This is a genomic window from Pseudolactococcus chungangensis CAU 28 = DSM 22330 (assembly GCF_002441885.1).
In the GTDB taxonomy this organism is placed as follows: Bacteria; Bacillota; Bacilli; order Lactobacillales; family Streptococcaceae; genus Pseudolactococcus; species Pseudolactococcus chungangensis.
Genome location: NZ_JXJT01000019.1, coordinates 1 through 42571 on the forward strand (window position 1 = coordinate 1; position 42571 = coordinate 42571).

59 protein-coding genes, 1 tRNA gene and 1 pseudogene are annotated in these 42571 nt (G+C 35.3%); 49 read left to right on the forward strand and 12 right to left on the reverse strand.

Translation table 11 applies throughout. The features are described 5' to 3' along the window. On the reverse strand, positions 1-265 hold a 265-nt coding region (locus RR45_RS11370), incomplete at its 3' end, for a hypothetical protein (protein ID WP_218838357.1). A 448-nt stretch (positions 266-713) separates the two neighbouring features. On the opposite strand from RR45_RS11370, the gene RR45_RS08020 reads away from it, so the two are divergent. Further along, on the forward strand, positions 714-1361 hold the full coding sequence (locus RR45_RS08020; protein WP_031365309.1) for a hypothetical protein: 648 nt from the start codon (positions 714-716) through the stop codon (positions 1359-1361). A 527-nt stretch (positions 1362-1888) separates the two neighbouring features. On the opposite strand, the gene RR45_RS08025 is transcribed toward RR45_RS08020, so the two are convergent. From RR45_RS08025 to RR45_RS08040, 4 genes are all read right to left on the reverse strand, one after another. Next, the gene (locus RR45_RS08025; protein ID WP_031365310.1) at positions 1889-2698 is read right to left on the reverse strand and encodes a DUF3825 domain-containing protein; all 810 of its coding nucleotides are present in this window, start codon (positions 2696-2698) and stop codon (positions 1889-1891) included. Positions 2699-2764: 66 nt separating this feature from the next. Continuing rightward, complete coding sequence (locus RR45_RS08030) at positions 2765-3892, reverse strand: tyrosine-type recombinase/integrase (RefSeq protein WP_031365311.1); 1128 nt, start codon at positions 3890-3892, stop codon at positions 2765-2767. 128 nt (positions 3893-4020) lie between these two features. Further along, complete coding sequence (locus tag RR45_RS08035; protein ID WP_031365312.1) at positions 4021-4680, reverse strand: hypothetical protein; 660 nt, start codon at positions 4678-4680, stop codon at positions 4021-4023. A gap of 60 nt (positions 4681-4740) precedes the next feature. Then, complete coding sequence (locus tag RR45_RS08040; RefSeq protein ID WP_072353489.1) at positions 4741-5109, reverse strand: helix-turn-helix domain-containing protein; 369 nt, start codon at positions 5107-5109, stop codon at positions 4741-4743. 148 nt (positions 5110-5257) lie between these two features. Between RR45_RS08040 and RR45_RS08045 the strand changes: the two genes are divergently transcribed. From RR45_RS08045 to RR45_RS11240, 3 genes are read left to right on the forward strand one after another with little or no spacing between them, the layout of a single operon-like run. Continuing rightward, entirely contained in the window at positions 5258-5476 is a 219-nt protein-coding gene (locus RR45_RS08045) for a helix-turn-helix domain-containing protein (RefSeq protein WP_072353490.1), read from the forward strand. 59 nt (positions 5477-5535) lie between these two features. Beyond that, on the forward strand, positions 5536-5781 hold the full coding sequence (locus RR45_RS08050; protein WP_031365314.1) for a hypothetical protein: 246 nt from the start codon (positions 5536-5538) through the stop codon (positions 5779-5781). A gap of 17 nt (positions 5782-5798) precedes the next feature. Further along, positions 5799-5939: a hypothetical protein gene (locus RR45_RS11240; RefSeq protein WP_167362566.1), complete on the forward strand. Its 141-nt coding sequence runs from the start codon at positions 5799-5801 to the stop codon at positions 5937-5939. Positions 5940-5946: 7 nt separating this feature from the next. Here the strand turns inward: RR45_RS11240 and RR45_RS08055 are convergent, their stop codons facing one another. Beyond that, a complete protein-coding gene (locus RR45_RS08055; protein WP_096823183.1) occupies positions 5947-6468 on the reverse strand; it encodes a DUF8453 domain-containing protein in 522 nt (173 codons plus the stop codon). A 119-nt stretch (positions 6469-6587) separates the two neighbouring features. On the opposite strand from RR45_RS08055, the gene RR45_RS08060 reads away from it, so the two are divergent. Together RR45_RS08060 and RR45_RS11245 are read left to right on the forward strand one after the other, a co-directional pair. Beyond that, entirely contained in the window at positions 6588-6806 is a 219-nt protein-coding gene (locus tag RR45_RS08060) for a hypothetical protein (protein ID WP_031365316.1), read from the forward strand. 1 nt (position 6807) lies between these two features. Then, on the forward strand, positions 6808-6957 hold the full coding sequence (locus RR45_RS11245; protein WP_167362567.1) for a hypothetical protein: 150 nt from the start codon (positions 6808-6810) through the stop codon (positions 6955-6957). On the opposite strand, the gene RR45_RS08065 is transcribed toward RR45_RS11245, so the two are convergent. Beyond that, positions 6938-7162 carry a hypothetical protein gene (locus RR45_RS08065; protein WP_031365317.1) on the reverse strand — a complete coding sequence of 75 codons (225 nt, stop codon included), beginning with the start codon at positions 7160-7162 and terminating at the stop codon, positions 6938-6940. The genes RR45_RS11245 and RR45_RS08065 overlap by 20 nt on opposite strands. A gap of 148 nt (positions 7163-7310) precedes the next feature. Here RR45_RS08065 and RR45_RS08070 point away from each other — a divergent pair, with 148 nt between their 5' ends. From RR45_RS08070 to RR45_RS08240, 37 genes are all read left to right on the forward strand, one after another. Continuing rightward, on the forward strand, positions 7311-7496 hold the full coding sequence (locus tag RR45_RS08070; RefSeq protein WP_031365318.1) for a helix-turn-helix domain-containing protein: 186 nt from the start codon (positions 7311-7313) through the stop codon (positions 7494-7496). A 280-nt stretch (positions 7497-7776) separates the two neighbouring features. Further along, positions 7777-8103: a DUF771 domain-containing protein gene (locus tag RR45_RS08075; protein WP_031365319.1), complete on the forward strand. Its 327-nt coding sequence runs from the start codon at positions 7777-7779 to the stop codon at positions 8101-8103. 43 nt (positions 8104-8146) lie between these two features. Continuing rightward, complete coding sequence (locus RR45_RS08080; protein WP_031365320.1) at positions 8147-8509, forward strand: hypothetical protein; 363 nt, start codon at positions 8147-8149, stop codon at positions 8507-8509. Next, positions 8506-8667, forward strand: a complete 162-nt coding sequence (locus tag RR45_RS11250) for a hypothetical protein (protein ID WP_167362568.1) — start codon at positions 8506-8508, stop codon at positions 8665-8667. Before RR45_RS08080 ends, RR45_RS11250 begins: the two co-directional genes overlap by 4 nt. A 175-nt stretch (positions 8668-8842) precedes the next feature. Further along, positions 8843-9766, forward strand: a complete 924-nt coding sequence (locus tag RR45_RS08085; protein ID WP_072353516.1) for a DNA-methyltransferase — start codon at positions 8843-8845, stop codon at positions 9764-9766. A 15-nt stretch (positions 9767-9781) separates the two neighbouring features. After that, a complete protein-coding gene (locus tag RR45_RS08090) occupies positions 9782-10180 on the forward strand; it encodes a nucleoside 2-deoxyribosyltransferase (protein WP_031365322.1) in 399 nt (132 codons plus the stop codon). After that, complete coding sequence (locus tag RR45_RS11255) at positions 10177-10317, forward strand: hypothetical protein (protein WP_167362569.1); 141 nt, start codon at positions 10177-10179, stop codon at positions 10315-10317. Before RR45_RS08090 ends, RR45_RS11255 begins: the two co-directional genes overlap by 4 nt. After that, complete coding sequence (locus RR45_RS08095; RefSeq protein WP_031365323.1) at positions 10314-10514, forward strand: hypothetical protein; 201 nt, start codon at positions 10314-10316, stop codon at positions 10512-10514. The genes RR45_RS11255 and RR45_RS08095 overlap by 4 nt, the downstream gene beginning before the upstream one ends. Then, a complete protein-coding gene (locus tag RR45_RS08100) occupies positions 10514-10795 on the forward strand; it encodes a hypothetical protein (protein WP_031365324.1) in 282 nt (93 codons plus the stop codon). Before RR45_RS08095 ends, RR45_RS08100 begins: the two co-directional genes overlap by 1 nt. Next, positions 10785-11123 carry a hypothetical protein gene (locus RR45_RS08105; RefSeq protein WP_072353492.1) on the forward strand — a complete coding sequence of 113 codons (339 nt, stop codon included), beginning with the start codon at positions 10785-10787 and terminating at the stop codon, positions 11121-11123. The genes RR45_RS08100 and RR45_RS08105 overlap by 11 nt, the downstream gene beginning before the upstream one ends. Continuing rightward, positions 11113-11325, forward strand: a complete 213-nt coding sequence (locus tag RR45_RS08110) for a hypothetical protein (protein WP_031365325.1) — start codon at positions 11113-11115, stop codon at positions 11323-11325. The genes RR45_RS08105 and RR45_RS08110 overlap by 11 nt, the downstream gene beginning before the upstream one ends. Continuing rightward, positions 11301-11873 carry a LemA family protein gene (locus RR45_RS08115; RefSeq protein WP_244148287.1) on the forward strand — a complete coding sequence of 191 codons (573 nt, stop codon included), beginning with the start codon at positions 11301-11303 and terminating at the stop codon, positions 11871-11873. The genes RR45_RS08110 and RR45_RS08115 overlap by 25 nt, the downstream gene beginning before the upstream one ends. An 8-nt stretch (positions 11874-11881) precedes the next feature. Beyond that, complete coding sequence (locus tag RR45_RS08120; protein ID WP_031365327.1) at positions 11882-12679, forward strand: hypothetical protein; 798 nt, start codon at positions 11882-11884, stop codon at positions 12677-12679. 224 nt (positions 12680-12903) lie between these two features. After that, a complete protein-coding gene (locus RR45_RS08125) occupies positions 12904-13743 on the forward strand; it encodes a rolling circle replication-associated protein (protein WP_031365328.1) in 840 nt (279 codons plus the stop codon). A 2-nt stretch (positions 13744-13745) separates the two neighbouring features. Continuing rightward, entirely contained in the window at positions 13746-14189 is a 444-nt protein-coding gene (locus tag RR45_RS08130) for a hypothetical protein (protein WP_031365329.1), read from the forward strand. Positions 14190-14209: 20 nt separating this feature from the next. Then, positions 14210-14635, forward strand: a complete 426-nt coding sequence (locus RR45_RS08135; protein WP_031365330.1) for a RinA family protein — start codon at positions 14210-14212, stop codon at positions 14633-14635. Between the two features lie 155 nt (positions 14636-14790). Then, positions 14791-15234, forward strand: a complete 444-nt coding sequence (locus RR45_RS08140) for a hypothetical protein (protein WP_031365331.1) — start codon at positions 14791-14793, stop codon at positions 15232-15234. Further along, positions 15234-15614 (forward strand): HNH endonuclease, encoded by a 381-nt coding sequence (locus tag RR45_RS08145; protein ID WP_031365332.1) that lies wholly within the window; start codon positions 15234-15236, stop codon positions 15612-15614. Before RR45_RS08140 ends, RR45_RS08145 begins: the two co-directional genes overlap by 1 nt. A gap of 106 nt (positions 15615-15720) precedes the next feature. Then, positions 15721-16170 (forward strand): hypothetical protein, encoded by a 450-nt coding sequence (locus RR45_RS08150; protein WP_031365333.1) that lies wholly within the window; start codon positions 15721-15723, stop codon positions 16168-16170. A gap of 15 nt (positions 16171-16185) precedes the next feature. Next, positions 16186-16626: a P27 family phage terminase small subunit gene (locus RR45_RS08155; protein WP_031365334.1), complete on the forward strand. Its 441-nt coding sequence runs from the start codon at positions 16186-16188 to the stop codon at positions 16624-16626. After that, positions 16627-18363 (forward strand): terminase large subunit, encoded by a 1737-nt coding sequence (locus tag RR45_RS08160; protein ID WP_031365335.1) that lies wholly within the window; start codon positions 16627-16629, stop codon positions 18361-18363. Positions 18364-18419: 56 nt separating this feature from the next. After that, the gene (locus tag RR45_RS08165; RefSeq protein ID WP_072353517.1) at positions 18420-19601 is read left to right on the forward strand and encodes a phage portal protein; all 1182 of its coding nucleotides are present in this window, start codon (positions 18420-18422) and stop codon (positions 19599-19601) included. Further along, on the forward strand, positions 19582-20154 hold the full coding sequence (locus RR45_RS08170) for an HK97 family phage prohead protease (protein ID WP_031365337.1): 573 nt from the start codon (positions 19582-19584) through the stop codon (positions 20152-20154). Before RR45_RS08165 ends, RR45_RS08170 begins: the two co-directional genes overlap by 20 nt. 11 nt (positions 20155-20165) lie before the next feature. Next, entirely contained in the window at positions 20166-21542 is a 1377-nt protein-coding gene (locus RR45_RS08175; protein ID WP_031365338.1) for a phage major capsid protein, read from the forward strand. A gap of 8 nt (positions 21543-21550) precedes the next feature. After that, the gene (locus RR45_RS08180; protein WP_031365339.1) at positions 21551-21823 is read left to right on the forward strand and encodes a head-tail connector protein; all 273 of its coding nucleotides are present in this window, start codon (positions 21551-21553) and stop codon (positions 21821-21823) included. After that, positions 21801-22127, forward strand: coding sequence for a phage head closure protein (locus RR45_RS08185; protein WP_031365340.1), 327 nt, complete (start codon positions 21801-21803; stop codon positions 22125-22127). Before RR45_RS08180 ends, RR45_RS08185 begins: the two co-directional genes overlap by 23 nt. Then, entirely contained in the window at positions 22117-22458 is a 342-nt protein-coding gene (locus RR45_RS08190) for a hypothetical protein (protein WP_031365341.1), read from the forward strand. Before RR45_RS08185 ends, RR45_RS08190 begins: the two co-directional genes overlap by 11 nt. Continuing rightward, a complete protein-coding gene (locus RR45_RS08195) occupies positions 22448-22813 on the forward strand; it encodes an HK97-gp10 family putative phage morphogenesis protein (RefSeq protein ID WP_031365342.1) in 366 nt (121 codons plus the stop codon). The genes RR45_RS08190 and RR45_RS08195 overlap by 11 nt, the downstream gene beginning before the upstream one ends. A gap of 2 nt (positions 22814-22815) precedes the next feature. Further along, the gene (locus tag RR45_RS08200; RefSeq protein WP_031365343.1) at positions 22816-23457 is read left to right on the forward strand and encodes a major tail protein; all 642 of its coding nucleotides are present in this window, start codon (positions 22816-22818) and stop codon (positions 23455-23457) included. Beyond that, positions 23457-23927 carry a hypothetical protein gene (locus RR45_RS08205; protein WP_031365344.1) on the forward strand — a complete coding sequence of 157 codons (471 nt, stop codon included), beginning with the start codon at positions 23457-23459 and terminating at the stop codon, positions 23925-23927. The genes RR45_RS08200 and RR45_RS08205 overlap by 1 nt, the downstream gene beginning before the upstream one ends. 188 nt (positions 23928-24115) lie before the next feature. Then, a complete protein-coding gene (locus RR45_RS08210) occupies positions 24116-26425 on the forward strand; it encodes a phage tail tape measure protein (RefSeq protein ID WP_031365345.1) in 2310 nt (769 codons plus the stop codon). Continuing rightward, a complete protein-coding gene (locus RR45_RS08215; protein ID WP_031365346.1) occupies positions 26422-27135 on the forward strand; it encodes a phage tail family protein in 714 nt (237 codons plus the stop codon). The genes RR45_RS08210 and RR45_RS08215 overlap by 4 nt, the downstream gene beginning before the upstream one ends. Continuing rightward, entirely contained in the window at positions 27132-29750 is a 2619-nt protein-coding gene (locus tag RR45_RS08220; RefSeq protein ID WP_031365347.1) for a phage tail tip lysozyme, read from the forward strand. The genes RR45_RS08215 and RR45_RS08220 overlap by 4 nt, the downstream gene beginning before the upstream one ends. Continuing rightward, positions 29711-31480 carry a glycerophosphodiester phosphodiesterase family protein gene (locus RR45_RS08225; RefSeq protein WP_167362570.1) on the forward strand — a complete coding sequence of 590 codons (1770 nt, stop codon included), beginning with the start codon at positions 29711-29713 and terminating at the stop codon, positions 31478-31480. Before RR45_RS08220 ends, RR45_RS08225 begins: the two co-directional genes overlap by 40 nt. A gap of 14 nt (positions 31481-31494) precedes the next feature. Then, positions 31495-31893, forward strand: coding sequence for a phage holin family protein (locus tag RR45_RS08230; protein ID WP_031365349.1), 399 nt, complete (start codon positions 31495-31497; stop codon positions 31891-31893). After that, on the forward strand, positions 31890-32573 hold the full coding sequence (locus RR45_RS08235; RefSeq protein ID WP_031365350.1) for a CHAP domain-containing protein: 684 nt from the start codon (positions 31890-31892) through the stop codon (positions 32571-32573). Before RR45_RS08230 ends, RR45_RS08235 begins: the two co-directional genes overlap by 4 nt. A gap of 175 nt (positions 32574-32748) precedes the next feature. After that, complete coding sequence (locus RR45_RS08240; protein ID WP_143188721.1) at positions 32749-33654, forward strand: LAPAL motif-containing putative phage structural protein; 906 nt, start codon at positions 32749-32751, stop codon at positions 33652-33654. Positions 33655-34328: 674 nt separating this feature from the next. Here the strand turns inward: RR45_RS08240 and RR45_RS08245 are convergent. From RR45_RS08245 to RR45_RS08265, 5 genes are all read right to left on the reverse strand, one after another. Then, positions 34329-34400: transfer RNA gene (locus RR45_RS08245), tRNA-Arg, on the reverse strand. 32 nt (positions 34401-34432) lie between these two features. Then, positions 34433-35542, reverse strand: coding sequence for a DEAD/DEAH box helicase (locus RR45_RS08250; RefSeq protein WP_072353494.1), 1110 nt, complete (start codon positions 35540-35542; stop codon positions 34433-34435). After that, a complete protein-coding gene (locus RR45_RS08255; RefSeq protein ID WP_031365353.1) occupies positions 35508-36503 on the reverse strand; it encodes a Gfo/Idh/MocA family protein in 996 nt (331 codons plus the stop codon). The genes RR45_RS08250 and RR45_RS08255 overlap by 35 nt, the downstream gene beginning before the upstream one ends. 60 nt (positions 36504-36563) lie before the next feature. Further along, complete coding sequence (locus tag RR45_RS08260; RefSeq protein WP_031365354.1) at positions 36564-37271, reverse strand: energy-coupling factor transporter transmembrane component T family protein; 708 nt, start codon at positions 37269-37271, stop codon at positions 36564-36566. After that, on the reverse strand, positions 37271-38335 hold the full coding sequence (locus RR45_RS08265; RefSeq protein WP_072353495.1) for an ATP-binding cassette domain-containing protein: 1065 nt from the start codon (positions 38333-38335) through the stop codon (positions 37271-37273). Before RR45_RS08265 ends, RR45_RS08260 begins: the two co-directional genes overlap by 1 nt. 53 nt (positions 38336-38388) lie before the next feature. On the opposite strand from RR45_RS08265, the gene udk reads away from it, so the two are divergent. From udk to RR45_RS08300, 6 genes and pseudogenes are all read left to right on the forward strand, one after another. Next, a complete protein-coding gene (gene udk, locus RR45_RS08270; RefSeq protein ID WP_031365356.1) occupies positions 38389-39015 on the forward strand; it encodes a uridine kinase in 627 nt (208 codons plus the stop codon). Between the two features lie 75 nt (positions 39016-39090). Beyond that, entirely contained in the window at positions 39091-40074 is a 984-nt protein-coding gene (pta, locus tag RR45_RS08275; protein ID WP_031365357.1) for a phosphate acetyltransferase, read from the forward strand. Between the two features lie 672 nt (positions 40075-40746). Next, positions 40747-41016: a hypothetical protein gene (locus RR45_RS08280; protein ID WP_072353497.1), complete on the forward strand. Its 270-nt coding sequence runs from the start codon at positions 40747-40749 to the stop codon at positions 41014-41016. A 376-nt stretch (positions 41017-41392) separates the two neighbouring features. Further along, entirely contained in the window at positions 41393-41860 is a 468-nt protein-coding gene (locus tag RR45_RS08290) for a hypothetical protein (protein ID WP_143188722.1), read from the forward strand. Between the two features lie 35 nt (positions 41861-41895). Continuing rightward, positions 41896-42354 carry a hypothetical protein gene (locus RR45_RS08295; protein WP_143188723.1) on the forward strand — a complete coding sequence of 153 codons (459 nt, stop codon included), beginning with the start codon at positions 41896-41898 and terminating at the stop codon, positions 42352-42354. Next, positions 42347-42571: pseudogene (locus RR45_RS08300) on the forward strand (DUF2974 domain-containing protein); the annotation flags it as partial. The gene RR45_RS08295 and the pseudogene RR45_RS08300, both read left to right, overlap by 8 nt.

A 42571-nucleotide genomic window follows, 5' to 3' on the forward strand; every position in this document is an offset into this window, starting at 1 on the left:
CTTCAAACCTGCGGTTTTCAAAATTATTAAAGTTTCGACCCATATCATATCTGTCAAAGTTTCTACTCATATTAGTTCCATAAAAATTGTTGTTGTGGTGTACCACATTACTTATAAGAAAAGTTGAAAAAACACCTAATATGAAAAAGCTGATAGAAAACAGGACTAACTTTGTATTAATATTTTTGTACCATTTCTGTTTATCTTGTTCAATAACATTTTTTGATGGATCATGTGTTTCTACATTTTTAGTATCTTCACTCATAATTGTGCCTCACTTTCTTTTTTTCTCTCTCTCTACATATGTTTTAGAATAAGTTCCTTAATCGAAACTTAAACGATGAACTATACAGTTTTTTCTTTTCTTGCAAGTGAAATTTTAGATAGTGTAGTAAAATATTTCAATATTTTGTGATTGTGGGTAGTTTTTTGTTATATAAGTCAGTAACATTTTATAATAAAGAAAATTATAAATAGAAATCAGTATTAGTTCAGTTATGGTCGTATTTGGTATGCTGTAACAACTTATTTTAAGTCTTCACTTGTGAAATTTAGGTTATTTGTTTGGCCTCTCTTTCTTTATATTTAATAATTTATTATATTGTTCTTTATTAAAGCTTAAAAATATAAATAAAACGTTTGTATTGACAACAAGAATAAGTCTGATATAATGAATAAGGTTATCAATATTAAAAAGAATGGAAATTTAAAACTTGAAAAACAGAAACAAAAAAATTGGTATTGCAGTGATCGCGGCATTAATTTTGACACTTTGTGGTGCTGGGATAGCACCAGTACTAGCTAACAATGGTATAATCTGGGGTGGCGAGAACAATGTTAGCGAAGTCTCAGACATATTAGATAAGTTAGCTAAAAAAATAGATGAAAAGAAATCAACAATTTCTTCTTTGAATGGCAATCTAGATGGTTTGAAAAAAGATTTAGAGACAGCACAAAATAGTGTTAAAACGAATCAGGACGCAATTTCTTCCTATGTTGGTCAAATCAATGCTTTAAAATCAGAACTTGAAAATAAAAAAAATGAGTTAAATGGAAAACAGAATGAGATTCAAGCTAAGATTCAAGAAATCAACGATAAGATAGCAGAAGGGCAACGTAATGTTGCTGAAAAGCAAAAAGAAGTTAACGACAAACAAAACGAAATTAACAAACTTAATCAGCAAGTTTCAGATTCAACAAATAAGCTTAATGATTTACAAAACAAATATAACCAACAATCGCTAGACTTGCAAGATGCTAATACCAAAGCGAATGACTACAAAGTACAACTTGAAAAGGCTCAACAAGAAGTACAAACATTAAAAGAAAAAGCCAATCGTGTTTTAAACGACAATCAATAAGATAAAAGCCTGTCATATTTAATTGACAGCTTTTTATTTGCAAAAAACGAGGGTATAAGTATCAAACTTTTGGTGGGCGAGTATTCGAAAATTGAGTGATTATGATGCAAAATCTACGTGCCAAAAGTAGTACATAAAAAAGTTTTTTAGCACATTTTTGGCACACAAAACAAAAACCCTTATTTTAAAAGGGTTTTTAGTATATATGAATGTCCCCCGCCGTCGTTTAAATAGGCTTATAAACATTGATTTAAAAGGGTTTAAGTCATATCTTGTGCCAAACTTGTGCCAAATTTTTATATTATTTGATTTTTTGATATGTACATTTTAAAAATTTTTATATAATATTCTTGACATGGTTTTAAGTTTATGTGATAATAACAACGTAAGGTAATTCTTTTTGAAAGAGTTGGTCTGATTAATGAGATTGTCTTTGAATGGATATTTATGTTGTTCTTGATTGAACATTTAAGAATGAGGGATTGTCCTCATAAAAAGCTAGGTATAATTTACCTAGCTTTTTTGTATTATTTTGTTGCTGCAGTAATCCAATCTACTTCCGGTTTCATAAGTAAACGTGCATTTTTGTAAGCCATATCCAAAGTAAATATTGTATTGACTCTATATCTACCATTTATACTTTCAACAGCCACTGACATTAACTGATCATCAATTGTAACAGGCAAAAGATATGTAATTTTACCCTTGTAATATTGAGGAACTGCTATTCGATAATTTCGTTTACACTTTGTTAATGTGAGTTCTAAAGCATTACTAAGTAGAGCGTTTATATATGATTTACCTTTGGCTTGAAGGTCTTCATTAAACCTATCAAAATTATCGTCAAGAATATGATCTAAATTTTTTATCAATTCTTTATTTGGATCAAAATAGACATCTGCTGGATTACTAAAAAATTGTGGAACTTCAGGGGTTTTTGAAAAGTGATTCAAAAAATCCCAATCAGATACTTTTCTGAACCCATATAAATGCCACTTATATTCGTCACTACTTTCAAATTCATTAAATAGACATATTATATCTTCTCCATTATCTGTAAGTAAACCAGTATTAAAGCAGGAAAAAGTCTCATCATCAGAAATTAGAACATGTTTTTCCCCCAATTCAAAAGCCCGATCAAATGTATGAGAGATATAGCTTTGTAGAATATTATTTTTTTTTGAAGATCCAGAAGATGTCCAGTTTTCATGTTCAGCCAATTCTGAAAGCTCATCGTATTTAGTAGCTTGGATAGTCGCGTTACCTAAAAAGGCAAATTTCCAAATTATTTCTTTTGTATCTTTATTAGTGTTTAAATAAGAGGTGAGTTTATTCATTCTTTATCTTCTTTCTGTTATTTTAATTATAAAGTATAGATCAAAATTATTGTTAAAACAATAATATCATATTTCTTCTAAAATTGAAGCAATGTGCTTGTTTTCCTTTTCTTCCAATTCTTTCAAAATGTGGGAGTAAACTGACATTGTTATTGATAAATCTTTATGTCCAAGACGTTTTGAAACTGCTAGAATATTAACATCTTTGTACAACAACACTGATGCATGTGTGTGTCTTAAACCATGAAGTGTTAATGGTGTATCTATTCCGGACTGTTTACATAGTTTGGAAAGTTGCTTGTTGATAGCATTGTTTGATATGGCCTGTGTTACAGCATTGGAGAAAACAAGATGATGTCTATTTGTCACTTCGACGGACCTGAAAAATTTGGTTTGTTCTGCTTGAAAATCACTAAGTGCTTCAAGGGTACTATCATCGATAGATATTTTCCTGACAGACTGCTCGTTTTTAGTAGGTGCAAATCCTGTGTTGAGATGGTAGTCCCAAGTTTGGCAAACATTGATGTATTTTTTGTCAAAATTGATATTATCCCAAGTCAATCCAAGCAATTCACCAAATCGCATCCCGGTCATGCCGGCAATGAAAATCATGAAATTTGATGGATACTTTGGGTTGATTCTACTTTTTGCTGATTTCATAAGGCGTTTGAATTCCAAAAAGTTGAGGTACTTATCTTTTTCTTTTTTGACTTCAGTTTCACCTTTGATGACAACGTTTTTTGTGAAATCAAGTGGGATGACACCCTCATCTATCAAATTGACGATACTCGCACGAATAGTTGAGTTAAATCTTTCGATAGTAGGAGTAGCATGAGTTTTTGAAAATTGATTAATGACTTCTTGATATCTTGTGCGTGTTAAAGATTTGACAGTCGCGTATTTGAAATATTTTTCTATGTTCATCAAAATATTTTCATATTTTAAAAAGGTAACATCGCTGATTTTACCTTTTTTATATATCTTGATCCACTGACGGAAGTAGTCGGATAGCAAAACATCTTTATCATTGATTGCGAAACCTTTGCCAAGTTTGATTTCCATCTCAGAAGCCGCCATAATTGCATCAGATTTTTTGGGAAAGGCGCTTTTTCTTAATTTTTTATACTTGCCGTCGTTGGTTTTATATGATATTTCATATTGCCAAACTTTGCCACGTTTCGTATATCGAGCCATATTCGATCATCTTTCATTTTTTATGAAAAGTAAAAGAAATGGACCAGTAGCTTCCTTGGTGAGCATTCCTTTTATTTTTTCAGGTTGAAGAGAGTAGAACTTTTAGGATTTGTGAATCTGATTATTGGTTACCACCCTCCAGCGGTTATGATATCAATTGCAGTTTGCGTTTTATTTGCAATTTGTTCATCAGCAGAACCTAAAACTTCAGTATTAGAAAAATTTACAAATTTAAAGGTTTCTTGAATCGCATGCTCTACCATATCAGCAGGGAATTTACCCGGTGAATTTTTATTAAGTTCAGCAAAATGATCACGAACAGTCTGCTTTGCAGCTTCGAGCTTTTGTTGATTTTCCTGTTCGGTACGTTCTTTATCTTGTTCTCTTTTTAAATTTTCTTGTGAGATACGCATCGCTTCATCTTCTTGTCGCTTACTCTCTGCATCATATTTATCTTTAATTTCCTGTTCTCTAGCAGCTTGCTCTTGATTAGCTTGCACGTCAACAGCTTGTTTCTCTTTTTCAAGTTCTTCTGCTAATTTAGCGGAAGTATTTGCAGTGTCAGATGTTTGAGAAGTATCTGGTCCTTTGCAGGAGCTACTAGATGAACTATTAGATTTAAAATTACTTGCATTTGTTGATAGTTTTTTTGCAGACGTTATATTCTTGCCAAAGGTATCACTTGCCTGTCTACTCTTGTTTCCATTTAAAAATAATAATCCAATAATAAGTAGGATTATAATAACGGTAGATGCTGATATTACAATTATTTTTTTATTAATTTTCACTTCTTACACCATCTTTCTTTTTACAATAAAGGTATTAGCCAAAAATAAATTATATTAATCTCAGCTTACCGAAGCGCTGTTCTCTTCTGTTTGTTTAGCTTGTTCAGCCTTAGTAAATTCAAATTTAACAAAGTTTAAAATGTTAGATTGAGTTGTTTTATCTAGTTGTTTCATAATTTCTACTGTTTCAGAAATGATATCACTGCTAGAGTTTGAAGATGTTGATTTTCCAAAAATCAACACATCAGCGTCAACCCCTAGAACTTCGCTTAATACATTTATATCTTTAATTTTTGGCGAAGCAGTACCGCTTTCCCACCTAGACACTGCTGACTCTGTTTTACCCATCCTTTCTGCTAATTCCTTCATGGTCCACCCGTTCATTTTCCTATAATAGCTGACCATCTTATCAAATTTAATTTCTGCCATGAAACACCTCGTAATATTGATTATAAATCAAGTATAAACCAATATTGAGCTAAAGTAAATAAAAAACTTGAAAAAAAAGCAAGAAAATACTTGCTAAAAATTCAAGTGAGTGATATAATAATTTTAAAATAACGGAAGGAGAACATGAATGAGTAAGAAAACGTATAAGCCGTTTGACGATTTTATCAAAGAAACCGGGTGGAGTTTCACAGTATTTGCAAAAAAAATGGGCGTTTCGTATGATACTATTTATGCATGGAGAGTACATCCAGAGGAACTTACATTGAGTAAGATTAAAAAAATATCAGAAGTTACAGGAAAGTCTTTTGAAGAAGTGAATACACTTTTTTCAGATGTTTATTTGTAAAAAAATTTTACACTTTAACTTGAATTTTATGCAAGTTTATTTTATAAAGGAGAAAGCACATGAATATTATAGAGGCAATAAAAAAAGCCTTGCAAGAAAATAAGGCGATTACAAATCCAGATGATTTAGAAGGTGGCTTAGCATTCTTACCAACTAATTCTGACTGTTTTGGTATTGTATTGATGCCAACAGAACCAATTTTAGACCGAAAAGATGGAATATCAACTGAAGTATGGCAAGCTCCTGGTAGATTTTGGAATCCAAGAGCAGCAGATTTACTGAGAGAGGATTGGGAGCTAGTTTAGAAAAGAAAGGAGTCAGAATGGGATTAAAAGAAGTAATACTGGTTGTGTCGATTATCATTGCATTAGTTGTCGCAATTCCTGTAATAATTGACAATCACAAGATGATCAAAGAAATGGAAGAGTTTCTAGATCAAAAAAATGGTCGAAATAGAAAATAGGTTAAATTTATTTGCCAATGGTATTGATTGCATTAACTATTCTAGAACTTGACTTATCGATAACTTTTTCTAAGGTTTCTTCATCAATCCATATAAGTGAAGAACCAATATCTGTATTTAATTCAAAAGTTTCTTCATAGTTACGGTTGTTCAAATCATGATATTTAATACAAATATTTACAGTCTCTTTGTAATCAGAGTCAATATAAGAAGTGTATTTTTGCCCAGGTGCAATGGCGCCATTTATAAGAGAACTAAATTTAAACATTTGATTGAGTTCATCCAACTCCTTATCAAATGTTATACTATCAATTTTTGCTGAAGTAGTGCCAAAGTTTTTTAGAGCAAAATATTTATGAAACTTTTGTTTCTCGGGATATTCAATATAAAAAGATAAATATGGCCTACTTTCAGATTCAATTGTATCTCTTGAAATTTTTAATGATTTTTGAGTTTGAATAATAGAAATAACTGAAACTGTAAGCGATACGACAATAGCAACAACTTGTATCCAATCGCCAATAGACATTTGTAGTATATATTGCATTATTTTCTTAACCAATCATTTTTTATTTAATTATATCAAAAACTGAACTGCTTAGTATTTTTATTGTGAATAAAAAGTTTATTTTAAATGGAGAAATAAGAATGAAAAATTTTAAAAAAATTCTACAAAAGATGTTTGCTAATAAGGAAGAGGTGGCTGATCCTTGGGCAGATTTAGAAAAAGATGTTGATTATACGATTAAAAAAATCGTAATTGATAACACAAGAACTAGATATAGTCCAGAAATGGTTAACGCATTGTCAGAGCTGTTAAGAATTAAAATGACCATAATTGGTCAAAGAGCATGGAGGGAAAATTAAAATGAGTCAAAAAAGAATATTGATTCCTGTAACGGTCGAGGGATTAGATGATGCCATCAGTAAGGCGGAAAAATACACCAAACTATTAAAAGAAGCTAAAACGTTAGCGAACGAATTAGCTTCAATTGATTTTAAGATTGAGTCACATTAAAATCAATATCAATTGTTTTAGAACAATTTGGACAAGTTTCATGAACTGTTCTAGCTAAAAATTCCTTATCACAAAAAGGACAGATTACATCAAAACCATTTGTTTTCAAGAAATCAATTGCTTGTTCTTTGGCACCTTTCTCAATTTCTTTTGATAAGGCTTTCTCGATTTCTGAAAAACCATTAAAGTTAAATGAACTACTCAAATTTTCTCCTCCTTTCTATAGTATTTCGAATAAAAACAGCTAGCCGCGGTATTCATTCATAGGAATATTATAACACTAATATATATGAAACACAACATATAGTTGTTAATAAAGTTATTAACAACTATATAAAGTAAAGGAGATGTAAATGCAAAAGATAATCATTGAAAAAATGAAAGATAAAAAATTAACACATAGCCAACTTGCAAGAATGATTGGAGTTAGTCAGCAATATATCTCTAAATTTTTACAAGGTAAGGTAAAAAGTCCGGGATTTAACTTTATGGTTAAAATAGCTGATGCGCTTGATATTGATCTAAATGACTTTAGATAAGATATTCGATATTTGATATTTTATACCAAATGCGCGTGAGAAAAAAACGTGCTGGGAATCACGTCAAAAAAGCAAACTAGGAAGATGTAAGATGTGCCAATGATTTTGGCGAGATGTAAAAATTAATACTTTGTAGTATACGCAGTGCCACACTCACAAATTTGCGCACGCTGATCAGGGGTAGGTCCTGAATTTCTCAAAAAGAAAAGAGCGCTTTGCAGAGCGCCCTCATTTCAAATACTTATGCCTAAATTATATCACAAAAATGAAAGGAGTGTCTATGGTTCAAAATATTAATGTTAATTTGGCTATTCCCATACCAGATGACATGATAGTAATCAAGAAAACAGAGTTTGAAGAGCTAAAGCAAAATGAAATTAAAGGTCATTGGGTTGGCATGCATGATCTTGTCAAGCATACTGGAAGATCGGATGTTTGGTTAAAAGCTCATATTTTAAACAATATAAATCTCAGAGATCGTTTGGATATAGAAAATGGCGGGTGGGTATTTTATCCAAGAAAAGGCGATAAATGGCTATTTAAACTCAGCGGGCTAAAAGATTTTGTAGAAAATGAATTTAGCAATTATGTCGGTGGTAGAAAATGAAACTTGGAAACACACACATTGATAAAAACTTGGAGGGAATTGGATGAACTGTCAGAATAGAGATGATTTGGAATTTATAATTTGGAGGCAGGCGCAAGAGATTGAGCGGCTGAAGGGTGAGAATGCCTGGATGAGAAAGAATGTTGCTGTTGTTATCGAAAAAGATAATGAGTTAGTGTCTGAAAATAGGATGCTGAAGGAGAAAATCGAAACGTTTGAGAAAGCTAAAAACGCTAATGTGCCACTTGCTAACCATGCAGACGTTTTCACTAAAAGTTCGCTATGGCATCAGGAACAAACCGAAAATAATTGCTTATTGGATGTGATCTTTAAGCGCAATCCAGATAAGACGGTGCGTGTGCCGATTACTGAGGCAGCAATTTATGTCGCTAAGGAGCTATCATGAGTGAAACTCTGGAAGAAAAAGATGACCGCATCGCTCACCTGAAAGCGTATATGTCTGCTTACACGCTTGCTGTTGATGAGTTGTTTGGTGTTGATACTGCTAACCAAGTCAGGGAGCTGGCACGTAAAAAGTTAAATGACAGTTTGAAAGGTGGGTAAGATGACAGAATACATCGTGAAGTCGGATGATAGTGAGTGGTATGTCTATATATCAAAGACTGAGGGATGGTCTCTGACTGGATGCGCTGAAATAGCACATAAGTTTGGAGACATTGAGGCGGCTGAAAAGATGGCAGATGAGATCAATCATAACAACCTTTTTAAAAGTTACCATATGAGCGCGGTGGCAGTGCCTGACAGGCGCAAGCGGATTAAGTACGAGACTTACAATGATCACTTTGAAAATGCTAAGCGCTATAACATCCCAAAAGCTCAGTTAATTATTAGTGATATCCCTTATAACCTCGGTAAAAATGCCTATGCCAGCTCAAGTGCCTGGTATGTTGATGGCGATAACAAGAATGGCGAATCCGATAAAGCTAATAAGGAATTTTTTGACACGGACAAAGATTTTAAAATTGGCAATTTCTTTGATTTTGCTGCACGTTTGTTGAAACCTGAAAGTAAAGAAAAGACTGGAAAAACAGGTCAGACAGCACCTTGCATGGTTGTTTTTTGCGCTTTTAATCAACAAGCTATGGTGATTGAGGAGGGGCGCAAGCATGGTTTTAACAATTACATCAATCTTGTGTTTCGTAAAAAATCAAGTCCACAAGTTTTAAAAGCGAACATGAAAATTGTCGGTAATTGTGAGTATGCGATAGTTTTATATCGCAATCGTCTGCCGAAATTTAACAATCACGGCAAGATGATCATGAATTGCATGGATGTGACAATCGGAAACCCAGATGACTATTATTTGGACTTTTGGAAATATGGCGGATGGTGTATAGAGTGGGAAAAAGACGACGATTCTGTGCCTAAAATCCATCCGACACAAAAACCTGTTTCATTATTGAAAAAATTAGTTGAGTTGTTTACTGATGTCGGAGATGTAGTGATTGACCCATGTTGCGGTAGTGGCTCAACAATTAGAGCAGCTTACGAGTTGGGGCGCTCGGCCTATGGTTTTGAAATCAAAAAAGATTTTTATCAACAACAGCCCCAGTTATTTGAGGGAATGAAAATGCAGGTCAGTCTTGAAGATAGCGACAAAATCAAGGCGGGCGACACGGAAATGCAGTTAGAACTGTTTTAGAAAGTGAGTAAGTCAATGAAAGTCTATTTAGCAACGCCAATGAATGGTCGGTCAATTGAAGCCATCAAGGAAAAGATTGCGGATTGTGCATCAAGTCTAGCAAAGACTGACATTGATTTTTTCAATCCATTTTTAGAAATGACAGCAAATGACAATTCAGTTAATGGAATTGTCAAAGATAAAAAACCAATTGAGATGCTGTGTAATTCAGCAAAACACATTGAAGAATGTGATGGTGTCTTGTTTATTGGCTCTAAGGATGAGTTAAAACTGTCATCGGGTTGTCAGGTCGAGATATTAATCGCGGTAAGTTATGGAAAAGACTGCTTTATCTATGAAAATGGCGAGATAAGCAGATTAGTAGAGCTGGAATTGATATGGAGTTTTGAAAAAGTTAAGGAGAAATTGTCATGAGGTACGGACTATACAAAGGCAATAAATTGATATCGGTTTTCATGAGCGAGCAATACGCTAAACATAAAGCTGAACTATATAAAAATGACAGAGTGACACCAGGTGTCTATTATGTCAAAACACTAGATGAAAAATGACGAAGTATATCGTAAGTTATAATGCTGCTAAATTAAAAGCAAAATGGTATGTCAGCAATTTCAATAATCCAATGCAAAAATTAACGAATGTTAAATCAGAAGCCTTCAAATTTGATACATCAGAGGTAGCAAGTGCAATGGTTAAACATTTAAAGATGGTCCGTCAATATGATTGGACGGTAGAGGAGATTAAATAATGAGTAAACAAAGTATTTTCACATCAAAAAAATTTCAAGCAGAAGTTAAAAGCGCCAACGTGACTGATGGCGGTTTAGCTTTAAAACTGATAGTACCAAGAACTGAGATGATTAACATCATCCCAAGTCTTTCAGAGTGTATCGGGTCGGTTGTAGATTTTGAATTCATCATACCACAAGGCGACATGTTAAATGTGACGGAGTGGAAAAGCCCAAATCAAACAGAGTTAGAGCTTGACCCACAAATAAATAAGACAAAGGACCAACAAGATGAAGATTGAAGTTAAAGAATTAGTATGCGATTGGGGAATATTTATCAATGGTGAACTTTCCAAAGATTTAATTTTCATCAGCAAGGAGAATGCCAAGGAAGTGAAACGCATCATGGAATTGGATAATGCACATATTAGTGTTGATCGGTCTACAACAGCAATTAATATCACTAAAAGTGAAGAATATATGCTAAATCAATTTAGAAAAATACCATATATCGACGTTGGAATTGTTGATTATAGCGGGGCTGTTCCACAGGTATTGATAAGCAATGAAAATAGGATTGTGGACGCTTACTTAAATCTTGGACTGGTGGAGGTAACTGATGAAAATTAGAATTCAGGGAAACAAGATTATAATGTACGCAAAGGATAAGAATGGGTGTACTTGTTCTGAAACTTATTTCTTTACTAGATATGGTGTGTCTAATCTGATGAGACGAATTTCAGAATTTGGAAGGTTTGACTTTGATGATGTAACAAGTTTTGATAATTTTGAACGAATTTCGGATTTATGGAAAAAGAGGAAATTAATATGAAAGAAAAATTATTCTATTATATAGTTATTCCAGTTATTGCACTTGCTGCAGTAATTGGTTTTGTCGTCTTAGCAAGTTTTAGCGCTGAAAATAGCGCAATTGGAAAAGAAGAAAGCATAGCATCCGCTAAGTCGGGTATCTCTAAAGAAGAACAACGTAGAGTTGACCTATTCAGCAATATGGTGGATGCTGTGCAATCGTACAATGATCATGAGGCTGAGACGTTAAAACATGTGACTGATGCGCGTGCTAAAGCCCAAAGCGGAGATGTGGAAGGTGCTAAGTCAGCATTGAATATAGTTGTTGAAGCATATCCAGAAATTAAATCACAGGCGAATTATTCACAGGCCATGAAAGAATTCTCAATAACCGAGAATAGATTAGCTGAATATCGTGACAACTACAATCAATCTGTTAAAACCTATAAACGGTATGTGAGAAAGTTTCCAACAAGGCTATTCTTATCATGGCGAGGTTATGAGGTATCAGAACATGAATATCTAGATTTTAAAGTGGACAATTCAAAAGCTACTAATCTATTTAAGTGAGGCTTGGCATGGATGGAAAATTAGATATAAAAGATTTCAAAATAGTTGCTATAATTTTCACTTTATTTTCATTAGTGGCTGTAGGTTTCGTCATCAACTCAAAAATACAAGAAAGTGTTATGGATGAAGTGGAACTATATAGGAAAGCAATCAAACTTGAAAATAAAAAAGACATGTATGATTATACTGTCGAAACTGAACAGGGCAATTTCATCACGACAACTGATATAAAATCAGTCGAAAATGTAAAATTTCCAGAAATGGATAAAGACATTGCATCAAGTATCATATCAATTGAGCGCAAGGAGTTCAAAGAAACATACGATATGAAAACACGAACAGTCACATATACCGATAGCAAAGGTAAAACTCATTCAAAGACTGAAACATATTGGGAATGGGTTTGGCATCTTGTTGACACGAATGTATTAGGCAGCACTGAGATTGAAATTCATGGCAATAAGTATAAGACAAGTGATTTTGCTTTTTGGTATCAAGAGTTAGATGCGAGTAAGATGATCTCGCAAGCTAATAGGTCAGAGTATTATACAGGGCCGCATCATAAATTCAGGTATGCTGCTATTATTGGTGGGAAGTTTACAATCTTTGCTAAAGCTACAGGTGGAACAATAAAGCCAGTAAATGGCTACAAAATCGAGGTATCGGAACAAAATTATAAAGAAGTAATAAAAGGCATCGAGGAATCGCCAAAAATAAAGTCAATATTTTTCGTTATTGGATGGACCATAGTTACATTGTTACTTATGAGATTAGAATACGTGTATTTATATGACAGATATATTTAGTGACTCAAAATAGACAGTAAAGTAAAGCAGAAGTTGCGCGTGGAAGAAATAAAAAAAGTACAGTCCTCTGAAAACTGTACTTTTAAAAGAAACATTTGTCTATGTAATTCAATTATAGCGCATAAACTCATATATATCAAGCCTTAACGCTAGTCATAGGATTAGCGTTTGGCTAGCTTGTAATAGGTATTATTTTTAGGGACAAACTCAAAAAGGACACGTTTATGTATTTAAGAAACATTGCAATATCAGCTGACGATAAATATCGCGAGTGTAGCATATTAGGTAAATCAGTTCCAGTTGATTTAGTTAAGGGTGGTAGACCTCGAAGAAGAAAAGAGAATGCAAGCAGACCAGTTCAGAAGAATTTAAATTATAGAAATGCACAAAAATGGTTTAGGTTATCTGCAGTCGCAAATTTCAATGAAGGCGATTATACAGCTGAGTTTACATTTGCACCAGAATTTAAACCAAAAAATGTAGAAGAATGCGAAAAAGAGATAAAAAACTTCATAAAAAGGATAAATCGGTCTAGAAATAAGAAAAAATTACCCAAAATGAAGTATTTAGGGGTAATTGAGGGTAAAACAAGCGATAACTTGCATTTTCACATGATATTAGACAATCTATTAAATCGTGATGAAATTGATGATCTATGGACTAAGGGTAGAGGTAAGAACAAAAAGTCAATCGGTTTTACTAATATCAACAAGATTAAAAGTCAGAATGGCCAAGACGGTGTGATCATCAAAGCAAACTACCTTACAAAAGAGTTCAAACTTGAAAATCAAAAAGGGAAAAGAAAATGGTTTGCCAGTCGAAATCTAAAAAAACCAGTTGTCGAACGTGCGCAGAACTGGAAATATACAGATTCTAAAATTGCACGTCTGCTTGAAAATGACGAGCTAGAGCAACAGTTAGAGCAAGATAATACTGGATGGGAATTGATTGAGTTTCCAAGGAAAAATCCAGAAACTCAAAAAGATGAACTGGTTAAATTGGACATACGAGAAAATGAATATCTTGGGACAATGATATATTACAGAATGAGAAGGAGAGAGTAGAGATGGGACAGCCAGAATTTACGAAAAGCGAGGCGCAGCTTTTGAAATATTTTCAAGGAAAGAAAATGCTCACAGGTTGGCCGAAATCAATCGCAAATGTAGTCGGGATAACGTTCAACTCATTCAAGTATGCCAAAAAGAAATTATCTGATTACGGCTATATTTACGTTGAAAATTTATCAATAGGCAGTAAGAAACAATCACGTGTTATCAGGATTTCAATTACAGACAAAGGAATGGGTGTAGTTGCTATATCTGATGGTAAAGGTGCAGAGCAACAGAATGATGATATTAAAAATTTAATTGCTGATATGGGCTATACGCAAAAGGAAATAGCAGAAATGTTTGGCTTACATAGAACGACCTTTATGCGTAAATTAGCCTCAAATCTGCCAGATGATGAACGAATGATGATGATTGCTAAATTGGAAGAGTTGAGGAAATAGCCTAGAGAGCGAGGTGGATTGTGGCAGACAAACTAGATAAAGTAATCGCTGATTACGTTAATGGCAGGATAAACGCCAAAATTAAATCTATAGAGAGCAGATATTTGTATAGGCAACAAACTGATAATCTTGGAATTAGAACTGGATATTCTGGTGGGTCAGAACAAGAAAGCCATCTCATAAACAAGGAAAAACTTGCAAATGATGAAGAATTTAAAAAACTGAAGGAGATAACTTATATATTCAGCATATGGTATGAAACCCTTGGGAATACCGAAAAAGAAGTGATAAAACTTAAATTGAGCGGATATGCTGGCTTGCCTTGGTATCGAGTGATGATGGAACTTGACGAAAAGAAAATAGATATATCTCAAAAACAAGCCAAACGGATATATTACAGATTTAAGCGAGATATCACACCGTACATTTCGCACTGCCTGATTTAGGTGGGTCAAATCGGGACAAAATCGACACGAAAAAGGAACGAAAACGGATCACTACCCTCAAAAATTCGGTATACACTAGTATCATGAACTAATTGAGATGAAGAGTGTATTTTTGAAAATACAACTTTTTTGATATCTAGGAAACGGAGAATGATATGATTGAAAAAATTAGAGAAACTATTTCAGGTACTGAGTACTGGGATTCAAGTTCAAAGAAAGCACTGTTCGTGGCTAAAGGCGAAGAACCTAATTTTAAGATAACTGACAATCCAAAAACCATGATCGCTAATTCAGAAGAAAAGCGATTGGCTGTTAAGACACTTGAATCAACAGATAAGGATGTAGAAAAAACTGATGACAATGAAATAATCCATGATGAAAAAAAAACACTGGATAATGCGAGTCAAGAAAAAGATGTTGATGATGAAGACAGCAAGCAGGGCTATATCAATGATGACGGTGATTTAGTAGAGTTTCAAACTATGACTTTTAAAGATTTGAAAAAGTATGCTGACGAAAATGATATTACTGTATCATCAACTATTAAAACTAAAGCACAAATTATTGAGTTGATTGTTGCTGCAGAAGATGATGAATGATGAAATATTGTCAATTTGACGGATGTACTACTAAAATCCCAAAAGGAAGATATTGTCAAGAGCATCAACGTTCTGAGAAATCAAGTAAATCAAAAGCTAAGAAAAAAACAGCTTATCATCATGAGAATAAACCATTTTATAGAACTGATGCGTGGAAAGATGTTTCTGATTATGTTTACGAAAGAGAAAAAGGTCACTGTCAGCATTGCGGGCGTTTCGTTTTTGGCAGGCAAGCTCATCGACATCATGTCATTCCAATCAAGAAAAATCCTTTACTAAAATTAGATCCAAACAATATCAGATTATTGTGTCCGCAATGTCATGTAATTGAGGAAAATGAAGATGATAATAAAAAAGTTTTTCCAAATTATTTTTCTTAACCCCCCCTATCAAAATTTATTTTTTTCTCTCACGGGGGGATAGGGTAGGTAGGAGTTTTGCACACCGTTAGGTCATTTTTTAAAAAACTAAAGGGGGGTATATTTTTTGCCAGTAAAAATAAAAGTAATTTGTGGTTTTCCAGGAAGCGGAAAAACTAGCTATATCAAGGAACATATCAATTTTAAAAGAGATATTGTTTATGATTATGATGAGTTAGCAAACACTATCTCTTTAATGCCCAGACATACCGAGAATAAAGGGATACACCCTTATTTAAGCGATATTTTGAAAAACATGATAAAAAGGGCAAAAAACGATAAAAAAATTGATTGTTTTTGGATTATAAGAACAGTTCCTGATCAAATGTTTGTCAATCTATTAAATGGATTTGATGTTGAATATTTTTTTATTAACAAGACTGTTTTTGAATGTTTAGAACAAATTCAAAGTGACCCTAACAGAAAAGATTCTGATAAAAATTGGTATTCACTTTTGATGGGCCTACAGTCTGAACTTATGAAAGGTGCTTTTGAAATTTGTCAATTTATTAACTAAAAGGTGGTGAAGGTGATGTCAACCAAAAAGCAACGTGAAAAAATAGTTGCTGAAAAATTAGCGAACGAGCATAACCGAATTTTATATATTTTGAATGAAAGCGACTATTATGACATTACTCTTGATCCAGCCATCGAAACTTACTTAGAGATATTTGAGATATATCAATCAAAATATGTCGAGTGGAAAGATAGAGGTTTTCCAACCGTTCAAAAAATTACAAATAAAAATGGTTCAACTAATTCAGTAAAACATCCATTAGCTCATCAAGTTGAAGTTTGGACAGATAAGAAAATGAAAGCTTTAGCTATGCTTGGACTAGTAAACAAGAAAATTCAAGGTAAATTTGTTGGTGGGAAACCTTTAGGTGAGGAAGAAATAAAGCGACCAAACAGCAAAGAAATTGATTATTTAAGGCAACATCAAGAAAAATGGAGAGAAGGCGGTGATGGCTAATTGATTGAGCGTGGTGTAAATTATGCTGAAATATTTGCAAAAAGGGTTAGAAAAAATCCAAAAAAATTTCCAAAAACAGTTAGATTAGCAGTAGACAGATGGTATAGATGGAAAAAGCGTGATGATATTTGGTTTGATGTTAATAAAGCTAATGAAATGATGGATTTTGTTGAGACATTTATTGTTCATACAAAAGGCAATCTTATTGGAAAGCCATTTATTTTAGAACTGTGGGAGAAGTTTATTTATTCTTGGATCTATGGTTGGGTTCATGAGAATGAAAATGGCGATATAGTAAGAGTGACGAATGAAGCCTATGTTCAAATTCCCAAAAAAAATGGTAAAACATTGATTGCAGTTGGTTCTCTAGGGTATGCAATGTATGGTGAAGGGGTATTATCAATTGATTGCTATGCTTGCGCATCTGATTTTTTACAAGCACAATATGCTGCCAAGCCTTTTGCCTCTACCATAATTAATAATCCTGCCTTACTAGATGGCACTAAAATATTCAAAGGTCCTAAAGGAACCGTTCAAAGTATTACTTATGATTACTTAGTGTCTGGTATGGCTTATCAAAATCGATTTATAGTACAGACCAAAAATATCAGTAATATTGAGGGTTCTAATCCATATTTTGTTTTAAACGATGAACTGCATAAGCAGGAGCAGATGGAACAATATGATAATTTCAAATCTGCACAAGTATCATTAGCTGCAGTTGGTGAACCTTTGATGTTTAATATTTCTACTGCTGGTAAAGGTAGTAGTTCAGTTGGTATGCGCGTTTATCGTGAAGCGAAAGAAGTATTGAAACGCGATGATAACGATTCAAGTTTTGTTTTGATTTATGAGCCGAATAAAGATTATGATTGGGCTGATAGAAAAGTGTGGGAGATGTGTAACCCAAATTGGGGTGTGTCAGTCAACTATACTGCGATTAATACTGCCTATAAAACTGCATTACGATCAGCGCATTCTAAAGCAGAGTTTTTAACTAAACATCTAGATGTTTTTGTAAACGGCGCTGATAATTTCTTTGAGCAAGATCAAGTCGAACCGTGCATGGTGTCTACTAAAGAACTAGGCGATTTAACTGGTGAAGTTTGTTATGTCGGTCTAGACTTATCAAAAACTACAGATTTAACGTGCGTATCGTTGAATTTTCCAACATATGATGAAGATGGGAAAGCAATTCTAAAAGTAAAACAGTTATATTTCATTCCAAACGCCGATATTGAATTTAGAGAAAAAGAAGATAATGTGCCTTATAAAGATTTATCTTCAAAAGGATTTGTTGAGTTTTGTGATGGTAAAATGATTGATCAAGAACAAATATTACAATTCATTGAGGAGTGCATGAACTTATACGATTTACAACAAATCAATTATGATCCAGCGATGAGTCAAAGGCTTGTTGAAAAATTTGAGAATTTAGGCATTGAGTGTGTGGAAGTTGCACAGTATCCTAAAGTATTAAATGCGCCTTTTGATGATGTTGAGCGATTATTTTATGAAAAAAGAATTATGTTTGATAATCCATTGTTTTTATATTGTACTTTAAATGTTGTAGCAGTTACTAATATGAATGGGCAGAAAGCACCAAGTAAACGTCAATCTAAGAAGAAAATTGACGGATTTGGAGCTTTTTTATGTGCTCACAAGGAAACTATGATGCAAATGGAAGACATCGATAATGACAATATGGATGATTATCTTGATTCAATCTATAGATAAGGAGGTGAAAACAATTGGGATTAAGACAACGTTTCTCAAAAGCTGTCTACGGTTTTATGGAAAAGCGAGGTATGATTGAAGATATCTTCGGTAGAACCACCAGGTATGGCCAACGATATGTTAATGACGATTCGATTATGGAATCGTCAGATGTATACGAGCTTGTTCAAGATATTTCAAATCAAGTAGCTTTAGCCGAACCAGTAATTATAGGACCAGAAGGCGATGAAATTAAGAATCATCATTTATTAAAAATTTTATCTAAACCAAATAGTTATTTGACGGGGTTTGAATTTTCAAAATTAGAAACCAATACACTTTTAATAAATGGTGAGGTTTTTCCAGTAACTGATAACGATCAATTACATTTGGCGTATGGTATTCAATCCAAGTTAAATGACAGATTAATTGAACAATTTGAAATGAACGGACAGCAAATACCTGGTAATATGATTCGTCATATTAAAAATATCGGAACAGATGCGTTAAAAGGTAGTGGCATTTTAAATTTAGCTAAAAATACATTGGAAGGTGTTTTGAACGCTGAAAATGTATTGACTGATAAGTATGTTAAAGGCGGATTAATTGCATTTATTTTAAAATTGGATTCTCATATCAATCCAAACAACAGTGCACAAACAAAAATCGTCAGTAAAATCTTAGATCAACTTGAATCTACCAAGGAAAAAACAGAGCATTCTGTCAAAATGATTCCTTTAGGTAAAGGATATGAAGTCGATACATTAGAAAGTCCAGTTGATGATGGAGCGATATTAAATTATTTGGGCGTATATAAAAAAGATTTAGGTAAATTTTTAGGAATTAATGTAGATACCTATCAATCCTTGATGAAAACCGATATTGAAAAAGCGATGATGTATCTGCATAACAAGGCAATTAAACCAATATTGAAAAACAAAAGCGAACATTATTCAGCTCTGTTTTTCACGCCTGATTCAGGTTATCAGGTTGAGTGGAGAATTAATATTTTAGACTTTGTTCCTTATTCAACCAAAACAAATATTGGATATAACATTGTGCGTACTGGAATCACTAGTCCAGATAACGTTGCTGAAATGCTTGGTTTCCCAAGACAAGGTATTCCAGAAACTGAAGCAATCTATATTTCAAATGATTTATCAAGAATCGGTGAGAAGAATGCAACAGATAATTCCTTGCCAACTTCCGATAATGATAAATTGAAAGGAGGTGATAAAAATGAAAAAACAGGAAATTAGAACATTCGATATCACTAATATCCAAACAAGAAGCGATGAATCGGCAAACGGTGAGCAAATTGTTACTGGATATGCTGCTGTCTTTAATAGTCCAACTGAGCTTTGGGAAGGACTAGAAGAAACAATAAAACCAGGCGCATTTTCAAGAGCAATATCAAACTCAGATATCAGATGTTTGTTTGATCATCAATGGTCAAAAGTTTTAGGACGGACAAAAAGTGGCACTTTAGCTCTTGAAGAAGATGACCACGGACTTAAATTTGAAGTGAGATTGCCCAATACGTCAATTGCTAGAGACTTAGCAGAATCGTTGGCAAGAGGTGATATCAATCAATGCAGTTTCGGTTTCGTACCAACTGAAGAATCATGGGATTATAATTCAGAACCAGTTGTCAGAACGATTAGTGAAGTGGATCTATACGAAGTATCCATTGTGTCATTACCAGCATACGATGATACGGAAGCAGCATTGGTTAGATCAAAAGAAATGTCTAAAGATTTTCAAGCTAGAAAGAAAATAATCAAAAAAATTAACAGCGCATTAAGCGCTTAGGAGGAAAAACAATGAACAAAAAACTACTAAAACAATTACAAGCACGCAGTGAACAACGTTTAAAAGATTTACGTTCATCAATTGAAAATGGGGAAGTTCGTGAAGCGGATTTATCAGCTGTTAATGATGAAATTGATGGCATTGTTGATGAATTACAGTCAATTAAAGATGAACTAGCTGATGATGACAGTTCAAATGAAGATGATAGTAGCAATGATGATTCAACTGAAGGGCGTTCTGGTGATGAGGAGGGTTCAACTGAAGATGATAGTAGCTCTGATAATTCAGCTGAAGGACGTTTTAATGATGATAATTCAGAAGAAAATCGTTCAGGAATGATTTCTCAAGAGCAACGTGATGGCATTTTAGCTAATATCGGGAAAGGATTAAATTCTAGAGGGAAATTAAGCAAGGATAAGAAAAATAAACAAGTTAGAAAAGCCTTTGCTGATTTTATTGTCGGAAACATTTCCGATCATGAAGCGCGTGCGTTGGGAATTGTAGCTGGAAATGGGTCAGTAACTGTTCCAGAAGTAATCGCTTCCGAAGTGATCACATACGCTCAAGAAGAAAACTTATTGCGTAAATATGGTACTGTTGTTCGAACAGCTGGTGATGTGAAATATCCTTTCTTAGTTAAAAAAGCAGAAGCAAATGTAAGTAAGAAAGAACGTACTTCAGATATTCCTGAAACAACAATTGAATTTGATGAGATTACGCTTGATCCAGCTGAATTCGATGCTTTGGCAACTGTAACCAAAAAACTATTAAAAATGTCAGGTGTTCCAATCGAGGACATCGTTGTTGAAGAATTGAAAAAAGCATATGTTCGTAAAGAAACAAACTACATGTTTAATGGCGATGATATCGGAAATGAAAATCCAGGAGCTTTGTCTAAAAAATCGGTAGCATTTACACCTACTGTTGCTGTCGACTTAACTGCTGCGGATGCTGGTCAAAAATTGTATGATGCATTAATCGATATGAAAAATACACCAGTAACAGAAATAATGAAAAAAGGTCGTTTTATTATAAATCGTGCAGCCTTAACTGCAGTTGAGAAAATGAAGACAGCTGATGGATTTCCATTGTTGCGTCCATTTACTCAAGCAGAAGGGGGAATCGGTCATACATTGGTGGGATATCCAGTAGACTGGACAGATTCAGCTGATAAAAAAGGGACACCAGACATTCCAGTGATTTATTTTGGAGATTTTTCAGCATTCAAAATTCAAGAAGTAATTGGTGCTTTGGAAATTCAGAAACTAATTGAGAAATATGCTAATAAAAATCAAATTGGCTTCCAAATTTACAATTTATTAGATGGTCAATTGATTTATTCCCCATTTGAACCAGCTGTTTATCGCTATGAAATTACACCTGCGTAGGTAATTTTATGGCAGAAACTGAAGATTTAACTCAAAAATTCAAGGATCATATTCATTTTGAAGAGGGCATGAGTGATACAATGCTTTCTCTTTATTTAGATATGGCTAAGGACTATGTAGAGACAGCTACTGGTGGTCAAGAAGAGTATTTAATATTGATGGTGGCTGGTATTGCATATGAATATCGAATTTCAGAAGATGAATTAAGTGATGCAATGAATGCAATAACGCCATTCATTATTCAAGGAGTGATTCGAAATGCCGAAGAAACAGACGAATAATCTTAGATGGAAAGCGCTGTTGGTAGTTTTAACATCTGATGTTGATGAAAATGATAGACCGACCATCATCAGAACGTTTAAACGAGACATTTATTTTCAAGATATTGGTACTACCGCCCAAGAAAAATATCTATCACTTCAAGCTAAGACAGATGTTGTTCGAAGAATTAAGGTGAGGTGGGATAAGACAATAACTGAAAAAGACAACGGGATAAGGATTGATGGTGTTGATTTTAATATCACTAGAATATATACGGATACCGAAAAGAGAGAGATGGAGTTGAGTTTAGCTTATGTCAATTAGTCTTGAAGATTTAAAAGTGTTGCTAAAATCATACACTTCTAAAGTGTATCGAGATAAAGCACCTAAAAATACTGCATACCCCTACATTGTTTATTCCAATATATCCGTGGGTAAGAAAATTGCCTCCGGGAAAACAATTAAACTCATGCCACTGTATCAAGTATCTTTATTCACAACAGGGACAGAGATTGACTTGTTGCCATTAGAAAGTGCATTATCAAATGTTCCTCACACGGACTTCATGTCTATACAAGGCGACGAAAATGACGATACTGTCACTAACTTTTTTACTCAAATAAGACTGATTGAGGACTTAGAAAATGTCAAGTAATAACAACGGATTCCAAGAAATGCTAGATTACACTACAAGACTTGCTCAAGTTAATATTGACAAAGTGTCAATTGAGTCTTTAGAGAATGCGGCATCTTTTTTTGTTGAGAAACTACTCCCGAACATTCCTAAATCGCTGATGAACAAAAAGCACATGAAGGATCACGTCAAAATAGAAATAGGAGATGATAGAGTCACCGTTTATTTTGAAGATACATCGTTCTATTGGCGATTTATAGAAAACGGAACTTCAAAAATACAGGCTGAACATTTTGTTGAGGGAACTTGGCAACAACACAAAGAAACTATTCAAGACATTATGTCGAATGAATTATTAAAAGAAATGAAAGGATAAAAATGGCAAATACAGACGTTTTTTATTTCGAAGGACTAGATGATGTCCTTTTTGCACCCATGACTAAAAAGGAGACTGTATCTACTCCGCCTGAGTATGATGAGATTGTGAGATTGCCTATTGCAACCAAGCTCAAAATCAAAGGTAATGGATCAGAATTGGAGAAATGGGCATCAAGTAAAATGTTTAGGCGTGTAGCTCGAGAAACAAAACATGAAATTGGTTTGGACCATGTGGGAATACCAATTGAAGTGATGGATGAATTAAAAGGCCTTGTTGCTGCAAGTGGTGTTACATTTGGAAAAAACAATGCGCGTGAGTTGCCTTACTTTGCATTTGGGTTTATCGGTAATGTCGAAGGTGGTGGCAAAAAGGCCGTATGGTATCCTAAGACGCAATTGTCTATTGTGATCGATGAAGAGTACGCTACAGCGGAAGATGAAACGAAAATTGACGATGTAACTGCTAATCTAGTAGCAACCGGGTTAATTAATAATGGAGTGATTCACTCCAGTTTCGATTCTAATCGTGACAGCGCAACAGGTGTATCGTACGAAAAATTTATTTCAGCACCTATTTATGATGAAACGCAATGGGCAGAGATTGTAGCAGCTCAATCAGGTGGAACAGGGGGCGGAGAATAATGGCGAGACTAGCAGATTACGGAATCGAGCTTGACAAGTTATCAAATCGGTCAACGGTAAATATTGACGGGCATGATTTTCCGGTTGTTCTGTCGCATGAAGCCATTGAATATATCGGAATCGTTTATGGTGACGACTATCAGAAATTTGAAAATGACTTGAATGACTTTTTAAACAGGTCAAATAGCCAGCTGACTATCTCTAAGATTAAATCTAGCGACTGGAAAATCATCAAAGCACTTGTCTATGGCATGCTTGCAGCTGGTGGACTTGAAGAAAGTCCAAATGATGTGTTTGCTTGGCTTGGTTTCAGGAATGAGACTGTTGAAGTTTTCACAGCGTGCATGGAAATATTTTCAAAAAACACTTTCCAGGTGGCCGATGTAAAAAAATCGAAGAAGCCACAAGATTTTCAAAAAGCGAAGCGAAAAAACAACAATCGAAATCACAAAAAAAATCCCAAGAATTAGGCGTTCCTTGGGATTTTTATTTGTATGTTGCGATAACTTTGCTTGGGTGGGATATTAATTTCTTTTTAAAATCAACGCCCAACTTGTGGCTTAAGAGCTATATTCAATGGCTAGAATCGAATACAGATTTTGAAGTAGCAGAATCGATCACGCTTGATAAATCGCCGTTTTGGTAGAAAGGAGTATAAATGGGAAAAACAAAAGAATCTGATGTTGTACTTAATTTTAAAATGGATGGTCAAATCCAGTATGCTCAAACTATCAAAGAAATTAATCAAGTAATGAATACCGCTGCTTTAGAATATAAAAATCACGTCTCAGCAATGGGGAATGATGCAACAGCAACTGAAAAACTGACAGCCTCTAAGAAAAAACTTGAAATACAACTTGAAGGTGCCGAGAAGCGGACGCAAATGCTGCGAGAGGAGTATGAAAAATCAGTCAAAGAGACAGGTGCATATTCTGAACAGTCAAATAAGCTCTACAAACAGCTTGTTAATTCCGAAACTGGCGAAAATAAGCTAAAAAATGCACTGGTTCAAACCAATGATGCTCTGAAAGAACAAGGGAATATATCTGTTGATACTGCCAAAAAAATTCAAAAAATTGAAGAGGCTGGCGAGAAAGTAACAGGGATTGGCAAAAAAACGTCAGTAGGAGTGACAGCACCTATTTTAGCAGCAGGTGCAGCAGGATTGGCAGCGTTTAATGATATTGATGAACAACTAGATGGTATTATCTCAAAAACAGGAGCAACTGGCGATGAAGCTGATAGCTTAGCGGAATCATTTGAAAATGTTGGGAGTAATACGCATTTAGGTCTTGATGTTGTAGGCGATGCGATTGGGTCTGTTAGACAGCAATTAGGACTTTTAGGACCAGAGCTAGAGCAAAATGCTGACTATGCTATGAAATTTGCTGAAATTAATGATTCGGATGTCTCTACAAGTGTTGAAAATGCGAAGCAAGCATTAGATGCTTATAATTTGAGCAACAAAGATTTTCAATCAGTACTTGATGCAACTACATTAGCATCACAGAAAACAGGTGTATCAGTTGATGATTTGTTTAAAAAATCTGTAGAGGGAGCTCCTCAAATAAAAGCACTTGGACTATCGTATTCAGAGGGAGCAATGCTACTTGGTCAGCTTGAAAAAGCTGGTGTAGATTCATCTGCAACACTCGGTAGTTTATCAAAAGCAAGTGTGGCATATGCTAAGCAAGGAAAAAGTCTCTCTGATGGATTGAACGAAACGCAAAAATCAATTTTAGGCGCAAAAGATCAGACTGAGGCGCTAACGATTGCGAGCGAAGTATTTGGGACAAAAGGGGCTGTGAGGATGGTTGAGGCAATCCAACGTGGCACACTTGATCTAAACGATCTGGCGGAGGCATCCAAAAATAGTGCTGGAGTAGTAGGAACAACATTTGATGAGACACTCGATCCAATTGATAAAGCTAATCAAGCAATGAATCAGGCGAAATTTGCACTTGCTGATATTGGAGAACAAGTTCAAATTGCACTATTACCAACATTTGAAGCAGCAATTTCACTTCTGACAAGATTTAAAGACTGGTTTTCATCTCTATCTCCAGAAACACAACAGATGATTGTCAGAATTGCTTTAGTTGTCGCGGCTATAGGACCACTATTGGTCATCATCGGTACTTTGATGGGATCAATCACTAAAATCGTGAGTGGCATCAAAGCGGTTCAATCAGTTTTCGGAGCAATGTCAGCTATTATGGCTGCTAATCCATTTGTTTTGATAATTGCAGCGATAGCATTATTTGTAGTTGCGTTTGTATTGGCCTATCAAAAAATAGAATGGTTCAGAAATGGCGTAAATGCGTTTATGGGTGGTGTAAAAGACATTTTTGTACAAGGATTTAACTTTTTAACTGGATATTTAGGCAGCGTTTTTGGTGGAATTGAGCAAAATTTCAATAATTTTCTAAGTGCAGGACAACGAGTATTCAATGGCTTTGTAGACTTTATTACAGGTGTATTTACAGGAAATTGGAAACAAGCTTGGGACGGAATTGTGAATATATTCGGTGGTATTTTTGATGGTATTGTCGCATTTGCTAAAGCGCCGCTTAATCTACTAATCGGTTTAATAAATGGAGTGATTGGCGGTCTTAATAAAATTAAGCTGCCCAAGTGGGTACCAGGTATTGGTGGTAAAGGCATCAATATCGGCAAAATTCCATATCTAGCCACTGGTGGTCATCTAATCAATGGTCAAGCAATTGTTGGAGAAGCAGGTCCGGAGTTGTTATCTATGCAAGGCGGGAAAACAACTGTTACGCCACTATCTGACGAAGAAAAACGCAAAGGTATTGGTGGTAAAGTTCAAGGAAGTGTTACAGTTGAACAACATAATCATTTTGGGAAAGTAGATGCTAACAATCCCAGTGAATTAGCCAAAATAAATCGTCAATTGAAGCAAGCATCAGTGCAAGCGATAATAGCGAAAGGAGGAATCCCGATTTGACAGATTTTTTATCAAATGATAAACCAAATTTCATATTTAACGGCATCAATGCATTAACCGATATGGGTTGCATTATCGAAAAGGAATTGCCTGATATTACAGCGCAGCCAAATATCGAGGAAATATCAGTATTGGGTAGAAGTGGGTCATTATTAGAATGGCATGGCGATTATAAACCATATGATTTACCTGTCGGAACGGTCACAATTCCATATGAAAATTTAGAGGAAGTGAAGAGATGGCTTTCTGGTAGCGGGAAATTAATTACTCACAATGATATTGATAAAGTAATTGATGCAACTGTTTCATTTTCAAATGCTACAACTTTTGAGAATGAGTGGGGAGTGTTCTATAATTTCTCTCTGACGTTTCATTGTCAACCGTTGAAACATAAATCTAATGAACAACCCATTGATTTACATTCAAAAAACACCTTATTTAATCCGGGGACAGTACCTTCATATCCAATCATCTATTTTGAAACAGGTGGTGGAAGTTTAGAAATAGTATGCAACGATGTTTCTTTAGCAATTCCCAGCATGCTAAATGGGAGCGTGACAATAGACTGTGAAAAAGGACTTGTCATTCAAAACGGCAGACAAATAAGAACGACAGGTGAATGGCCAGAAATACTACCAGGCGAAAATACCATGTCAGTAACTGGTAATTATTTAGATGCTGAAATATTATTGAGGAGCGCGTGGACGTGATCAAGAAAATTTATTTATATGAACAAATGCCAAGTAATCTCGAAGAAAACGGCATGCCAATAAACGATTGGCGAGATTTGCCTGAAATAACTAGGATTATCAATAGCACATTCTCTTTTTATGGCAACTATCAGCATGAAGGTGTGAATGCAAAATTGATAAAACGAGAAATGTTCATCAAGGCTTTTACAGAGAATGGGACATATCAATATTTCAGAATCAAAACTGCCAAAAAAAACTTATCGGGAATTACAATTACTGCGACACATATCGGGTATGAGGCAAATCGTAATTTTATTCAATCGGCCTATATTGATAATGGCAACGGAAAACAGATAATGGACAAACTAAAAGAAAGTTTAGCATTTGACCAAAAATTTAGTTATGAATCCGATGTTACTACTTATCATCAATTTTCTGCTAAACAAGTTAATCCAATTGAAGCAATCATCGGTAGCAATAATGGGAAGCAGAATTTAGCTGGCGTTTGCGATGCTGAACTTGATATGGACAATTACACTTTGATACTCAGAGAAAGAATAGGCGATGATAATGGTTTCCGTATTGACTTCGGGAAAAATCTTGCTTCCATTGAAGAAACAATCGATGACTCATCTGTTGTGAATCGACTGTATTTAATAGGTGGTGTGCCCGAGGACACAAATTATGATGCTGATCAAGAGCCAATCATATATGCTTATTTAAGTGTTTCTGGTGTTACTGAGGAAAATGTCCAAATTGGTAAAAGAGAAAACGGGGATTGTAAAACCGTTGAAGATCTAAAAAAATGGGGTCAATCTCTATTTGACAAAGACAGAATCCATGAGCCAAAAGTGACACATGAAGTTGATATGGTTATGCTTGAAAACACAATTGAGTATAGAGGATTATATGAAAATATGATGTCTTTGAGGTTTGGCGACACTGCCTATATTTCTTTGAAATCATTGGATATAGAAGCCAAGGAACGTATGATTGAGTATGTCTGGTACCCGACAATCTGTAAATATAAGTCAATTGTTTTAGGCAATGACTTAGGAATGTATACTTCAAGTATTGAAACACAGGTAACCAATGTCAGAAAAAATCTTGAAACAAGGTCTGATGAATTGATCAATGCTGTCATCAATGCAACTAATTGGATAACAGGCAGCAAAGGCGGATATGTTTTAATGCGCCCTAAAAATGCACCTGAAGAAATCCTAATCATGGATAAACCTGATGCCAACGAAGCCAAAAAAGTTTGGCGTTGGAATTTAGGAGGTCTAGGATATTCTAAAGATGGTGTAAATGGTCCTTATGGAACAGCGATTACACAAGATGGCGCAATTGTAGCTGATTTTATCACAGCAGGTACATTACAGGGGATTAAAATAAGGGCTGCTGATAATGAATTTGTAATTCAGCTGTATAATGGCAAGCTAAAGTTTCTTAAGAAAAATGGTAATTCAGAAATCGAAATGGCAGCATTTGCACCGACTTACACTGATGATGGTGGGCTACAAGGGATCAACCTGATTCAAAATCCCGGGTATTCATTTGCGTTGTCGTCTAAAAATACTGATGGGAGTTATTTGAATGTCTTGGAAATTCCAAAAGACAGTACAGCGAATGATAGAAAACTCAAACTTTTTGGCAAAGTAAATGTTGAGGGCAATCTATACGTCAACGGAACTGAAATCACAGGAAATTCAGGTGGCTCAGGAGAAATACCAGGGGAATTAACAACCGAAAAAGAGAAAAATGCTTGGGCGATTTGGAGTTTCTTCAAATCTATTGGTTATTCTGAACAGTCTATCGCAGGCATATTGGGCAATATCGACGCTGAATCAGGAATCATGCCAGACACTGATCAGCTATATGGCCCCGCTTACGGTTTGGTCCAGTGGGATGGCTCGGCTTATCCGCTATATGGTCCAAACGAACCGAATGGCAGACTATATGTTCAAAATCTCTTACGCAAAGCTGAAATTAGTGGTGATTATCGAAATATCACAACACAAATCAAGTTGATTGAATGGTGCATGCACAATGGTCAGTGGATTGGTGCTGTTAATCCGCTAAGCGTTGATGGATTCAAAGCTGAAACAGATATTAATAATGCAACTTATGCTTTTCTTAAAAACTTTGAACGTGCCGGAGTTGAAGCTCTAGCACACAGACAAGAACAAGCGAATTATTGGTACAATCGACTTCACGGACTAAACCCTAGTGGCGGAACGTGGCGGAATCCTGTCAGATCATCGTATTCAATTACCCAAGAATGGGATCAAATTGGATGGGGAACAGGTGTAATTCATGGCGGAATAGATGTCGCATCTATCCCAGTTGGTAGTACACCAAACATCTATGCAGCAAGGTCTGGAATAGTCACGACTGTCACGTTTGATGAGACAGGTGGCAATTACGTGATTATTCAACATGATGACGGCTATTGGTCCTATTATGGTCATCTTAGTTCAGTTAGTGTGTCAGTAGGTGATCGTGTTACAACAGACACTGTAGTTGGCATTATGGGTCAAACAGGATTGGCAACAGGTGTTCATTTGCATTTTGAAGTCTGGAAAGATGCACAGTGGCAGCGCGTGAATCCAAGAAGTGTGATAAATTTTTAAAAAGGAGAAAAATGACTGAATACAATATGATATTAAGTACAACAGAACCGAATAATTATGTTGGACTTATTAAAGTAAGGCAGGATGACAAATATACGCAAACTATAATAGCTACTGTAAACGAAAACGGATTACCAAAAAATTTATCTGGTTGTGATATTTTTCTGAATGCTATTCTGCCAAATGGCTATATGGTACGCGATAAGGTAAGTTTAGTTGATATAGCTACAAGTAAGCTTACCTACACTTTAATCAATTCTTTTTGGCAAGTCCAGGGCAAAGTAACTGCCTACTTTACTTTTGAGAAAAATGGTCAAGTTGAATCGACCAAAAACTTTGATTATCAGGTAATTCGTGGGTGGATGGAAGGTATCAAACAAGGTAATTATATTTACGAGTTTGAGGAATTAGCTAGAGAGGTTATGGAGGCACTAAATGGTGCTGATTATGAAGCGTTAGAATCACAGCTTGAAGCGTATAACAGTGATTTGACCGCTAAAATATCACTGCTAAAAACACAGTTTGATAGTATGGATGTCTACACTAAGTCTCAAACTGATTTTTTAATTTTGCAAACAAAAACAGATTTAATTAAACTTATCACTGATTTAGAATCTACTCTCAAAAAAGAAATCTTGTCAAAGTTAAAGGCTACCGAAAATAAAAAGGGCCATAGCATTCACTACATTGCTCATCGCGGAAATAACAGTAAATATCCAGAAAATTCTTTACCTGCCTTCAGAGGTTCTAGCAATCATTGGGGAATTGAAACTGATATTCAGGTAACCAAAGATGGTAAGTGGGTAGTTATGCATGACCCAACAGTTGACCGCATGACAAATGGAACTGGTAATATCAAAGATTTGACCTATGCTCAGATAAAAGAACTGCTGATTGATAGCGGTGCATTCACAGGGCTATCAAACAACGATAGGAGAGTGCCGTCGCTTGATGAATATCTTTTTATTTGCAAAAAGTACAATAAAGTACCTGTAATCGAGATAAAAGATGAAGTTTACACGTCAGAAAATTATAATGACCTAGTAAATTCTTTGAAAATGTTAGGGTTGGAAAAAGCAAGTGTAATCATCAGCTTCGGACTAAGCCATCTGCAAGAAATTAAACAAAGATTACCTTATACGAGCGTTCAATTTTTGGTTAATTCTATTGACGATAATATTATTGATCAAGCATCAAGCTTGGGGTATGGCTCAGGAATTAGTGTATATAATGCCCATCAAAGCGTGACAGCTGAGAATATCAGGAAATGTCATGATAAAGACTTAGAAGTCTGTGTATGGACAGTACCTTTTTCTGATTTTGATGCAGCCATTCAAAAAGGAGTTGACTATATTACAACTGACTCTGAGAGTGGGGATTTGAAAAAGTATACACCTACACTGCAGAATAGTTTCACCTATCGTGAAAGTGGTGTAGTTAGCGGAAATTCAATCGAAGAAATTGGGGGCGGACAATTCAGAGTTAATTTAGTGGTAGAAAATGGGCTAAATACTTTAGATACTATCATTGCAACATTGCCAGATTGGCTAGTGCCTGCAAAGACAACATGGGGACAAGCGATAATTAGAACATCTAGTGGTGTACAAATTGCTACCGTCAACGTATATGGTGTGTCAAGAGGGACTCAAATCGGACAAATCGTAGTCGGAAATGCATGGGATGCAAGAACGACTTGGGCAAATATAAATTTTATTTACTCACTTAATTAACGAAAGAAGGAAAAATGGAAAAATATTTTAATACAGTTTCAATGCTGTTTGGCTTGGTTGGTGGTGTAATTACAGGAATTTTAGGGGGCTGGGACGTGCTGACACACGCAATTGTTGTATTGGTCATAGTTGATTATCTAACAGGTGTCGGCAAGGCAATTGTAAATAAAGAATTGTCAAGCACGGTAGGTTTCAAGGGACTATTTAAAAAAATCTTAATATTCGTTGTTATTGCAGTATCTGTTGAAATGCAAAAAATTATCGGGGATGGCGTCCCATTGCGTGAGATCGTCATTATGTTCTACATTGCAAATGAAGGAATCTCATTCATTGAAAACGTGAGTGAATTCCTTCCTTTGCCGGAAAAAATGAAAGATATTTTCATTCAGATTAGGGACAAGGAGAAAAAATGACAAATAATCAAATAATTTCAATCGCTAAAAAATATCTTGGTAAGTCAGTTGATGTTGACGGAGCTTATGGCGCTCAATGTGTTGACTTTTCAAACAGAGTTGCAATGGACGCTGACGGGACTCGTTTCACTGGTAATGCCATTGACATGCCTTACACAGTCAACCACGGCAAATGGGTGTGGATTCGCAACACTACAACATTCGTTCCCGAAGGTGGCGATATCTTCGTTGAGAGTTGGGCAAGTTTGCATCCATACGGACACACAGGCGTTGTGCTGGATGCAACATTGACTACTATGCACGTTTTAGAGCAAAATTACGATGGCAAAATGTATGTCATTGAGAATAACAGAGCTTATAGTAAAGATGGTCTAGTTGGTGTTTGGCGATTTCAAGGCGGAGATAACAGCACAGCAACTCAAAACACGTCGCAGGCGTTCGCTGGCACTTATCGTGTGGATGCGAACGTGCTCAATGTTAGGAGCGCACCTTCCACGTCAGGTCAAGTTGTTGCTACGTACGCCAAAGGACAAAATATCAACTTGGATAGCTGGTATACAGTAGCCAATGGATATGTTTGGGGTCGCTATACTTCTGCAAGCGGTCAAACACGCTTTGTGGCGATTGGTCGCAGCACAGGTAAGCCAGAAAGTGATGATTTTCTTGTAAAAATTAAATAATACAAAAAGCCTTGCAGTCTAGCGATTGTAGGGCTTTTTTTGTTTGCAAAAAAATATATAAAAAAAGTTTGATTTATGTGTTGAGGCTGTAAGGCATTTTGTATGCTTTATATACTAAATATAGGTATTTTAAAACAATCCAACACAACATATAGTAGTTGACAAACGTGATATAATGGAAATAGAAAAAGTTAAAGAGGACTTTATTATGGCACAGTATGAAATGTCCATCAGGTATGCTGGAGAATCACTGGAAAACGGTCGCATGCCTATAAAAGATTTAGCGCCCGCATTGCTTGCTATTTCTGGGGCTCTACAAGAAATTCAAAGAATAAAAGAACCTGGACAGCCTACGATATCAGTGGATGTAAAGGCTACAAAGAAAGGGTCTTTTGTCGTTGATCTAATTTTAGCCAACGGGTCTGATGTTTTTACAAAAGCATTAGATTTATTCACTTGTAAAGAATCAGAAGCTTTTCTTAATTTAGTTGGTTACAGTTCTTTATTAATTGGTCTTATGAAAATCATTAAGTATAAAGCTAAAAAGGAGGAAAAGTTAGATAATGGAAATACTAAAATAACGTTTGAAGACGGGAAAAGCATAACTCTAAACGATTCTGATTTAAAAGTGTATACTAGCGTTGAATTTAGGACTCAAATAAAAAGAGTTGTTACTCCGCTTGACGAAGATGGCATAGATAGCCTTGAACTATATTCCGAAAAAACGGAGATGATAACAATAAATAAAGAAGAAACAAGTTTATTTGACGTTCCAGATGTAAAGGAAAAAGTCATTGACCCTGTAATAAACGAGATTTATCTTCAATTGTTAAATGTTGCTTTCGAACATGGTAAATGGAAATTTTCTGATGGGTCAAATCAATTCTTCGCAACTATAGAAGATGCTGATTTTATGGAGTCTGTTTCTAAAGGTAACCAGCAGTTTAGTACAAACGATAGATTAAAAGTTAGAATGAGAACCGTACAAAAAGTAACTATAAATGGATTGAAATCAGAAATCTTTATAGAAAAAATACTTGAACATATACCAGGAGCAATACAACTGGAATTAGATTTTTAAACCTTGTAGACGAACGTCCGCAAGGTTTTTTTGTTTGCATAAAAATATTTTAAAAAAGTTTGATTGAAGATATCGATAGTTTGGAAAATACAAAGCATGACCAAATGACTTTAGAAGAATTGATCGATAAACTTAAATTACAAAATAGAATATTTTGAAAGCGAGCTTAAGCAAAATTAGTTCGCTTTTTTTAATAAAAAAATCACGTTTTGCGCGTGATTTAATCCTTGCCTGACAAAAAATATTAATTTAAATTTGTTACCTTTTTTGTTACCATTTTAGAAATATTAAATTATACCTAATATCATAAAAAACAATGAAACGGCTAAAGATTAAAAGATAAAGCAGATAAAATTTATTACAAGTATTTAGTGAAGGGCTATATGAAGTAAATAAAAAAATCACGGAATGAGCGTGATTTAATCATTTTTCCAGTTCACGGCAACATATGTGGCAGGAGGACTTAATTTTAGGGTAGTAAAATAAAAAAGCTGGCACATTGATGTCAGCTTTTTGCGATGATAAAAAAATCATGATGCGCGTGATAATTCGCTTGTGCCAAATTTGTGCCAAATATTTTTAAAAAGTATTATTTTCTATTTGTGGTAAAACGCGAAAACCCTTGTAAAATAAGGCTTTTTGATTACGTATTATCGCCTATTATGGTGATAGAATGTCCCCCGCCGGAATCGAACCAGCATCAAACCCTTAGGAGGGGCCCGTAATATCCGTTATACTAGAGGGACAGGTAAATGGCATATCGCCATTTGACATTATATCATTTTATATTGATAAATTCACCTGATTTGAGAATCTTTTCAGGTTGTTTTTGATATTTTTTGACATTCTTTTCGTCGAATGAGTTGCCAACGATGTTGACAACAATGCCTGATTTGCCCATACGACCAGTCCGACCAGTCCGGTGGGTATAACTTTCAATATTGACTGGAATATCAAAGTTAATCACATAGTCGAGATCATCAATATCAAGACCACGCGCTGCGATATCAGTTGCAAGTAGGAGTGTAATCTCGCCATTCTTAAATTTTTCAATAATCGTTTTACGGAACCGACCATTGACATCGCTTGCGATAGAAACAGCAGCGATATTTTGGAAGGTCAGTTTTTCTTCGGCATTGCCGAGGTCTTCCAAGCGGTTGAAGAAGACCAAACCACGCATACTAGGAATGTGGGCGATTTGTCTTAAGAGGTCAATTTTTTTACGATTCTCGACTTTGACCATGAAATGGTCAACCGTTGCTTCCGTTTTTTCGACATTAATCTCAACCAAGTTAGGCGCAAAACTTGCCATGGTCTCATAAACTTCATGAGCCGTCGCGCTAGAGGCAATGAACTGATAATCCTTAGGCGTGCGCGTGATAATCGGCTTCACAAATTGCCATTGAGAATCTTCAAGCAGATGATCAACTTCATCAAGAATAATTGTATTGATAGCAGTCATCTTGATTTTCTTGTCTTTAACCAACTCTAGCGCACGACCAGGTGTTGCAACGATAATCTCAGGTCCTTTTTTGATTCGCTCAATTTGTCGCTTAATACTAGCGCCAGAAATTACCAAATTAGCGGTTAGGTTTAGAGGCTCTGCTAATGATTTCACGACTTCAAAAATCTGACCGGCGAGCTCACTGTTGGGGGCTAAAATCAAGAGCTGTTGCCCTTGTTTTTTTTGAACTTTTAGGAGACTTGGCAAGAGATAGGCCAAGGTTTTACCTGTACCAGTGGGGCTCGTTGCAAGTACGTTCTGTCCAGATGCAATTACATCAAAGGATTGTTTCTGGATCTCCGTAAAGTCAGAGACAGAGGCTAATACGTCTGTCCAGACTTCGGGTAGTTTATTTTTTGTCAGCGTCAAATTTAATTCCTGCACTTTCTCTCATGGCGTAACTTGTTGCAGCAACGTTAATCGCCATACTTAGCCAGTTTTCATAGTCTTCAAAATGTTTCGGGGTATTTGGGTCTTCAATCACTCTAGCAAAATCAAGTGCTTCTTCCTGCATACTATCTTTGGCTGCCTTAATCGGCAGTTCAAGCGTCGTACCATCTAATTTGATGAAACGCGCGTAATGAATAGCATTGACAGCATCGAGTACAAGTGTACCAGTCGTCGTATAGATTTCATTTGGTAAAAATGAATTGTAATTACCACCAGTTTTAAGGGCGACATTAAAGCCCTCGTAGGTCAAAACACCGACACCAGAAACATCAATGCCCGATTCGAGTAATTTGGCCGTGTACTTAGCATACTTTGGCTTGCCAAAAAAGGCGTGTGCCGCATAAAGCAGGTAAACACCCAAGTCAGCTAATAGGCCTCCAGAGAATTTAGGATTGAACTTATTAGGTAGCTCGCCATTTAATAAGGCAGGCATTTTTGATGAATATTTAGCATAGGTGAAATCAGCGCCAACAATCACCTTATCAGCCAAAAAGTCCTTGATAATGTCAAAAGATTTTTCGTGTAAATTACGTGCCGCTTCAAAGAAAAGGACTTTTTCTTGAACCGCAAGTTTGATAATTTCATTCAATTCAGTTGGATTTGAAAAGGCTGGTTTTTCGACAATCACATGCTTGCCAGCTAAAATCGCCGCCTTGGCTTGCTCAAAATGCAGAGAGTTAGGACTTGCGACATAAATGACATCCAAAGCAGCGCCAACAAACTCAGCCAAATTTTCAAAGACATCCACATGATGAAAATCTTCAGTGAACGTCACACCACTCGCTAAACTGCGCGTATAAATCGCAGAGAAGTGATACTGCTTAGTCGACAACGCTGCATCAATAAAGGCACGCGAAATCCAGCCAGTTCCAATCACACCAAGTTTTAATTTCATATTTTATCTCCATTAATTTGGCCTATATTAAGCCATTTATATCCAATCATTGCACATCATCTATCGAAAAGGATTCCAAAGCCGACCGCCATTAATGATAATCAGGATGATACTTATTATAACAGAAAAAACCGCTAACAGTATCGCTCTTTTATCACGCTCATTAAACGGACGCATCTGATACCAAGTACGTTTTTGCTTTTTCCCAAAATGTCTACTGGCGAGTGTCTCTTCGTGTTTTGCTTTCAGCAAAAATCGAACAGCGGCAAGCTTTGAAAACTTTTGATTTTGAGCGGCAGCAGCAGCGTGCAGTTTAGTATAGGCTACTTTAAATCGTTTTCTAAGCCCGAAAAGTCGACCAATCTTGTAAGATAGTCGATAAGGTAAGCCAACAGTATTAAGACTTGCCGAAATTTCTGCGGGATGACTTGTTAGTAAAAAAATCTGTAAAAAGGTCAGAATAATGACATCTTTCAGAAAAATAGTCAGTAAATACAGCGCCTCTTGGAGTGTAAAGTCAGCAATCCAACTGATATTGTAGTGGTAAAGCGCCACACCATAGTCAGGATTTAGACAAAAAAGTATCAGAAGGTGTAGCCCAATCAACATACCAAGCCATTTGGGAAATTTAAGCTGAGCACGCACAAAGCAAGCCAGTGCTATTAAAGCCAAGACACCTAAAAAACGTGTATCATTAGAAATAAGTGCAGCTACCATTGTTAAGATAAAAATGACGAATTTACTGAATGAGTTTAAAGATGTCATCATCAGAAAACCTCCTGTCTATCCATAAATGGCAAGAAAATGTCCTGATTTGTTATGAGAATCAAAGTTACGCCTTGACGGTCAAGATAGCTCAGAATTTCTAAGAATCCCTCAAATTCAGGTTGGTCGATGATAACGATTGGTGTCGCTTGTTTGAGGATGCAAGCAGTTGTAAATAAACGTTTTTGTCGATGGGACAAGTCAGATAGTTGCGCATTTTTGAGCGGTGTTAGCTGACAAAGTGCCAGGAGCTCATCAGGGATTTCAGCATCAGAGACGCGTTTGACAAAAATCATATCATCAGGATTAGCCATGATGTAGCCAATTTTGCGGCCACGTTTATCAAGAGATTGGTAGGTGACATCTTCATAGTAAAAATCAATTTCACCTGATGTTGATCGAAAACCAGCTAACATATCAGCAATAGGTAATTCAGCAGGTGCTGTGATGGCAACTTTTTCACCTTCGTAAACAGCAAAGCTCATTTGGTCGACAAGTTCAGTTACTGAGAGGATGGCTTTGTTTGGATTAATTTGACGTTTGAGTGTTAACTCAGGTGTTACTTGCGTAGGTATCTCTACTGACAGGTCAATCACGCAATCAAAGAGGTCATGCTCGAAATTACCAGCTACAATCAAGGTGCCATCAAACTCTTCTGGCAAAAATAAAGGCTCATCTAAGACTAAAATATCAGTGGGATGGATGAGGATTTGTGCCATGGCAAGGACTTGCTTTTTGTAAGTAGACAACTCAGAAATGTCAGTTTCAAGTTCATCTGTCAAATGATAATCCTTCGCACACGCTAGAACACTTAACTTCATTTCCCTGAAAGGAATGGCATTGTTTTCTAAGGTAAAAGCGAGATTTTCGGCTACTGTACCTGGGATGAAATTGTCGTCTAAGGTTTGGAAAAGGCTATCGAATTGATCCTTAGGAAAAGTGGCTGCTATTTCTTTAAGTAAGCTTGTTTTACCGCTGCCTAAAGCGCCAGTGATTAAAATTTTATCGCCTCTTTGGATGATGATTGGCTCACCCGTCGGCGTTTTCAAAGTGTTCATTGTGTTCATTATAGTATCTATTCTAACAAAAAAAAGAAAAAATTGATATAATAGAAGCTATGATGAGAAAACCAATGATAATTGGTGTGACAGGAGGGTCTGCTTCAGGCAAGACTTCTGTTAGCCAAGCCATACTGACTAATTTTTCTAATGAACAAATCGCTTTGATTGAGCATGATTCTTACTATAAGGACCAAAGTCATCTGGACTTTGAAGACCGCCTTAAGACCAACTATGACCATCCCTTGGCTTACGATACAACATATTTGATTAGTCAGCTTGAGGAACTTCAGGATGGAAAAGAGATCGCAATTCCGATTTATGACTATACGAATCATACTCGTAGTAAAGAGACCTATTGTCAAAAACCGGTAGATGTTATCATCGTAGAAGGGATTTTAGTCCTAGAAGATGAGCGCTTGCGTGATATGATGGCGATTAAAATATTTGTTGATACTGATGATGATGTCCGGATTATCCGTCGAATTAAGCGAGATATGTCAGAACGTGGTAGAAGTTTAGATAGTATTATTACGCAATATCTGGGTGCGGTGAAACCGATGTACCATGAATTTATCGAGCCAACAAAACGATATGCTGACCTGATTATTCCTGAAGGCATCAGTAATTTGGTTGGTTTAGACATTATTAATACTAAAATAGCGTCAATTTTGGAAGAAAATAAGTAAGAAAACGTTTACAATTCTTTGTGAATTATGCTATAATGTGTCGGTAAACTAAAATTTAGTAAGGACGAACGATAGATGAAAAATGATTTGTTTGATGGACTCAAAGCGAAAATTGCAGGAAAAAATTTAAAAATAGTTTTTCCAGAAGGTATTGAACCACGTATTCTTGGCGCGGCTTACCGTTTACAGGCCGAGCAGTTAGTGACGCCGATTCTTTTGGGCAATGTTGAAGAAATTTCAGCGACATTACGGTCACGCGGTTTGCAGTCATCACTCTTTACGATTATCGACCCAGCAGATTTTAAACAATTTGATGAAATGGTCCAGGCGTTTGTAGAGCGTCGTGCAGGCAAAGTAACTGAAGAACAAGCGCGTGATATTTTATTGGATGTCAACTATTTTGGCACGATGCTAGTCTATATGGGCTTAGCTGATGGTTTGGTATCTGGTGCAATCCACTCGACTGCTGATACAGTAAGACCAGCTCTTCAAATTATTAAGACTAAACCAGGTATTTCAAGAACATCAGGTGCTTTCTTAATGGTGCGTGCTTATGGTAAAGAAAAATATATTTTCAGTGACTGTGCGATTAATATTAAGCCGGGTGCTCAAGAGTTGGCGGAAATTGCCATTGATTCAGCAGCAACAGCAAAATTGTTTGATATTGAACCACGTGTCGCTATGCTTAGCTTCTCAACCAATGGTTCTGGCGCATCAGAAGATGTGACAAAAGTTGTCGAGGCAACTAAAATAGCCAAAGATTTACGCCCAGACCTTAAGATTGATGGCGAAATGCAATTTGATGCAGCATTTGTCCCAGAAGTTGGACGCTTGAAATTCCCGAATTCTCAAGTTGCCGGTAATGCCAGTGTCTTTGTTTTCCCAGATTTGCAATCTGGAAATATTGGTTATAAAATTGCCCAACGTCTCGGAAATTTTGAGGCCATTGGCCCAATTCTTCAAGGATTGAATAAACCAGTCTCTGACTTGTCACGCGGTTCAAATGAAGAAGATGTCTATAAATTATCCATCATCACGGCTGCTCAGGCTTTGATGTAAATAAGCCAAAACAAAAAATCTACTTTATGTAGGCTCAGGTTGTAGACAAACCCCATTTTTAAATCAAAATGGGGTTTGTTTTGATATTTTCTAATTTAGAAATAGCTTAACCGTCGGTTTTCTAAATAAAAATTTCCGTATTTCGTAAAAATCTTAACTAGATTTTTACTTTGTCTTCAGTCTGAGTCTACTTTATGTAGGCTTTTTGTTTTGTTTAAATTAAAAATTGGTGCCATTTTTGAAGATGAGAGTGTGGGAGAGGTCACACAGGCTATATGATGGCTTTAATTAATAGAATGTCTTGATATTGCACTATTTATGTCCTAATAGTATTATCATGAAATGATATATAAGTTTATAATAGTGTATACATAGGTTATAAAAAAATATGATATATTTCCATTTTTATGTAAGCGCTTTTTTAGTGGCTGAGCTATGAAGATGGTAAAAAACTACTTTTAAGCTATTGTATATCGTTTTTCCCAATGAAAGAGTGAACAAAAGTAATGTTTATCCAAATTAAAAACAAATCATGTAATTTCCTACCAAAAGTGAAGTGTTTTCGCAGAGGAGCAAATTTTAGTTTAGTTTATTGTTATAGGTTGAAATTGAAACAATACTTTAGCATGGATAAGGGGAATTGAAAGCATATAGAGGAATTGAAAGTAATAATTGAGTTTATTTTTGGTTAGTGCCAAAAAAGAGAACACAAAAGACTTAAAACTTGGAATAAATAGACCGTCAGTAAGTAAAAAAGAAACAATAGATGAAAATGTCAAAATAGAATCAAGTAGTGCAAAAGAAGAAACATCAACAGTTAAGGAAGTCACTACTGCTGAAGAAAAGAAAATAAAAAATCCAGTTGTTTATGATATGAGTAAAGATGGGGAAATGATAAAGGTTTTATCTGACTCGATAGAAAAGACAGAGGGAGACAAATGAAAATCAAAAAAAATAGTTTTACAAATTGTTATGTTAATAGGTGTTGGGTTTATTCTTTTCCCATATTCTGGTCAAACTGTTTTAGCTTTTACGACTGAAAATTCTTCGTTCACACAAGATAATATCAAAATTGAACTAAAACAGATTAAGGAAATTTCTAAACCAACTTGGGGAATTATCAATTCGAGTGATAGCAGAGATGGAAAATATCACAGTCATTAGCTGCCACAATAGTTTCAATTGTTAATACAGATGTTGTAGATAATGATTGGTTGTCGGCATCAGATATATTGATGTGGTTATATTCAACAGATACAATTGAACAAATGAAAAGTGAGAATGTGTCTGTATAGCAAGCAGTAGCTATTTGGAGTGAATGATGAAAAAAAGAACAAAAATATTACTTGTTATCTTGATGCCGATAGTTTTAATTATAGGAGGAGTTCTAATGAAAAATACATCTTTGGGACATTTCTTGATATATGAGCATGTAATAGTGACGAAACAAGAACAGATTGCATATCTCAAAAAAAATGAACAAAAAATGACGGATTATGTAAAAAAAGAAAACCCTAAGCTAATAAGTATTCAATGGGATTGGAAAAGTATAGAGGTTGTAGAAGTTCAGCCTAATGCTGGAGGAATTCCAACTGGAAAAAAATATTATGAATTAGTGATTGAGGGTAAATTTAATGGTATTGTAGATTCTATTTTGAAATCAGGATTTTATTTGGATAGCAGAAATTCTTATCCCAAAATGAGTGATATTTTTTATTTAAATTCAGATGATGTTCGGTATTTAAACACGATTGATGGAGTAGAGGTCTGGGATTACTATAAGTGACCTAGAAAATATCAACAATATACACGCTAATTTAGATGAAAGTGCCTATAATGATCATCCTAAAAAGAGAGAACAATGAAAAAGGAATAAAAATATTACTTATTATCTTGATAACGATAGGCTTAATTACAGGAGGACTTTTAATGAAACTAGGCACACCATTTGACCATTTTTTGACGCACGACTATACAAGAGTGACGAAACAAGATCAAATTGATTATCTAAAAAAGAATGAACAGAAAATGACAGATTATATTAAGAAACAAAATTCAAAAGTAACAAGCGTACAATGGGATTGGGAATCAGTTGAGGTCCATAGAGGAGGGGGACCAATTGTAGAGGGGATTTCGATTGGTATTTCAGGTGGCTTTAACGAAATTAAAGGTTCAAATTTTGCTCTTCAATGGCCTTTAAAAAATGAAAAATCCTATCCTAAAATAAGCGATATGTTTATAGTACAACCACTAAGAATTGGAGGAGAACTCTATGAGTGATTTATCAAATTTTAATAACATATATGCAAATTTAGCTGAATCAGCCTACAATGATAGACCAAATCTATTTCCTTACAAATCACTTTATAAACCACAAAGAAATATTCTAGATTCAGGAGAATCGTTGAAATTTGATTTTTCACAAGATACAACATTTAAGCATAGCGATGGCGTTGAAAGTTTTGTCAAAGGCGGCAAAAATCTTCCCAATAAAGGC

Coding starts and splice junctions, on each gene's coding strand:
- RR45_RS08025 (WP_031365310.1), bottom strand. CDS start 2,698: ATGAATAAACTCACCTCTTATTTAAACACTAATAAAGATACAAAAGAA.
- RR45_RS08030 (WP_031365311.1), bottom strand. CDS start 3,892: ATGGCTCGATATACGAAACGTGGCAAAGTTTGGCAATATGAAATATCA.
- RR45_RS08040 (WP_072353489.1), bottom strand. CDS start 5,109: ATGGCAGAAATTAAATTTGATAAGATGGTCAGCTATTATAGGAAAATG.
- RR45_RS08045 (WP_072353490.1), top strand. CDS start 5,258: ATGAGTAAGAAAACGTATAAGCCGTTTGACGATTTTATCAAAGAAACC.
- RR45_RS08050 (WP_031365314.1), top strand. CDS start 5,536: ATGAATATTATAGAGGCAATAAAAAAAGCCTTGCAAGAAAATAAGGCG.
- RR45_RS11240 (WP_167362566.1), top strand. CDS start 5,799: ATGGGATTAAAAGAAGTAATACTGGTTGTGTCGATTATCATTGCATTA.
- RR45_RS08055 (WP_096823183.1), bottom strand. CDS start 6,468: ATGTCTATTGGCGATTGGATACAAGTTGTTGCTATTGTCGTATCGCTT.
- RR45_RS08060 (WP_031365316.1), top strand. CDS start 6,588: ATGAAAAATTTTAAAAAAATTCTACAAAAGATGTTTGCTAATAAGGAA.
- RR45_RS11245 (WP_167362567.1), top strand. CDS start 6,808: ATGAGTCAAAAAAGAATATTGATTCCTGTAACGGTCGAGGGATTAGAT.
- RR45_RS08070 (WP_031365318.1), top strand. CDS start 7,311: ATGCAAAAGATAATCATTGAAAAAATGAAAGATAAAAAATTAACACAT.
- RR45_RS08075 (WP_031365319.1), top strand. CDS start 7,777: ATGGTTCAAAATATTAATGTTAATTTGGCTATTCCCATACCAGATGAC.
- RR45_RS08080 (WP_031365320.1), top strand. CDS start 8,147: ATGAACTGTCAGAATAGAGATGATTTGGAATTTATAATTTGGAGGCAG.
- RR45_RS11250 (WP_167362568.1), top strand. CDS start 8,506: ATGAGTGAAACTCTGGAAGAAAAAGATGACCGCATCGCTCACCTGAAA.
- RR45_RS08085 (WP_072353516.1), top strand. CDS start 8,843: ATGAGCGCGGTGGCAGTGCCTGACAGGCGCAAGCGGATTAAGTACGAG.
- RR45_RS08090 (WP_031365322.1), top strand. CDS start 9,782: ATGAAAGTCTATTTAGCAACGCCAATGAATGGTCGGTCAATTGAAGCC.
- RR45_RS11255 (WP_167362569.1), top strand. CDS start 10,177: ATGAGGTACGGACTATACAAAGGCAATAAATTGATATCGGTTTTCATG.
- RR45_RS08095 (WP_031365323.1), top strand. CDS start 10,314: ATGACGAAGTATATCGTAAGTTATAATGCTGCTAAATTAAAAGCAAAA.
- RR45_RS08100 (WP_031365324.1), top strand. CDS start 10,514: ATGAGTAAACAAAGTATTTTCACATCAAAAAAATTTCAAGCAGAAGTT.
- RR45_RS08105 (WP_072353492.1), top strand. CDS start 10,785: ATGAAGATTGAAGTTAAAGAATTAGTATGCGATTGGGGAATATTTATC.
- RR45_RS08110 (WP_031365325.1), top strand. CDS start 11,113: ATGAAAATTAGAATTCAGGGAAACAAGATTATAATGTACGCAAAGGAT.
- RR45_RS08115 (WP_244148287.1), top strand. CDS start 11,301: ATGGAAAAAGAGGAAATTAATATGAAAGAAAAATTATTCTATTATATA.
- RR45_RS08120 (WP_031365327.1), top strand. CDS start 11,882: ATGGATGGAAAATTAGATATAAAAGATTTCAAAATAGTTGCTATAATT.
- RR45_RS08125 (WP_031365328.1), top strand. CDS start 12,904: ATGTATTTAAGAAACATTGCAATATCAGCTGACGATAAATATCGCGAG.
- RR45_RS08130 (WP_031365329.1), top strand. CDS start 13,746: ATGGGACAGCCAGAATTTACGAAAAGCGAGGCGCAGCTTTTGAAATAT.
- RR45_RS08140 (WP_031365331.1), top strand. CDS start 14,791: ATGATTGAAAAAATTAGAGAAACTATTTCAGGTACTGAGTACTGGGAT.
- RR45_RS08145 (WP_031365332.1), top strand. CDS start 15,234: ATGAAATATTGTCAATTTGACGGATGTACTACTAAAATCCCAAAAGGA.
- RR45_RS08155 (WP_031365334.1), top strand. CDS start 16,186: ATGTCAACCAAAAAGCAACGTGAAAAAATAGTTGCTGAAAAATTAGCG.
- RR45_RS08165 (WP_072353517.1), top strand. CDS start 18,420: ATGGAAAAGCGAGGTATGATTGAAGATATCTTCGGTAGAACCACCAGG.
- RR45_RS08170 (WP_031365337.1), top strand. CDS start 19,582: ATGAAAAAACAGGAAATTAGAACATTCGATATCACTAATATCCAAACA.
- RR45_RS08175 (WP_031365338.1), top strand. CDS start 20,166: ATGAACAAAAAACTACTAAAACAATTACAAGCACGCAGTGAACAACGT.
- RR45_RS08180 (WP_031365339.1), top strand. CDS start 21,551: ATGGCAGAAACTGAAGATTTAACTCAAAAATTCAAGGATCATATTCAT.
- RR45_RS08185 (WP_031365340.1), top strand. CDS start 21,801: ATGCCGAAGAAACAGACGAATAATCTTAGATGGAAAGCGCTGTTGGTA.
- RR45_RS08190 (WP_031365341.1), top strand. CDS start 22,117: ATGTCAATTAGTCTTGAAGATTTAAAAGTGTTGCTAAAATCATACACT.
- RR45_RS08195 (WP_031365342.1), top strand. CDS start 22,448: ATGTCAAGTAATAACAACGGATTCCAAGAAATGCTAGATTACACTACA.
- RR45_RS08200 (WP_031365343.1), top strand. CDS start 22,816: ATGGCAAATACAGACGTTTTTTATTTCGAAGGACTAGATGATGTCCTT.
- RR45_RS08205 (WP_031365344.1), top strand. CDS start 23,457: ATGGCGAGACTAGCAGATTACGGAATCGAGCTTGACAAGTTATCAAAT.
- RR45_RS08210 (WP_031365345.1), top strand. CDS start 24,116: ATGGGAAAAACAAAAGAATCTGATGTTGTACTTAATTTTAAAATGGAT.
- RR45_RS08230 (WP_031365349.1), top strand. CDS start 31,495: ATGGAAAAATATTTTAATACAGTTTCAATGCTGTTTGGCTTGGTTGGT.
- RR45_RS08235 (WP_031365350.1), top strand. CDS start 31,890: ATGACAAATAATCAAATAATTTCAATCGCTAAAAAATATCTTGGTAAG.
- RR45_RS08240 (WP_143188721.1), top strand. CDS start 32,749: ATGGAAATAGAAAAAGTTAAAGAGGACTTTATTATGGCACAGTATGAA.
- RR45_RS08255 (WP_031365353.1), bottom strand. CDS start 36,503: ATGAAATTAAAACTTGGTGTGATTGGAACTGGCTGGATTTCGCGTGCC.
- RR45_RS08260 (WP_031365354.1), bottom strand. CDS start 37,271: ATGATGACATCTTTAAACTCATTCAGTAAATTCGTCATTTTTATCTTA.
- RR45_RS08265 (WP_072353495.1), bottom strand. CDS start 38,335: ATGAACACAATGAACACTTTGAAAACGCCGACGGGTGAGCCAATCATC.
- udk (WP_031365356.1), top strand. CDS start 38,389: ATGAGAAAACCAATGATAATTGGTGTGACAGGAGGGTCTGCTTCAGGC.
- pta (WP_031365357.1), top strand. CDS start 39,091: ATGAAAAATGATTTGTTTGATGGACTCAAAGCGAAAATTGCAGGAAAA.
- RR45_RS08290 (WP_143188722.1), top strand. CDS start 41,393: ATGATGAAAAAAAGAACAAAAATATTACTTGTTATCTTGATGCCGATA.
- RR45_RS08295 (WP_143188723.1), top strand. CDS start 41,896: ATGAAAGTGCCTATAATGATCATCCTAAAAAGAGAGAACAATGAAAAA.